Genomic DNA, 57,405 nt, shown 5'->3' on the forward strand with positions numbered 1-57,405 from the left:
GATTCGTGATCAATGCCAGCGGCGTGCTGACCACCCGAATCTGCCCGAGATCTCCGGGGTCGAGACCTTCGCCGGCGTGACGATTCACACCGCGCGTTGGGACCCTCGCAGGACCTGACCGGTAAACGGGTCGCCGTGATCGGCACCGGGGCCTCTGCCGTTCAAGTCATCCCGGAGATCGCGCCAAAGGTTTCCTCGCTCACCGTGTTTCAGCGGACCCCGATCTGGTGCTTCCCGAAGCTCGACCTACCGCTGGCGGCACCGATGCGCTGGGCCATGCGACTGCCCGGCGGCAAGGCACTGCAGCGCCTGGCCAGCCAGGCCTACGTGGAGGCGACATTCCCCATCGCGGCGCAGTACTTCACGGTGTTTCCACTGGCCAAGCGGATGGAATCGGCGGGACGGGCATATCTGCGCCGGCAGGTGCACGGCCCGCTGCGTGCGAAGCTCACGCCGCACTACGCCGTCGGATGCAAGCGTCCCGGCTTCCATAACACCTGTCGACGTTCAACCGCGACAACGTGCACCTGGTGGTCGACCCCATCGACCGGATCACCCCTACTGGTGTGGTCACGGCCGACGGCACGGCCCACGACGTCGACGTGCTGATTCTGGCGACCGGGTTCAAAGTGATGGACAGCGACAACCTGCCCACCTTCAGTGTCACGGGGGTCGGCGGTCAAACACTGCACCAGTTCTGGGACGAACACCGGCTGCAGGCCTACGAAGGTGTCAGCATCCCCGGGTTCCCCAACATGTTCAGCGTGTTCGGCCCCTACGGTTACGTCGGGTCGTCGTACTTCGCGCTGGTCGAAGCTCAGACCCACCACATCGTCCGCTGTCTCAAGCGTGCCCGCGGCCGTGGTGCTACCCGGGTGGAGATCTCCGAAGCCGCCAACGCCCGCTACTTCGCCGAGATGATGAGCAAACGGCATCGGCAGGTGTTCTGGCAGGACAGTTGCAAGCTGGCCAACAGCTACTACTTCGACAAGAACGGCGATGTCCCGCTACGCCCCACCACCACGGTGGAGGCCTATTGGCGCAGCCGGCGCTTCGATCTCGACGACTACCGGTTCAGCGCCTGAGTTTTACCGCGCGAGCGTGAATCTGGCTTCACGTCCGGCGCCGAGCGTGAAGCTGCCTTCACGCTCGGCGGCGGCAATCGAATCAGATGGCGCGCTTGAGGTCGTCGACCTTGTCGAGCTTCTCCCACGGCAATTCGATGTCGGTACGACCGAAGTGACCGTATGCGGCGGTCGGTGCGTAGATCGGCCGCAGCAGGTCCAGGTCACGCACGATCGCGCCGGGGCGCAGGTCGAAGACCTCGGGCACGATCTTCTCGATCTTGATCGGGTCGACGGTGGCGGTGCCGAAGGTCTCGATGAACAGACCGACCGGTGCGGCCTTGCCGATGGCGTAGGCGACCTGCACCTCGACGCGCTGCGCCAAGCCCGCGGCGACGATGTTCTTGGCCACAACGCATCGCGTACGCGGCCGAGCGGTCCACCTTCGACGGGTCCTTGCCGGAGGGCACCGCCGCCGTGGCGAGCCCAGCCGCCGTAGGTGTCGACGATGATCTTGCGGCCGGTCAGATGGCGTCACCATCGGCCCGCCGACGACGAAGTTGCCGGTCGGGTTGATCAGCACGCGGGTCGAGGAGGAGTCCAGCGTCTCGTGGGCGAGCTCGGCAAGCACGGTGGAGATGACGTGCTCGCGCAGGTCGGGGTCCAGGGTGTTGACCAGGTCAATGCCCTCGGCGTGCTGGGTGGAGATCACCACAGTGTCCAGCCGGGTCGGGACGTCATCTTCGTACTCGATGGTGACCTGGGTCTTGCCGTCCGGACGCAGGTAGTCCAGCGTGCCGTTCTTGCGAACCTCGGTCAGACGCCGCGACAGCCGGTGGGCCAGCGCGATAGGCAGCGGCATCAGTTCCGGGGTGTCGGCGATCGCGTAGCCGAACATCAGGCCCTGGTCGCCGGCGCCCTGGGAGTCCAGCGGGTCGGCTGCGCCCTCGACGCGGGCTTCGTGTGCGGTGTCGACGCCCTGGGCGATGTCGGGCGACTGTGCGCCGATTCCGATGTTGACGCCGCAGCTCGCGCCATCGAAACCCTTCTCCGACGAGTCGTAGCCGATCTCCAGGATGCGCTCACGCACGGTGTTGGTGATGTTGGCGAACGCCTCGCGGGCGCTGGTCGTGACCTCACCGACTACGTGGACCTGGCCGGTGGTGACCAGGGTCTCCACCGCGACCCGGGAGCGGGGGTCATCGGCGAGCAGTGCGTCGAGCACCGAGTCGCTGATGGCGTCACAGATCTTGTCGGGGTGGCCTTCGGTCACCGACTCACTGGTGAACAGCCGTCCCTTTTCGCTCACAATGTCGCCTTCCGGGTAATCGATCAAAAGTTGGCTCGGGCAAATATAGCGATGCGGTCTTCGGGAGAGCCTGGCAGCCCGGCGCCCACCCCGCGCCACGGGCCGGGTGCTGGCTGTGCTGCCTCCGGGAGGTACGACAACTTCCCCACGAGAGAAACCTGGACGACTCGGCCCTGCGAGCGCCCACTCTACCGTCCTGTCACAGCTGACGCCGTCTCGACCCGGAGCGCCCAGCCCACCAGCGACCGCAGGTAACTCAGCACCAGCTCGTCTGGATGGGCGCGCGGATCGGTGAGATGCAGCAGGGCCAGTTCTTCCACGGCGGACAGCAGCAGGCGCATCGTCACGCCGTCGGCGTCGATCGGGCGAGCCGCCAGCCGCGAAAGCCGCCGCGCGTGATGGTCCGTGCATAGCGACGGCCCAGTTCCGTGCGGGTCTGGAGTTGCGATGGAGCTCCGGCTGGCGGGCTCAAGATGATCCGCCAGCTGGTGGGCGCCGCGTGCAAGTAGGCCAGAATGCCCCCCGAGCGCGTCGGGGTCATCGGCCGGTGGGCCCTCCACACTGCGCATTCCCGCGAACGCGATCCCCGATTCGCGATCCAGAAGAGCCGACATCAGGCCGGCGAGATCGCCGAAGTTCTGATACACGACGGTGCGGGTGACCTGTGCGGCACGTGCCACCCTGTCTATGGTCACCGCGGCAAAGCCCTCGGCCGCAACGATGTCGCGGGCGTGGTCGAGCAGCTGCTCCCGCCGCTCCTGCGACGACATCCGCCGCTTCGGCTCCGGCTGGGTGCTCATGTGGAGGCCGGCAGGTTGAGCAGTAGCTCCACCGCGCGAGCAGCGCTCTGCGCCGCGCTTTCCATGGTCGCCGACCAGTCGGTACGGGTCCAATCACCGGCGAGGACCAGGCTCGGCACCGACGTGCGCTGGTCGGGCCGCAACCCAGAGGTGCCGACCACCTGCGAGAACGTGGCTTTGGGCATTTTGACCACCTGTGCGGCCACCACAGTCGCCTCGGACGCTGCCGGATAATAACGACGCAGCATGTCCATCTGCTCGGCAACGATCTGCTCGTTGGACCGGTGGATCTGCTCGTAGGCGCCGCTGGTGGTCAGGCAATAGCCAGGCGCCGTTGGGGTCGCGGCCCTGCATCCGCTGCCGGTCGAACACCTCGTCTATGACGCCCGTGCCGCCGATCACCGACTCCATCGCCGCTTCGGTGCCCAACGGCCGGTCGAGGTACAGGTTGGTGCTCACGATCGGCGTGTAGTGCAGCTTTTCGGCAGCAGCGTAAATTTCGGCGTGCTCGGGCAGATCGTCGAGCAAACCCGCGATATTGGAGTTGGGCACCGCGCACACCACGGCGTCTGCCGCCAGCTCAGTACCGTCCGCCAACTGCACAGCGCGAACCGCATTGTTCTCCACCACGATTCGCCGGGCCACTGTGCGGTAGCGGACCTCGACGCGAACACCTCGAGCGCACCCGAGATGTAGAGGGTGTCCAGATCGGTGGTGGGGTAACCGATCGTCACCGCACTGCGGTGACGCAGGCTAACCGGATCCCCGTGGCAAGAACATCGGCAAAGACCTTGGCCGAACCCCGGTCCACCGGCTCGGCGGCGATGCCGAGCGCGAGCCAGTCCCACACCGCCTCGCGGGCTCGAGCGGGCATCCCGACGCGGCTCAGCCACTGGTCTGTACTCAGGTCAGGCAGATCGGCGGGCTGGAACAGCGCCTCACCGGTCAGCCGCACCGTGGCGACCGCGGTTCGCAGCCGGTCGAGCAGGCCGGCATCGGGGTGCGGACCGAACAGGGTCCGCATCGCGCCCAGTCCGCGCGTCAGCATCCGGGTGCTGGCACCGCCGGGCCAGCGCAGTGTCCCGCCGGTCGGAAACTCGACCATCGAACGGGTACCGACGCTGGTCAGATACCGGAAGAGATGGTCATAGCCGCTGGCGATCACATGCTGACCGTTGTCGGCGACGTCGGCGATTCCGGACCTGCATGGCCTGGGTGCGTCCACCGAGCCGTCCGCGCCGCTCCAGCAGGGTCACCTTCTTGCCCTCGGCCAACCAGACCGCCGCCAGGCCAGGCCACCGCCGATCACCACGTACCGTCGATCGTCCATGCCACCAACCCTTCCGAGTAACTTACGAATCGTAAGTTACTGGGAGGGCGCCAGGCGGTCAACGCCTCCGGCAGACCTGGTCACCCAGGAGGCAATCATTCCCCACCGGCGGCGAGGAAGGCCGCCACCGCATCGACGATCCGGCTGGCCATCAGGGTCTTGGGCCCGATTCCAGGGCGGACTCGGTTCCGTCCGCGGCCAACAACCATCCGTCGTTGTGGTCGACGAACGCTCGGCCATCGCCGACCGCATTGACCACCAACAGGTCACAACCCTTGCGGCGCAGCTTCGCGCGGGCGTGGAACAACACGTCGCCGTTCTCATCGCCGGTCTCCGCGGCAAAGCCCACAATCGCCCGCATGTTGGGCAGCTGGCCATCGGTACGGGCACGCACCGCGCCGGCCAGTACGTCCTCGTTGCGGACCAGGTCGATGGTTGGGGGCTGGTCGTCCTCCCCCGGACCCTTCTTGATCTTGGCCGGAGCCACCCGCACCGGGCGGAAATCGGCTACCGCCGCGGCCATCACCAGCACATGCGCCTCCGGGGCGTGCTTGACGACCGCGTCATGCAGCTGCTGAGCAGAGCTGACGTGAACCACGTGGACTCCGGCCGGATCTATCAGCCCTGCCGTGCGCGGCGATCAGAGTCACTTCGGCGCCACGCTGTGCCACCCGGGCGACGGCGTAGCCCTGTTTGCCCGAACTGCGGTTGCCGATGAATCGGACCGGGTCGATGGGCTCGCGGGTACCGCCCGCAGTCACCAGGACCTTCTGCCCAGCCAGATCATGCGGCAGCGCGTCGGCCCGCTCCAGTAACAGCGACGCGAAGGTGTTGATCTCTTCAGCTTCGGGCAGCCGCCCAGCGCCGGTGTCGGCACCGGTCAGGCGGCCGGAGGCGGGTTCGAGCACAACCGCGCCGCGTTGCCGCAAAGTCGTGACATTGGCGACAGTCGCCGGGTGTTGCCACATCTCGGTGTGCATCGCCGGAGCGAACAGCACCGGACATCGGGCGGTCAGCAGCGTGGCGGTCAGCAGGTCGTCGGCGCGGCCGGAGACCGCGCGGGCCAGCAGGTCTGCGGTCGCAGGTGCCACCACGACCAGGTCGGCTTGTTGTCCCAGCGCCACATGGGGTACGCCGGGTACGTCGTCGAAGACGCCGGTGTGTACCGGCTGGCCCGACAACGCCTCGAAGGTGGCCGCGCCGACGAACCGCAGCGCGGACTCGGTGGGGACCACGCGTACGGCGTGTCCGGCCTCGGCAAGCTGTCGGACCACGGTGCACGCCTTGTATGCGGCGATGCCTCCGGCGACACCGACGACGACCCGTTTCTGGCCCACCGGTATGACCCGCCCTGCCCGGCTCGGGCTATTCGCCTTCGGTGTATTCGAGCAGGTCGCCGTGGATCTCGCGCAGCGCGATCGACAGCGGCTTCTCCTGCAGACCAGGCTCGACCAGCGGGCCGACGTACTCAAGGATGCCCTCGCCGAGCTGGTTGTAGTAGTCGTTGATCTGCCGCGCCCGCTTGGCCGCGTAGATCACCAGGGCGTACTTGCTCGAAGCACGCTGCAACAGCTCATCGATGGGCGGGTTGGTGATGCCGAGAGGCGTGTCGTAACCGCCGATCAACGCCGGGTCGAACTCGTCGGCGTCGGTCACCACGGCCGAGTCGATCTGCGAGGTACTCACGAAGGACAATCTCCTAAAAGCTCATCTGGCTGGGGCGGGTCGCGCCTGCTGGTTTTTCGTCCGGGTAAATCAGACCGCGCCCGGTGCGGTATCCACCAGCAAGGATACCAATTCTGAGCAGGCGGTTTCCAATCGAGTGTTCACCACGACGGTGTCGAAGTCTCCCTGCGCCGCCAACTCGGTACGTGCGGTGGCCAGTCGGCGCTGCATAACCTCTTCGGTTTCGGTGCCACGACCGACCAACCTGGCCTGCAGCGTCTCCCAGTCCGGCGGGGCGAAACACCAGGAGGGCCTCCGGCAGCGCCTTCTTGATGGCCCTGGCGCCGGCCAGATCGACCTCGATCAGAACGGGCCGACCGGCGTGGGTGGCCTCGGCTACCGGTGCCGCTGGGGTACCTGAGCGCTGTAGCCCGCCGTGAATGTCGGCCCACTCCAGCAACGCGTTCTCGGCAACCAGCCGGTCAAATTCGGCCGGGGTGACAAAGCGGTAGTCGACGCCGTCCACCTCCCCGGGCCTAGGCGCCCGGGTGGTGGCCGACACACTGAAGTACAGATCCGGCACCCGCTCTCGCAGGCACCGGACCACGCTCGACTTACCGACCGCGGATGGGCCGGACAGCACCACAACGCGTCCCGCGTGCCTGCCGCCCGGCCCTCCACCGGTTCTCACCGCCGGGTCAGGAGAAGTCGAACTTCTCCAGCAGCGCCTTGCGCTGCCGGTCGCCCAGGCCGCGCAGCCGGCGGGTGGGGGCGATCTCCAGCTCGGTCATGATCTCCTGCGCCTTGACCTTGCCAACCTTGGGCAACGCCTCCAGCAGAGCAGACACCTTCATCTTGCCCAGGACCTCATCGGTCTCGGCGTCCTTGAGCACCTGCTTGAGGTTGGTGCCTCCACGCTTGAGCCGGTCCTTGAGCTCCGCTCGGGCCCGACGTGCGGCCGCTGCCTTCTCCAACGCGGCGGCGCGCTGTTCGTCGGTCAACTGGGGAAGGGCCACGATTCCTCCGTCTCGTCATCATCGACAACGTCGATGTTTTCCTTGTCCCGGCCAGGTACTTCGGCCAGAGACGACGACCGTACCCACGCCGTCTGACGAAATCTAACCCCACCCCCCCGTTTCCGGCTACAAATGCCCAGCGTATGGGGTTTGGGCGCGGCGAGCTCCGACCCGGGTCCGCGACGTTCCATCCACCCTGCCCGAGGGAGCCGCCGGCTCTGCCGGCCTGAACCGAAAGCCGCTCTGAACTAGCCTTTTGGCCGTTTTCGCGAGCCGGATGGGATGCGCCGCCATGGCCGCCGCGGCAGCCGCCACGAGCCGACCGGAGCCTGCAGCAATGACTTCGCCCCTCATGGCGTGTCGGGCGTGTCGAGGTACCGCAAGCCGACCCCGGCACGCTCGGCTGCCCTCGTTCATCGCCGCCGACCAGCGGACCCGCGCGCGGGGATCGACACCACATGGCCAGCAATATCCCGCCGCCGCCGATGATGCCGCTAACGGGATTCGGCCGCGAATCCCGACTCCCGGGCTGACAGCAACTATTCAGGGAGTTTCTACATTTGCGCGACCGAAGTCGTAGTTAAGCCGCCTAATGTCGCGACCAGGTGGACAGTCCACCCGGGGGTATTTATGGGGGGTACGACTATGAGCATTTCCGCTGAATACCGTCTAGGTAGAGAAGTGGGAATTCATGACGAACACGACAGTGGGCCGTACTGGCCGGTGGGCACTGGCGGCGGCCGCAGTGTTGGCCTTTGGCGGTTTCGGGATCGGAGCAGCCAACGCTGACCCCAATGATGGAATCACCGGCGGCGCCGGCAACAACGGCGGGGTGAATGTCAACATGGGCCCCGTCGGCGGCGGATTCAATACCGGCAGGAACGGCGGCTTCAACTTCGGCCCGAATGGAATCGGCGCAGGCGGCGGCCAGAACAACAGTGCCAACGTCAACATGGGCCCCTTCGGCGGCGGCATGAATGTCGGCAGGAATGGCGGCTTCGACTTCGGCCCGAATGGAATCGGCGCAGGGGGCGGCCAGAACCACGGCGCCAACGTCAACATGGGTCCCTTCGGCGGCGGCTATAACGCCAACACCGGTGGCGGTGCCAACGTCGGCCCGAACGGCGTCGGCGGCGGTCAGAGCAATGGCGCCAACGTCAACATGGGTCCCTTCGGTGGCGGCTACAACGCCAACACCGGCGGTGGCATCAACTTCGGACGCTAACCGGCCGGCCAGGGCCTGCGTGGGCGCCCAACGGGGCCCTACGCAGGCCCTGTTGCGCTGAAGGGGAAGGGCGGCCGTGACGGCTATTCCCCAGCGGCCAGATAGGCCACGGCGTCACGCAGCCGCTCAGCCGCGGCCCGCAATGCCTCGACGTCCGGTCCGGCCCGCAACACCTCGCGGGAGACCGCCGGCAGCAAAGTCGCGGAGGGTGCCCCACCGAGACCCGCCAGCGCTTCGGGACGGCCACCCTGTGCCCCGATGCCTGGAATCAGCACCGGCCCGCCCAAGGCACTCAAATCGGGGACCTCGGCCAGCGTCGCACCCACCACCACCCCGATCGAACCCGGTCGCTGCGCTGCTGCGTTGGCTTCCGCAACCGCATCGACGATCGTCTGCGCTACGGTCCGCCCGTCCGCGTCCCGGGCGCGCTGCACACTCGCACCTTCAGGGTTTGACGTCGCTGCCAGCACGAACACGCCCCGGCCATACTGCGCAGCGGTCTCCAGCAGCGGCTGCAGCGACCCGAAGCCCAGGTAGGGCGAGGCGGTGACCGCGTCGGCGGCCAACGGCGACTCACCGGCCCATGCCGCCGCATAGGCGGCCATGGTCGACCCGATGTCACCGCGCTTGGCGTCGGCCAGCACCAGCACACCCGCCTCGCGCAGCGCGGCGATGGTGCGCTCCAACACGGCGAAGCCCGCCGAACCGTACGACTCGAAGAACGCCACCTGCGGCTTGACGATCGCGAACCCGGCGAACGCCGTCACGCATGTCTCGCTGAACCGTGCCAACCCGTCCGGCGTGGCGGGCAAGTCCCACGCGGCCAGCAATTCGGGGTGCGGATCGATGCCCAGGCACAGCGGCCCGCGGGCCGCGGTCGCCTCGGCCAGGCGGACGCCGAATCCCCCGGTCCCCCCCGGCCCGGTAGCCACTACTGCCCGCCGAGGGTGCTGTGCAGTTCCTGCAGGGAGCGCACCCCGATGTCGCCCCGGATGCCGGCCTCGATGCCCTGCACCGCCGCGGCCGCCCCCTGGACGGTGGTAATGCACGGTATGTTCACGCTGACCGCTGCCGAACGGATTTCGTAGCCGTCCACCCGTGGACCGGAGTTGCCGTACGGGGTGTTGATCACCAGGTCCACCTCACCGGCCCGAATCGCGTCCACCGCGGACAGGGCCGGTCGCTCGGGACTGGGCTCCTCAAAGTTCTTGCGCACCACATCACAGGGAATGCCGTTGCGGCGCAGCATCTCCGCGGTGCCCTCTGTTGCCAAAACCCGGAAGCCCAAGTCCGCGAGCCGTTTGACCGGGAAGACCAGTGAGCGCTTGTCGTGATTGGCCACCGACACGAACACGGTGCCCTGAGCCGGCAGCGACCCGTAGGCGGCGGTCTGGCTCTTGGCGAAGGCGGTGCCGAAGTCGCGGTCGATGCCCATCACTTCGCCGGTGGACTTCATCTCCGGGCCGAGCAGCGAGTCGATACCGGAGCCGTCCTCGCGACGGAAGCGGTGGAACGGCAGCACCGCCTCCTTGACCGCGATCGGGGCGTTCGGGCCCACGGTGGCCCCGTCGCCCGAGGCAGCCAGCAGGCCCTCCGAGCGCAGCTCGGCGATGGTGGTGCCCAGCATGACTCGTGCGCAGGCCTTAGCCAGCGGTACCGCGGTGGCCTTGGACACGAACGGGACGGTACGGCTGGCCCGCGGGTTGGCCTCCAGCACGTAGAGCACGTCGTCTTTGAGGGCGAACTGCACATTGAGCAGGCCGACCACCCCGACACCGTGGGCGATGGCCTCGGTGGCGCGTCGCACGTTCTCGATGTCGCTGCGCCCCAGGGTCACCGGCGGCAGCGCGCACGCCGAGTCACCGGAGTGGATGCCGGCCTCCTCGATGTGCTCCATGATGCCGCCGATGTAGACCTCGGTGCCGTCACACAAGGCGTCGACGTCGATCTCGATGGCGTCTTCCAGGAACCGGTCGACAAGCACCGGATGTTCGGGCGACAGCTGGGTGGCCCGGGTGATGTAGCCATGCAGGGTCTCTTCGTCGTAGACGATTTCCATACCCCGCCCGCCCAGCACATACGACGGGCGCACCAACACCGGATAGCCGATGTCGGCGGCAATCCGCTTGGCCTGCTCGAAGGTGGTGGCGGTGCCGTACCGCGGCGCGGGCAGGCCGGCGGTGGTCAGCACATCGCCGAACGCGCCGCGGTCCTCGGCCAGATCGATGGCTTCGGGGCTGGTGCCGACGATCGGTACTCCGGCGTCGGCCAGCCGCTGGGCCAGCCGCAACGGGGTTTGCCCGCCGAGCTGCACGATCACGCCAACCACTCCGGGGCCGCCCTGCCCGGACTGCCGCTCGGCGTAGTACACCTCGAGCACGTCCTCGAACGTCAGCGGTTCGAAGTAGAGCCGGTCGGCGGTGTCGTAGTCGGTGGACACCGTCTCGGGGTTGCAGTTGATCATCACCGTCTCGAACCCGGCCTGGCTCAACGTGATCGCGGCATGCACGCAGCTGTAGTCGAATTCGATGCCCTGCCCGATCCGGTTGGGGCCCGAGCCCAGGATGAGCACCTTGGGCTTGCTGTCCTGCGCCGCTACCTCGGTCTCAGCGGCAGGATCCAGTTCGAAGGTGCTGTAGTGATACGGCGTCTTGGATTCGAACTCAGCCGCGCAGGTGTCGACGGTCTTGAATACGGGGTGGATGCCCAGCCGGTCCCGCAGCAGCCGCACCCCGTCCTCGCCGGCCAGCTCTGGGCGCAGCACCGCGATCTGATGATCCGACAGACCGCTGTACTTGCAGCGGCGCAGCAGGTCCGCGTCCAGCACCGGTGTGTCGATGACCTCCGCACGCAGCGCCACCAGGCCGTTGATCTGCTCGACGAACCACGGGTCCACCCCGGAGGCCTCGGCGACCGTCTCAACACTGGCGCCCAGTCGCAGCGCCAGCTCGATGTCGTACAGCCGACCCTCGGTGGGAACCCGCAACCGCGCCAGCACATCCTCGGCGGTGCCTTCGGCATCCGGCTTGGTCCAGAACCCGGCACGATCGGTCTCCAGCGAGCGCATCACCTTGCCGAGTGACTCGATGAAGTTGCGGCCCAACGACATCGCCTCACCCACCGACTTCATGGTGGTGGTCAGCCGCGGGTCAGCGCCGGGGAACTTCTCGAACGCGAACCGTGGCGCCTTGACCACCACGTAGTCCAGCGCCGGCTCGAAGCAGGCCGGGGTCTCCTTGGTGATGTCGTTGATGATCTCGTCGAGGGTGTAACCGATAGCCAGCTTGGCGGCGATCTTGGCGATCGGGAAACCGGTCGCCTTGGATGCCAGCGCACTCGATCGCGATACCCGCGGGTTCATCTCGATCACGATGAGCCGGCCGTCTCGGGGGTCGACAGCGAACTGGATGTTGCAGCCGCCGGTGTCCACCCCGACCTCACGCAGAATCGCGATGCCCAGGTCGCGCATCTTCTGGTATTCCCGGTCGGTCAGCGTCATTGCCGGGGCGACGGTCACCGAGTCACCGGTGTGCACGCCCATCGGGTCGACGTTCTCGATCGAGCAGACCACGACGACGTTGTCGTTGCCGTCGCGCATCAGCTCGAGCTCGAATTCCTTCCAGCCGTAGATGGATTCCTCGATCAAGACGTTGGCTGTCGGCGAGGCGGCCAGGCCGTCACCGGCCATCCGCTCGACCTCTTCGAGGCTGGCCGCCAGCCCGGATCCCAGGCCGCCCATGGTGAAAGAGGGCGAACGACCACGGGCAGCCCGAGTTCGGCGACGGTGTCGGTGACCTCGGCCATGGTGTAGCAGACCCGGGAACGTGCCGACTCGCCGCCGACCTTGGCCACGATGTCCTTGAACTGCTGGCGGTCTTCGCCGCGCTGGATGGCCTCGAAGTCGGCGCCGATGAGCTCCACCCCGTAGCGCTCCAGCACCCCGTGCTCGTGCAGTGCCACCGCGGTGTTCAGTGCCGTCTGGCCGCCCAGGGTGGCCAGCAGGGCGTCGACTTTATTGCCGCGCTCGGCCTGCTGGGCGAGCACCTTTTCGACGAACTCCCAGGTGATGGGCTCGACGTAGGTGTTGTCGGCGTATTCGGGGTCGGTCATGATGGTGGCCGGGTTGGAGTTGACCAGGCTCACCTGCAGGCCTTCGGCTTTGAGCACCCGGCAGGCCTGGGTCCCCGAGTAGTCGAATTCACAGGCCTGGCCGATCACGATCGGTCCGGAACCGATCACCAGCACGTGGCGCAGGTCGGTACGGCGCGGCATTACTTCTCCCCTGCCATCAGGTCGACGAACTGGTCGAACAGGTATTCCGCGTCATGCGGTCCGGCGGCGGCCTCCGGGTGGTACTGCACCGAGAACGCCCGGCCGTCAGCAAGCTTGACGCCCTCGACGACTCCGTCGTTGGCGCAGGTGTGGCTGACCACCGCCGGGCCGAAGTCGGTGTCAAAACGCTGGCCCGCTTCACCTTCGAGGGCGAAGCCATGATTCTGCGCGGTCACCGCCACCCGGCCCGTGGCGTGGTCAATCACCGGGATGTTGATGCCGCGGTGGCCGAAGGTCATCTTGTAGGTGCCCAGCCCCAGCGCGCGGCCAAGGATCTGGTTTCCGAAACAGATTCCGAACAGCGGGATTCCCGCGCCGAGCACCTCGCGGGTCAGCGCGACCATCGCCTCTGCGGTGGCCGGGTCCCCGGGTCCGTTGGACAGAAACACCCCGTCTGGCTTCAGCTCGGCGATCTGAGCGAAGTCCACCGACGACGGCAACACATGGCTGCGGATCCCGCGCCGCGCGAAATTGCGCGGCGTGTTGGTCTTGATGCCCAGGTCCAGTGCGGCGATGGTGAACCGATGTGGCCCATCGGATTCCACGATGTACTCGGCGTCCGTGCTGACCTCCCCGGCAAGGTCGGCGCCCAGCATCGACGACTGCTCGCGGACCCGCTGAACCAGCTCTTCCGGCCCGGCCAATGCGTCGCCGGAGAACACCCCGGCCTTCATCGAGCCGTGACTGCGCAGATGGCGGACCAAGGTGCGGGTGTCAACGCCGGCGATCCCGACGATCCCCTGGCGCACCAGCTCGTCGTCGAGGGTCCCGGTGGCCCGCCAGTTCGACGGCCTCGGCGACGGATCGCGGACCACATACCCGGCAACCCAGATCTTGTCGTCGCGGCTCTCGCCGTCCTCCCGGTTCCAGCCGGTGTTGCCGATCTGTGGGGCGGTGGCCACCACGATCTGCCGGTGGTAACTGGGGTCGGTCAGCGTCTCCTGGTAACCGGACATTCCGGTGGAGAACACCGCCTCACCCAGGGTCTGGCCCAGTGCCCCGAACGGTCTGCCGGTGAAAGTCCGGCCGTCCTCGAGAACCAGCACCGCTCGCGCGTTCATCCTTGGTGTTCCTCTTCTTCTAGCCAACGGCTGTGCTCGGCGCGGTCGTCCGCCCGAAAGCCGGTGTCGATCTCAGTGCCCGACGGCAGCCGCCAGCGAATCGCCAGCACCCCGTCATGGTTTCGGGTGGGGATAGTGCGCCCGGCGATGCCACGTTCGGCACGAACCGCGATCACCGCGTCCTGCGGGATCCAGATGGGTCGGGCGCCGCTGCGCTGCACCATGATTCCCTCGGGGTAGCGGGTCAGCACCGCCTTGGTCCGATAGCCCAGGTCTCCGACCACCACCCGGTCATTCCACTTCGGAGCCAGGGTGCAACCCAGGTACTGCCCACGGGTGGCAGCCACGGTGGGCGCCCCTACCGTGTCGGGCACGGTCGGCAACGTCCCGATCAGTGCGTCCTGCAACTGGCCGCGGTACCGCCAGCCGCGCATCATCAGCCGGATCACCACGCCGATCAGCACGGCGAGCACAAATGCGAAGACCAGCGAGCCGATCAACGTGGGGGTGTTCATGCCGGACTCTTCCCGTCCCGGGCGGTGATCCGGCCGCGCAACAGTGTTGCGGTGACGGTCGCGGGCAACGTCATCTCCTCGTACGGCGTGTTGTCCGAGCGGCTGGCCAGCTGTGTCCCGGCGACGACCCAGGTCGTGTCGGGGTCGACCACCGTCACATTGGCCGGCTCGCCCACTTCCAGGGGACGGCCCTGGTCTGGCAGACCGACGATCTGCGCCGGACGCTCGCTCATCACCCGGGCCACGTCGCGCCAGGTCAACAGGCCGGTCTGCACCATGGTCGCCACTACCACCGACAGCGCGGTCTGCAGACCGAGCATCCCGGGCCGGGCTGCGGCGAACTCGCAGGTCTTTTCGTGCTCGGCGTGCGGGGCATGGTCGGTGGCCACACAGTCGATGACGCCGTCGGCCAGGGCCTGACGCAGCGCCTGGGCGTCGGACGCCTCGCGCAGTGGCGGGTTGACCCGGTCGCGTCCGTCGTAGTCGGCAAGCCGGCTGTCATCGAGCATCAGATGATGCGGGGTGACTTCGGCGGTCACCGCGATGCCTTGTGCCTTAGCCCATTTCAGGAGTTCCACCGTTCCGGCGGTGGATGCATGGCAGATGTGCAGCCGGGCGCCGGCATCACGCGCCAGCAGAACGTCTCGGGCCACGATCGACTCCTCGGCGACACGCGGCCAGCCGGCCAGCCCCAGGCGGGCGGCGTTGGGCCCCTCGTGTGCCACTGATCCGACCGTCAGTCGAGGCTCCTCGGCATGCTGGGCGATCAACACCCCTAGTCCGGTGGCGTACTCCAGCGCCCGGCGCATCACCAGGGGGTGGTCCACACACACGCCGTCGTCGGAGAACATCCGAACGCCGGCGACGCCGGCGGCCATCATGCCCATCTCGGTCAGCTGTTTGCCGCCCAAGCCGACGGTCACCGCACCCACCGGGTGCACATCGACCAGGCCGACCTGCTGGCCGCGCTGCCAGACATGATCGGTGACGACCGGAGAGTCGGCGACAGGATCGGTGTTGGCCATCGCGAACACCGCGGTGTAGCCACCCAATGCCGCTGCTGCCGAGCCGGTTTCAATGTCCTCGGCATACTCACGGCCCGGTTCGCGCAGATGGGTGTGGAGGTCGACGAAGCCGGGCAGCAGGACCTGGCCGGGCGCCTCAATGACCTCGCAGCCCTCCGCGACAGGCAGGCCCACACCGATCTGAGCGATCTGGCCGTCGGAGACCAGCACGTCAACCTGGTCGCCTTCGCCGTAGCACCGGACGCCGCGAATCAGCACGCTCACAGCACAGCTTCCTCTCCCGCCGACCCCGAATCCGTCGCCGATCCCGCGGATTCGCTACCCACCAGCAGATGGAACAGCACCGCCATGCGCACATGCACACCGTTGGAAACCTGTTGCAGCACCGCGGACTGCGAGGAGTCGGCCACCGATGAGGAGATCTCCATGCCGCGCAGCATCGGACCGGGGTGCAGCACCACCGCGTGGTCGGGCAACATCGCCCGACGCTTCTCGCTCAGCCCGTAGCGCACCGAATACTCGCGGGTGGACGGGAAGAATCCGCCCGTCATCCGTTCGGCCTGCACGCGCAGCATCAGCACGGCGTCGGCGGCCGGCAGCTCGGCGTCGAAGTCGTGGCTCACCGTCACCGACCAATCCTTCACCCCGGCCGGCAGCAGGGTCGGCGGAGCCACCACCACCACCTCGGCGCCCAGTGTCGACAGCAGACTCACGTTGGAACGTGCGACCCGGCTATGCACGATGTCGCCGACGATGACGATTCGTCGGCCGGCCACCTCGCCGAGGCGCTGCCGCAGCGTGAGCGCATCCAGCAACGCCTGGGTGGGGTGCTCGTGGGTGCCGTCGCCCGCGTTGATCACCGCCGGGCCGCCGTCTTCGGCGGCTCCGGTCCACTCGGCGAGTAGGTGTGCCGCACCCGAGGCCGGGTGACGGATGATCAGCGCGTCGGCGCCGGCAGCGCGCAGGGTGAATGCGGTGTCGCGCAGCGACTCCCCTTTGTTCACCGAGGATCCCGAAGCGGACACGTTGATCACATCAGCGCTCATCCACTTGCCGGCCACCTCGAAGGAGACCCGGGTCCGCGTGGAGTTCTCATAGAACATCGTGATCACCGTGCGCCCGCGCAGGGTGGGCAGCTTCTTGACCTCGCGGCCGACCAATGCCTGCGCGAAGCGGTCGGCGTCGTCGAGGATCGCGGTGGCCTCGTCACGACTCAGGTCGCCGGCCGCCAGCAGGTGCCTAGTACTCATCGGGTGATCACCACCCGGTCACGTCCGTCGTGTTCAGCCAGCAATACGTGCACGCTTTCGCCGCGGGCGGTCGGCACGTTCTTGCCGACGTAGTCGGCGCGGACCGGCAATTCGCGGTGCCCGCGGTCCACCAGCACCGCCAGCTGCACGATCCGGGGCCGGCCCACGTCGCGCAAGGCGTCCAGCGCGGCCCGCACGGAACGGCCGGCGAACAGCACGTCGTCCACCAGGATCACCAAGGCGTCGTCGATGCCGCCCGCCGGGATCGAGGTGGGCTCCAGAGCACGTGGGGGCTGGCGCATGAGGTCGTCGCGGTACAAGGTGATGTCCAGCGAGCCGTGTGCGAGATCAACACCGCAGAATTCGCTGATCTTGCCGGCCAGCCGCTGGGCCAGGGTGACGCCGCGGGTGGGAATACCCAGCAGCACGACGCGCGGGGCGTTCACCCGGTCGGGATCGTCTAAAGCGGTCTTCTCGATGATCTGATGTGCGATCCGAGAAACAGTGCGGCCCACATCCGCCGAGGACATCAATTCCCGGTCGGTGCTGGAATTACCGGCAGCGCCCATGCTAAACGCAGGACCTCCTTCTCCGCCTCGCAGGACGGATCGTTAAAGGATGTCGAACTGCCGCGTAGCTTAACATCCGCCCCGCCCCCTTGTGCCGCCTGCCGCTAGCCTGATTCGGTGAACCTCGACCCCAACCAGGCGCCGCTGCGCGAAGCCTGTGACACCGGTCTGCTCGCCGGGGTGGTGACGCTGGTATGGCAGCGCGGCACGGTCCTGCAAGTCAACGAGATCGGTTACCGCGATGTCGGAGCGGGTCTGCCGATGACGCGCGACACGATCTTTCGGATCGCCTCGATGACCAAACCCGTCACCGTCGCCGCCGCGATGACCCTGATCGATCAGGGCCGGCTGCGCCTGACCGACCCGATAGCCCACTGGGTGCCGGAGTTCGCAGCGCCGCGAGTGATCGTCGACCCCGCCGGTTCGCTGGAGGCCACCACCGCGGCGCGGCGGGCCCTCACGGTCGAGGACCTGATGACGCACCGCTGCGGTATCGGTTACGGGTTTTCGGTACCCGGCCCGATCGCACGGGAGTACCAGCGATTGCCGTTCGGGCGCGGGCCCGAAGCCTGGCTGACGGCGCTGGCCGCCCTGCCGCTGGTGGACCAGCCCGGTGAGCGCTTCACTTACGGGCACGGCACCGACGTGCTGGGTGTGCTCCTGTCGCGGATCGAAGGCAAGCCCCTTCCCGAGGTGCTCGACGAACGAATCCTGGGCCCGCTGGGCATGACCGATACGGGCTTCTCTGTCACGCCGCAGGCACGCCGGCGCAGCGCCACCATGTACCGCGTCGACGGGGACACGCTGCGCGACGACGCCATGGGGCCGGTCCCGATCACAACACCCGCGTTTCCCAACGCCGGGGGCGGCTTGATGTCCACCGCCGACGACTACCTGGCATTCACCCGCATGTTGCTGGCCGACGGCATGTTCGACGGCACCCGGATTCTCTCGACCCAGGCGGCGCGGGCGATGCGTACCGATCGGCTCACCGATAACCAGAAGCGGCAGCCGTTCCTGGGAGCCCCGTTCTGGGTCGGCCGCGGATTCGGGCTCAACCTGTCGGTGGTGACCGACGCGGCGAGATCCCAGCCGCTCTTCGGACCCGGTGGTACGGGCGCGTTCGGCTGGCCGGGGGCCTACGGCACGTGGTGGCAGGCCGATCCGTCCGCCGACCTGATCCTGATCTATCTGGTGCAGAACGCCCCGGCGCTGTCCACCGAGATGGCTGCCGCGGTCGCCGGCAACACCGCGATTGCCAAGCTGCGGGTTGCACAGCCGAAGTTCGTTCGACGGACCTACGCGGCGCTGGGCTTGTAGCCAGGCCTACACAGGTCAGGTCGCGAGCTCTTCACCGGCACGGCGCGCCTCGGCCAGAGCGGCTTCGCGCATCTGCTCCCGCTCTTCGGCGGTCCAGCGGGTGGTCGGTTCAAAGACGAGGGTCTCCACGGTATAGCCCAGCATGGTGAAGACGTACTCCAGATACGGCCGCTGAAAGTCTTGCAGATCGGGGCGGTCGCCGTCATAAGCGCTCGAACGAGTCAAGATGAGCTGCAACGGCTTTCCCTGCCCCAGCGTCCCGACGTGCTCGCCGCGCTCATTGAGTGTGAAACTGGCGATCGGTTGGACGATGACGTCGATCCAGGCCTTCAGCGCATGCGGCACATGCCAATTCCACATCGGCGACGACACCACCAGCCGATCGAACGCACGCACCCGCTCGATCTCAGCCAGGATCTGCGACCAGATCTGCTTCTGCTCCGGGGTGCGCCGCTCCCCGTACAGCGGGGCGAATTTGGCGAACGCGGCCTCGCGACCGAAGGTGATCGCATCGTCGCTCCACACCGAGTACCGCTCGACATCGCCGACGACGGCCACCGTTGCGGCATCAAGAAACTCCTGGGCCAGCGCCGAAGACAACGAGTGTTCTTGTTTGGGACTGGCCTCCACCCACAGGGTTTTCATCGGACTCCTCAGATCATCGAGATCGGTGAGATCTTCACGCCGGCCTCAAGCGCGCCCGCCAACTCACGCGCTACGTCGTAGTCGTACACGACGTGACCGCAGATCACATCCACATCGCGTTTGGCGCGCTGCAGCGGGTTGGTCAGGAACTGCGCGCTGGCGCCGGAGGCTTCGAGCAGACCGGCAATCACGGCGCGAGATTCGTGCACGATGTGCGCGGCCGCTGCCCGGGCGTCAGCCCGAGCCGAGCGGGGAATCCGCTCGCGCGCGTCCACCGCGTCCTGGATTCGGCCGACGGTGTCGTTGAGCAGTCCGTGAAGGGCCCGCAAACGCACCCGCGCATCTCCCAGGCGAATCTGCGCGGAAGGCTGATTCTTCTGCGCCACACCCGAATAGGCCATGACTCGCTCGGTGAGGCGTTGCGCGAACAAGTCGGCGACCCGTTCGGCCGAACCAAGCGCGGGCATCGCCGCGCTCAGTGCCAGCGCAGGGACCATCGGCCAGCGATAGGCCGATGCATCATGCAGCTCGGCGCCCGGAGCGGTACCGGAGTAGATGTCGACGACTTTGACCAGCCGGTGCGCCGGAACCACCACGTCCTCGATGACGACGTCGTTGGAACCGGTGGCGCGCATGCCGGCGGTATGCCAGACGTCCTCGATCTGGATCTCGGTCGCCGGTAGAAGCACCAACGCCGGATAGGGCGCCTCGTCCGGGCCGCAGAGCGCCCCGACCATGATCCAGTCCGCGTCCATCACCCCGGTCGCCCACGACCACCGGCCGGACAGCCGGATGGCGTCACCGTCGGGCACGCCGCGGCCGGTCGGGGCCAGCGGCGCGGGACACAGCACCGGTCCCGCGGCGAACACCTCGTCTTGGGCCTGCTCGCCGAAGAGCGCCAACATCCAGTTGTGCAGCATGTAGAAACCCAACGTCCAGGCACTTGAGGCGCAGCCGTGCGCCATTTGCCGAATCGGATCGAGGATCTCGGGAAACTCCGCCTGAACCCCACCGTATCGCGCCGGCAGCAGCAAGCCGGCCAGACCGGATTCGCGGAATTCGGCGACGGTGTCCGCGGGTAATCGGCGTAGCTCTTCGGCTTCTGCGGCGCGTTGCGCCAGTCGAGTGGTGAATTCCTCGGTGATCGCCGGTGCCGTCCTGGTGTTCATGCGCGGACGGTACCATACCTTTTAGTATGGAAGTCAGTGCCGCAGCATGACGTCAAGGAACTGCTCACGCCAGTCCACCGCACGCGAGCTCGGCCGTGAACCGGCAAGATGCAGAACTCCGATGCCGGCGGCAAACGTGGCGTTGGCCCGCATATCGGCCTCGTCGGGTGCAAACCCGTCGTCGAGAAACACCTGCCGGACCGCGGCGAGCACCCGCTGATCCGAGCTGCGCACCGCCGCGGCGACGCTGTCCTGCGATCGCGCCCATTCACGCATGGCGCGTTCGAGCATCCAATGGGAGGGCCCGACCAGGGCGGTCATCATGTGCGACAGCCGCTCCCGTGGCGGAATGTCGGACAGTGCATCGAAGTCGCCACGGTCGGCATCGCGGACGGCCGCCCAGGTGTCGACCAGGGCGTTGCGGTAAGCCTTCATGTCGGTGAAATGCCAGTAGAAGCTGCCCTTAGTGACCCCGAGCCGCTTGCAGAGCCGATCGATGGTCAGCGCCTTGAGCCCGTCATCGGCCAGAATCCGGAAGCCGGCCTGCACCCAGTCCTGCACCGACAACCGGGAATTGCCCCCCGACCCTCCTGCGCTATCCGACCTGGCCATGCCGAGTCAGCGTACTGACCCGGGCGCCTCCCCCGCGGCCTGCCCGTACCGAGCCAGCGCCTCGGGGGTGAACACGGCCAGTCCCAGCTCGGGGTTGTAGCCGTGAATCTCCTTCACATCGAGTTCGGCCAGGAAGTACAGGATTTCTTTGGAGATCACCTGACCGGGCACCAGCACCGGAAAACCCGGCGGGTAGGGCACGACGAAGGTGCTCGAAACCAACATCTTGCCGTCGGCGACCCGGCGACCTGCGTCCCCGAGCAGCACGTGCTCGCGGTCAGACTCCTCGTAGCCGGCGTAGAACGCCGCACGCATATCGCCGATGGGACTGGAGCCGCCGGGCCGGAACTCGGGCGCGAAAGCGCTGAAGTCGGGCAGCGGCGGCAGGTCTTCGGTGATCTCGGTAACGCGTCGCCGCAACAGCGCCCGGTCGTCGTTGCTGGCCGCGGTCCAGGCGCGGTCCAACTCCCCGGCGACCCGGCGCAGCGCGTCGAGCAGGTAGTGCACGCTCGACCAGGTGACGCCGATGGTGAAGATCAGCAGCACCGAATTGATCGACGTCTTGTTGATCTGAATTCCGAACCGCTGCATCAGAATCTTCTCGCGGAAGTCGTAGCCGTTCATCCCCGTTTTGCCGACATACAGCGTGACCCGGGTGGGGTCGAGCACGAACTCGTCGGAACGCCACGCCTCGTTCCACTCCGCAAGCGCCCCTTGGCGCACCTGGCGGTACGAGCTGACCGCCGACTGCCGGAACCGGTCGGGAATCAGATCGCTCTCGTCGAGAATGTGGAACCACTTACTGATCAGCCGGTCCTTGCGGACCCGATGGCGAAACACCAGCGCCATGTCATAGACCCGCCGGACCATATCGAAGCCTTCGATGTCCACCTGCCGGCGAGCCAGGTCCAACGAGGCCAACAACTGCTGATTCGGCGAGGTCGAGGTGTGGGTCAAGAACGCCTCGGCGAACGACTCTCGGGCCAGCGCATTGAAATCCTGATCCCGGATATGGATCATCGACGCCTGCCGCAGCGCCGACAACGACTTGTGAGTCGAGTGGGTCGAATACACCCGGACCCGCGCCGAGGGGTGCGGCAGCAGGCGATGCTCGCTCCACTGCTCGCGCTCAATCCCGTCCATGCTCTCGTGCCAGGCCTGGTACTCCTTGGCGTAATGCTCTGAGCCCAGCATGGTCTCCAGCCCTTCGGCGGCGACCATCGCGGTGCGCTGTCGTGCCCACGGCACCGCGGTGGCGAACGCGTACCACGCCTCGTCCCACAGAAAACAGATATCCGGCTTGATCGCCAGGATCTCCTCCATGACCCGGCGCGGGTTGTAGACGACGCCGTCGAATGTGCAGTTGGTCAGTGACAACATCCGGACCCGGTGCAGCTGGCCGGCGGCTTCTAAGTCGAGCAGCGCACGCTTGATGGTGCGCAATGCCACCGCACCGTAGATCGCGTACGGCGCCAGCGGATAGGCGTCCAGGTACATCGGATATGCGCCCGCCAGCACCAGCCCGTAGTGGTGCGACTTGTGGCAGTTGCGGTCGATCAACACGATGTCTCCGGGCCGGGTCAGGGCCTGCCCCACGATCTTGTTGGCCGTCGAGGTTCCGTTGGTGACGAAGTAGGTGTGCTGGGCGTTCCAGGTCTTTGCGGCTTTGTTCATCGCCACCCGGATGGTGCCGTGCGGGTCCAGCAGTGAATCCAGGCCACCGGAGGTGGACGACGTCTCGGCCATAAAGATGTTGCGGCCGTAGAACTCTCCCATGTCCTGCAGCGACCGCGAGTTGAAGATGCTGGCGCCACGGGCCACCGGAAGTGCGTGGAACTGCCCCACCGGCTCGGCCGCGTAGGCGCGCAGCGCGTCGAAAAACGGTGTGGAGTAACGCTTGCGGATGCCCGCCAGCACCGTGCTGTGCAGGTCGGTGACGTCGTTGAGCCGATAGAAGCTTCGGTCGTAGACATCCGGCTCGTCGTCGGTGTCGGCGGCGATCGATTCGTCGGTGAGCAGGTACAGATCAATGTGCGGGCGCAGCAGGCGCATCCACTCACCGCACTCGATGGCATCGCGGCCGCAGCCGACAGACCCCGCGCCGTCGTCGGCGCCCAGCAGCGTGGTCATCAGCGGCACCCGGTCGCGGGAGCGCAGTGGCAGGTCGTGCCGCACGATCGCGGCCTGGATCTCGCCGTTGAGCGCGACGGCGGTGACCGCGTCTTCAACGCTGGAGACCACCAGCAGCTCGATCTGCACTTCGTCATCGGGATGACGGAGCCGGCGGAGACTTTCCACCAGGCACTCGGGAACGTCCGGCGGCGAATCGTCGGCCAGCAGCACGGTGTAGAACTGCTGCTGGCGGGCCTGTGCCACCAGCTCCTGATCAGACAGCGGCAGGCCGAGATCGAACAGGGCGGCCCGATCGCCGTAGTCGGACAACAACCGCACCACCAGCGACACCCGCTCGGACAGCGACACCGTCGCCATCGAGTCCAGGTGCCCGCGGAACGCCGCCAGGTTTGCCGCCCCGGGAAACAGCCAATAGCGCTCGTAGGCACCGAGACGGTCCAGCAGACGTCTCACCCGCGCCACGTGGTGAGCGGTGTCCAGACCGGCCCGGTTGACCTCGGCCAATTGCCGGCAGGCGTCGTCGAGCAGGTTCCAGGTGTCGACCCGCGAATACGACGGGTTGGCCACTGCCGCCAACGCCGACACGCGCAGTCTCCGATTCGGTGCGTCCCAGCCCTCACTCATAGGGCAAGTGTGCCCGTGCGGTGGCGGCTCGGGGCCGATTCAGTCCGCTGAGTCCGAGTCCGGCTCTTCGTCGGTGTCGATGTCGGAATCCACGCCGGAATCGGCGTCGAGAGGCGCTGTCGCCCCCCGCACGGCCAGCGACGCGGCCCGCAACTGCGGTGTCACCAGCATCACCTGCCCCAGTACGCCATTGATGAAGCTGGGCGACTCGTCGGTCGACAGCTCCTTGGCGAGTTTCACCGCCTCATCCACGGCGACCGGCTCCGGGACATCCACGGCATGCAGCAGTTCCCAGATCGCGACCCGCAGAATCGCACGGTCCACGGCCGGGAGCCGCTCCAACTTCCAGCCCTGCAGGTGCGAGGTGATCAGGTCGTCGATATGAGCACTGTGGGTGGTCACGCCGTTGGCCACCGTGACGGTGTAGGGATGCAGCGCCGCCACGTCGGGCTGCTCACGGGCCAGCGTCGCTCGCAGCTCCGCGCCCTCGGCCGGGGTCAACCCCCGGGCCTCCGCCTCGAAGATCACGTCAACGGCACGCTTACGGGCCTGGTGCCGGCCTTTAACCGGCTTGCCAGCGGGCATGGTCAGGAGTTAACCCGTCCCAAGTAGCTGCCGTCGCGGGTGTCGACCTTCAGCTTGTCTCCGGTGTTGATGAACAGCGGCACGTTGATTTCAGCGCCGGTCTCCATGGTGGCCGGCTTGGTGCCCGCGCTGGAGCGGTCGCCCTGCAGACCGGGCTCGGTGTGGGCCACCAGGAGCTCGACGCTGACCGGCAGCTCCAGGTACAGCGCCACCCCGTTGTGGAAGGCGATCTGCACCAGCATGCTCTCCAGCAGGTAGTTCGCCGAGTCCCCCACCAGCGATTCGGGCAACGGGTGCTGCTCGTAGTCTTGGCTGTCCATGAACACGAAGTCGTTGCCGTCGCGGTACAGGTAGGTGGCGTCGCGACGGTCCACCGTGGCGGTCTCCACCTTCACGCCCGCGTTGTAGGTCTTGTCCACGACCTTGCCCGACACCACGTTCTTGAGCTTGGTGCGCACGAAGGCCGGTCCCTTGCCCGGCTTGACGTGCTGGAATTCGGTGATCTGCCACAGCTGGCCGTCGATCACCAGTACCAGCCCGTTCTTGAAATCAGCGGTTGAAGCCATGGTCGTTCACGTCTCCTAGAGAATGGTCAGTTCCTTGGGGAACCGAGTCAGCAGGTCCGGGGCCTGCCCGGCGGTATCAGCGACCACGAGCGTGTCCTCGATACGGACCCCGCCACGATCAGCAAGATAGACGCCGGGCTCTACGGTCACCACAGCACCGGCAAGCAGTGTACCGTCGGCCGCCGCATTGATTCCCGGCGCTTCGTGAATCCGCAACCCGACCCCGTGACCGAGGCCGTGACCGAACGTCTCGCCATAGCCCGCCTCAGCGATCACCGTGCGCGCGGCCGCATCGACCTCCCGCAGTTTCGCGCCCGGCCGCAAGGCCTCGCGACCGGCCCGCTGCGCGGCCTCGACCACGTCGTAGATCTCCCGCTGCCAATCCGCGGGCGGCCCCAACACAAAGGTGCGGGTCATATCGGAGTGATAGCCGGCCACCAGGGCACCGAAGTCGATCTTGACGAAGTCACCGGCGGCCAGCACGGCGTCGGTGGGTCGATGGTGCGGAATCGCCGAGTTGGGACCCGTGGCCACGATCGTCTCGAACGACGCCGCATCCGCACCGTGATCGAGCATCAGGGCTTCCAGCTCCCGGCGGACCTCACGTTCAGACCGACCCGGCCGCAGGCCGCCACGCTCCACGAGCGCGATCAGTGCGGCGTCGGCCGCTTCGCAGGCCAACCTCAGCAGGGCCACTTCGCCGGCGTCTTTGACCTCGCGCAACGCCTCCACAATGCTCGCGGTCCGGACCAGCTCGGCGCGACCGCCCTTGCCATCGACGGCTTCGTCCGCCTCGATGGCCGCTGAAAGTGCGTCGAAACCGTCCACCGTGAGTACGTGGGCTTCGAAACCCACGCGGCGCGCACCGGCCGCGACGGCCGCGGTGAGCAGATGCCTGGCGCCACTGCGCTCGATCGCGACCTGCAGGTCGGGGGCCTGCCGGGCAGCCTGAGTGCGGTAGCGGCCATCGGTGGCCAGTATCGGGGACTGTTCGTCCGCATAGACCAGCAGCGCGCCGGCCGAGCCGGTGAATCCCGACAGGTAGCGCACGTTGATCAAGTCGGTGACCAGCATGGCGTCCAGTCCGGCGGCGCGGATCTCGGTACTCAGACGCGCCCGGCGGGAGGAATGTGTCACGCGGGGTGACGGTACTCGCTACGCTGTGGCCCCATGAGCAAGTGGTTTCTGCGCGGGCTGGTCTTCGCTGCACTGATGGTCGTGATCCGCCTCATCCAGGGGGTGCTGATCAACGCCTTCGAGGCACAGGCCAATTTGATCAGCCTGGTGTTGGTGATCTTGTTCGCCATCGGCGTCTACGTCTGGGGCCGTTCCGACGGCCGCGAGGACGCCAAGGCCCACGCCGACCCCGACCGCCGCGACGACCTCGCGATGACCTGGCTGGGTGCCGGCCTGGCGGCCGGGCTGCTCGGCGGATTCGTCGCGTGGGTCATCGGTCAGTTCGACAAAGCGCTCTACGTCAGCTCGTTCTTCAACGAGCTGACCAGCTTCGCGGCCTTCACCGCGCTATTGGTGTTCGTGGTAGCGGTGGCTGCGGTGGCGCTGGGCCGCCGCGCCGTCGACAAGGAATACGAGAAGCACCCGGAGCGCCGCCCCGTCCCGGCCGCAGCCGCGCAGAGCCAGCCCGAGACCGACGTGTTCGCCACCGTTGGAGCGCCCGCAGCAGTCGCCGAAGAGACCGGCGCCGTGCAGACCGAGGCCGTTGCCGCTCCGGCCGCGGACGCGACGCTGGCCGGCCCTTCCGCCGGCTTCACCACCGAAGAGTTCCCGGCCGACGCCGACGTCACCACGGAGTTCCCCGTGATCGAGGACACCGGCGTCGCCGAGAGTCAGTCTGACGACTCAGCCAAGTAACGCAGCGCGAGCAGGTAGCCGCTTACTCCGAGTCCGACGATCACCCCGTTGGCCACTGGGCTCAAGTAGGAGTGTCGGCGAAACTCCTCGCGGGCATGCACATTGGAGATGTGCACCTCGATAAGTGGTGCGGGCAGCTCGGCGCAGGCGTCGCGCAACGCCACCGAGGTGTGGGTCAGGCCGCCGGCGTTGAGGATCACCGGTTCGGCGGCATCGGCTGCAGCATGAATCCAGTCCAGGAGTTCGGCCTCGCTGTCACTCTGGCGCACCACAACGTCCACCCCGAGTTCAGCGGCTTCCCGCGCGATCAGCGCCTCAAGATCGGCATAGCTGGTGCTGCCGTATACAGCCGGCTCGCGACGACCCAAACGCTGCAGGTTGGGGCCGTTGATGACATTGATCCGGTTCATCGCCGCTCCAATCGGAATCGCCGCCCGACCTCGTCGTAAGCGGCCGCCAGCAGCATCGGGTCGGGACCTTCCAAGCGCCCAGGTTTGGCCAGTCCGTCGAGCACCACGAACCGCAGCACGCCAGCCCGATTCTTCTTGTCCCCCATCATGTATTCCAGCAGGGCGGGCAGCGCGTCCTCGTAATAGCTCACCGGGAGACCCAGCGACAGCAGGATCGAACGATGCCGATCAGCGGTCGCGTCATCGAGACGTCCGGTGATGCGGGCCAGCTCCGCTGCGAACACCAACCCGACCGATACCGCGTCGCCGTGCCGCCACTGGTAATGCTCCAGCGCCTCGATCGCATGGGCGAGAGTGTGCCCGTAGTTGAGGATCTCGCGCAGGTCCGACTCTTTCTCGTCGGCGGCGACCACTTCGGCCTTGACGATGATGGCTCGCCTGATCAGCTCGCCGAGTACCTCCCCCGCCGGATCCATCGCCGCAACCGGATCTGCCTCGATCAGGTCCAGGATCACTGGATCGGCGATGAAACCGGCTTTGACGATCTCCGGCATGCCTGCAACGATCTCGCGCTGCGGCAGAGTCTCCAGCGTGGCCAGGTCGACCACGACGCCGGCCGGCTGATGGAACGCGCCGACCAGGTTCTTGCCTGCTTCGGTGTTGATGCCGGTCTTGCCGCCGACCGCGGCGTCCACCATCGCCAGCAACGTGGTGGGCACGTGCACGATCGAGATGCCACGTAGCCAGCTCGCCGCGGCGAAGCCTGCGACGTCGGTGGCTGCACCGCCACCGAGACTGACCAACGCGTCACGCCGGTCCAGGCCAATTTTGCCCAGCACGTCCCAGATGAACCCGAGGACCTGGAGCGACTTGCCGTCCTCGGCGTCCGGGATCTCGATACGGTGCGCCTCGATCCCCTTGTCCGCCAAGTACGTTCGGATCCCCTCAGCGGTCGACTCCAGTGTCGGCTGGTGCAGGATCGCGACTTTGTTACGCCCCGCGAGCAGACCGGCGAGATCACCGAGCAGGCCTGTGCCGATCACCACCGGGTAGGGCGGGTCGGTGGCCACCGTCACGGTGATCGGCTCGGGAATGTCGGTCACTTGCGTCCTCCGGTCTGTCGTGCGGCCAAGGTGGCGGGTGTGGGCGGTGCAGTGGGCGTGGGCGCCACAGGTTGCGGCGGCGTCTCGCCGGCGGGTGCCGCAGTCTCCAGCCGAGACACGATATAGCGGACCACCGCACCGGGGTTGCGCCGGTTGGTGTTGACCCGAATCGTGGCAAGGCGGCGGTACAGGGGCACCCGCTGCGACATCAGCTCGCGGAACTTCTCAGCGCGGCCGGGACCGGCGAGCAGGGGCCGGGCGGTGCTGCCACTGGTGCGCCGAACGCCTTCGGCTGCAGTGATTTCCAGGAATACCACCGTGTGGCCGGCCAGCGCGTCGCGCACCCCGGGCGTGGTGACGGCTCCGCCACCGAGCGACAGCACCCCGGAGTGCTCGGCCAGGGCCTCCCGAATGACTTCTTCCTCGATGCGGCGAAATTCCGGCTCGCCATCGGTCGCGAAGATGTCCGCGATGCTGCGACCGGTCCGGGCCTCGATGGCCGCATCCGTATCAAGCATCTCCACGTCGAGGGTCTTGGCCAGGCGCCGCCCGATAGTGGACTTGCCCGCCCCGGGCAACCCCACCAGAACCGCCCTGGGCGTCACCGTCGCCGCCGATGCGCAACGGAGAGATGAGGAGACGGCGGCCTACGCACGCGCCTACCCCGATGCCCGATCCTGGTCGGCCGTCGGCACGCGGTCGGCAACGCAACGTCGGTAAGCCTCGATGTTGCGACGGGTTTCGGCCAGCGAGTCACCGCCGAACTTGGCCAATGCGGCCCGCGCCACGACCAGCGCCACCATGGCCTCGGCGACCACACCGGCGGCCGGGACAGCGCACACGTCCGAGCGCTGGTGAATCGCGACCGCTTCCTCACCGGTCGCCATGTCGACGGTGGCCAACGCCCGCGGCACGGTGGAGATCGGTTTCATCGCGGCGCGCACCCGCAACGGCAGGCCGTTGGTCATGCCGCCCTCGAGACCGCCGGCCCGGTTGGTGGAACGCACCACACCGTCGGGGCCCGGGTACATCTCGTCGTGGGCCGCACTGCCGCGCCGCCGGGCCGTGGTGAAGCCGTCGCCGATCTCCACGCCCTTGATCGCCTGGATGCCCATGATCGCCGCAGCCAATTGGCTGTCGAGTCGATCGTCACCGCTGATGAAGGAACCCAGCCCGATGGGCAGGCCGCAGACCACCACCTCGACAACTCCGCCCAAGGTGTCACCGTCGGCCTTGGCCGCCTCGATCTCAGCGATCATGGATTCCTCGGCGCGACTGTCGAAGGCACGCACCGGGCTGGCATCGATCGCGGCCAGGTCGGCGGGGTGTGGCACCGGACCGTCGTAGGGGTCGGAGGCGCCGATCGAGATCACATGGGAGATCACCTGTACCCCCAGCGCCTGGTCCAGGAAGGCCCGCGCGAACGCGCCGGCGGTCACCCGCGCCGCCGTCTCCCGGGCACTGGCACGCTCGAGCACCGGCCGGGCGTCGTCAAAGCCGTACTTCAGCATGCCGGCGAAGTCGGCATGTCCGGGCCGCGGCCGGGTGAGCGGGGCATTGCGTGCGCCGCCCTCACTGTCCAGCAGAGCCGGGTCCACCGGATCGGTGGACATCACCGTCTCCCACTTCGGCCATTCGGTGTTGCCGATCTCCACGGCGATGGGGCCGCCGAGGGTGACCCCGTGGCGGACCCCAGACAGCACGGTGACCGCGTCGGCCTCGAACTTCATTCGGGCCCCGCGGCCGTAGCCCAAGCGCCGGCGGGCCAGTTGGGTGGCAATGTCAGCCGAGGTGACGGCCACTCCGGCGACCATGCCCTCGACCATGGCCACCAGCGCGCGACCATGTGATTCCCCGGCGGTTATCCAACGCAACACGTGTCCCATCTTCCCATGCCGGTCAGGCCCGCCCGGGCCTGGAGGAGGTTAAGGTCGCGCGCAGCAGAAGCTGCAGTGCAGCGACGACCGAGATTGGATCCGGCCCGGCCACCCCGCGATGAGGTTCAGCCGGTTCAGGAACCGTTCTTGAGAATCAGATAGGTGACGGCATCGGGACCGTTGCTCGGCGAAGTCACGGCGTTGAGCTGACTGCCGGCATGACCGACCACACCATCGAGGATCTGGTCGAAGTCTTCAGCAGCGCTCTGCGGATCGATCAACACCAAGGGAGTCTCCCCGGGACCGACGGAGGCACTGGGGTCGAGCAGGTAGCCGCCGAACGCATCCGCGTTGGCCGATGAGGTCTGCGCAAAGAGGTCGAGCCACTGCACGGTGGCGTCGCTTCCTTCGGCGCTGGACAACTGAATGGCCGGCACCTGCACGTCAGGCAGGGACGGCGAGGCCATGGTGCTGGCGAGCAGGGTTCCGCCGACGACAACGGCACCTGCTGCGGCGGCACCGATCACAGAACGCTTCACAGTTACCTCCTCTGGCTAGACACCGGTCAACAGTTCACTACGCTCGATATTACCTGATAGCGGCCTGAGCGGCAAACGTTTTCTGGCAAGATCACATTCGGCGTTAATTTGCTCTCACACAGCCCGACACCGGCCACCAGCTGCACCCCTTCGCTGGTCAGCTCATTGCCAGGGCCACTGCCAACGCGCTGGACAGGCACATCGCGGGCCCATGAGGCACTCTGGTCCCACGGCCCGCCCGTACCACCGCGACCCCCCATAACCCGGTCAGCACCGGCGCCGTCACCGCGGCCAGCACCCACACGTCAGCACCGAAAGAACCCGTCAGCGCACCAAGAGCGACAGCCAGCTTGACGTCGCCGGCACCCAATCCCAGCGGTGCGATCAGGTGGACTATCAGGTAGATCCCACTCAGGACCGCCGCCCCTGCCAGTGCCGCGGGGCCCCGACCGACCGCGACTGCCACGGCCGGCACGATCACTGCACCCGGCAGCGTCAACCAGTTCGGCAGCCGGCGTTGTCGGATGTCGTAACCACTGAGCAGGGTCAGCCAGACCAGCGCCAGGCCCGCGGCCGCCTCGTCCACGCCGTCATGTTCAAGCCGGGTCGGCGATGGCGCAAGTCATCTCCGCGCGGGGTGCAGGCCGGCCGGTGAACAACTCGACTTGAGTGAACGCCTGATTCAGCAACATCTGCAGTCCACTGATCACCGTGCCGCCCGCGGCGCTCACCGCGGCGGCCAGCGGGGTCGGCCACGGATCGTAAATCGCGTCCAAGACCACCGGAACACCCGCCAGGGCCCCCGCATAGCGGGCTGCAACCTCGGCCGGAAGGGTGTTGACCAATACCGATGCGGCCGCTGCCGCCTCGGCGAGTGCGGGATCGTCCAGCGCGCAGAATCGGGTCGGTACTCCGACATCGGTGGCCAGCTCGACCACCCTGGCGGCATTGTCGGCATTGCGGGCGGCCACCGTGATGTGACCGACTCCCAGCTCGACCAGGCCCACCACCGCGGCTGGTGCGGTACCGCCCGAACCGAGCACGATCGCCGCACCCGAAATCGGTCCTGCCGAACGCAGCGCTCCACTCACGCCGTCGACGTCGGTGTTGTCGGCCAGCCAGCCGGTTGCGGTGCGAACCAGGGTGTTCGCCGAGCCGATGCGTTCGGCGCGCCGCGTTCGCTCGTCGGCGAAGGCCAAGGCCGCGAACTTGCCCGGCATGGTCACTGAAACGCCGACCCATTCCGGCCCGAAACCTGCGACCAGCGCCGGCAACTCCTCGGCACCGCACTCAATGCGCTCGTAGGTCCAGTCATACAGGCCCAACGCCCGATAGGCCGCCAAGTGCAGCTGCGGTGAGCGCGAGTGAGCGATCGGCGACCCCAACACCGCGGCGCGGCGGGGCCCGGGGTCAGCGGGAACTGTCGAGGACACCGTTGTCCAGCGCCATCTCGATGTTGCTCAGGTGCTGCTGATAGTTATGGGTGAACAGGGTGGTGCCGTCCTTGTCGATCGTCACGAAGTACAGCCAGTCGCCGGGTTCGGGGTGCTCGGCGGCGCGCAGCGCATCCATTCCCGGCGAGCAGATCGGCGTAGCCGGCAGACCATCGGAGGCGTAGGTGTTCCACGGCGTTACCTTGGCCCGATCGGCATCGGTGGTGGCCACCTCCTGGCGGTCCAGCGGATAATTGACCGTCGAGTCGAACTCCAGCCGCTGTGGTTCGCCCAGCCGATTGTCGATGACCCGTGCCACCTTGGCGAAGTCGTGCGGCAGGGCCTCGCGTTGGACGAGCGACGCCACCACCAACATTTCGTAGGGAGTCATGCCCAACTGCTCGGCGGTGGCGGGCAGACCGGATTTGTCCAGTTCCGCGCTGCTCTGGCTGATCAGCTTCGACAGCACCGTCGGTGCCGGTGCGGTCGGGTCGACGTTCCAGGTGCCCGCTGTGATCAGGCCCTCGATACGGCGATGGTCACCGCCCATTGAGGTGACCGGCCCCAATGCCCATTCCGGCACGGACAGCGCCTGAGGCGACTCGGTCTCCGCCGCACGGCGCAGGTCTGGAGCTTTCAGGCAGGTGCGATCGCCGTTGAGGTCCAGACAGCTCGCCTCGGCGATCAGCGAAAACACCCCAGGGGTGACCCGGCCGGTCTTCATGTCGGCGGTGTCGTCAAGCTGACGGCCCTCCGGAATCACCAGCTTGCCTACCCGATTCTCCGGATCAGTGAGCTGCTGCACTGCGGTGGCGGCCGGAATCTCTGCCTGCAGACGGTAGAACCCCGGCTGGATCGCGGCGATTGCGGCGTTGCCCTGCGCGGCGGACAGGAAGGTACCGACGTTGGCGATCACGCCCGCATCGAGCATTGTTTCGGCAATCGCGGTGGTGAAGTCTCCCTCGTGCACCTCGATCAAGACCTGCTGGCCCCCGTCGCCGGTGAAGTCCGCCCCCGGGCCACCGGCGTGCCAGAACTTCGAGCCCAGGAAGACGGCCGCGATCGCGGCCAAGGTGACCAGCGCGACGCCCAGGCCGCGTGCCATCCGGCGGTTCCGGGTGTGCTGGCGCTGCCGCCGATTCTCCCGGGCCCGCTGAGTCCGGCTCATCCTGCGCCGCGGCGGTCCAACCGCGGTGGGTCGGGCCTTCCTTCGAGCAGTGTCGTGAGCCGTCCCACGTTGTTCGTCAGACATCGTTGTCCTCCGTCGGCACTGCCGGGGCCGGTGAGATCAGGGCCCGGCGCTGGTCGAGCCAGCTCTGCAGGATCGTCACCGCGGCAGCCTGGTCGATCACCGAGCGTTGACGTTTGGAGCGCACCCCGGCCGCGTGCAGGTCCCGCGCCGCACTGACCGTGCTGAGACGCTCGTCGGCCAACCGCACCGGGGCGTTCCGGCCACGCTTGGCCAGTGTCCGAACCAGATCGTCGGCCATCGCAATGGCGTCCTCGGCGGCAGACCCAGCCCGATCGGCAAGCGTCCGGGGCAGGCCCACAACCACTTCGACGACGTCATATTCGTCGGCCAGATCAGCCAGCCGCCGCAGGTGCGAACCGGATGCATGCCGTCGCACGGTCTCGACCGGGGTCGCCAACAGTCCGTCGGGATCGCTGCAGGCCACCCCGATGCGCACACTGCCCACATCCACCCCGAGCCGTCGCCCGCGGCCGGGATCGTCCGGCCCGCCGGGACGGTCCGGGGTGCGATGGTGGGGTGAGGTCACGCCGGAGCGCTCCGGGCGACCGCCGCGCGGACCGCCGCCAGCGCGGCATCGATTCCAGAGGCGTCCTTCCCGGAGCCCTGCGCCAGGTCCGCCTTGCCGCCGCCGCGACCGGCTACCGCGGCCGCCAGTTCCTTGACCAGGTCGTCGGCGCGTAGACCGAGCTCCTGCGCTGCGACGTTGGCAGAGACCACGTAGGGGACGCTGTCCTGTCCGTCGGCGATCAGTGCCACCACCGCGGGCTCCTCGCCGAACTTGCCGCGGATGTCGCCGACCAGCGAACGTAGGTCGCCACCGCCGATACCCCCGGACATCCGCTGCGTCACCAGGCGCACGTTACCGATTTGTTCGGCGCCAGCGGCCGCATTCACCGCAGCCGCTCGCGCGGTCGCCAGCCGGGCGCGGTCCAGTTCCTTCTCGGCGGCCTTGAGGCGCTCGACCAAGGTGGCCACCCGAGCGGGCACTTCCTCCGAGGGCACCTTCAGCGAAGAGGCCAGGCCTGCCATGAGCGCCCGCTCCTTGGCCAGATGACGGAACGAGTCCAATCCGACATAGGCCTCGACGCGGCGGACCCCCGAACCCACCGACGATTCGCCCAGAATGGTGACCGGGCCGATCTGCGCCGAGTTGTGGACGTGCGTACCGCCGCACAGCTCCATCGAGAACGGGCCGCCGATCTCGACGACGCGTACCCGATCGGGGTACTTCTCGCCGAACATCGCCATGGCACCCATGGCTCGGGCCTTCTCCAGGTCCTCGGTGAAGGTGTGGACTTCGAAGTCGGCCTGGACCGCCTCGTTGGTGACTTCTTCGACCTGCTGACGCTGATCGTCGGTGAGCGCGCCCTGCCAGTTGAAGTCGAATCGCAGATAGCCCGGCCGATTCAGCGAACCAGCCTGAACAGCGTTGGGCCCCAACACTTGCCGCAGCGCGGCGTGCACCATATGCGTACCGGAATGCCCCTGAGTAGAGCCCTTGCGCCAGGCCTGGTCCACCGCCGCGGTGACGGTGTCACCTTCGACGAATTCGCCGGACTCGACGGTGACCCGATGCACGAACAGTGTCTGAGCGATTTTCTGTACGTCGGTGACCGCGGCCCGCGCAGTTCCGGCACTGATGGTGCCGGCGTCGGCGATCTGCCCGCCGGCTTCGGCGTAGAGCGGAGTGCGGTCCAGCACCAGCTCGATGTTGTCCACGGCAACGTCCTCGTGGGAGGCCACCGGCACGCGCTTGCCGTCGACGAAGATGCCCAGGATGCGCGCTTCGGTGGTGAGCTCGCCGAACCCGGTGAACTCGGTGGGCCCGGCGTCGATCAGTTCCCGGTAGGCGCTCAGGTCGGCATGTGCGTGCTTGCGCGCGGCGGCGTCGGCTTTGGCGCGCTGACGCTGCTCGGCCATCAAGCTGCGGAACCCGGCCTCGTCGACCTGCAGTCCGGCCTCCGAGGCCATCTCCAGGGTGAGTTCAATCGGGAAACCGTAGGTGTCGTGCAAGGCGAAGGCGTCGCTTCCCGAGAGCACCGTGACCCCCGCGGATCGAGTCGCCGCCGCGGCGTCCTCGAACAGCTTGGAGCCCGAGGCCAGGGTGCGGTTGAACGCGGTCTCCTCGGCGACCGCAATCCGGTTGATCCGGTCGAAGTCGGTGACCAGTTCCGGATAGGAGGGGCCCATCGCGTCACGCACGGTGGCCATCAGTTCGCCGACGATCGGACCTTCGATACCCAGCAGCTTGGCCGAGCGGATCACCCGACGCAGCAGCCGGCGCAGCACGTAGCCGCGGCCGTCGTTGCCAGGGCTTACGCCGTCACCGATCAGGATGGCGGCGGTGCGGGAGTGGTCGGCGATGATCCGGTATCGGACATCGTCGGCGTCGTTGCCGCTGTTGTAGCCACGTGGAGCGCGGGTGGCCACCAGGTCGATGACCGGGCGGACGAGGTCGGTCTCGTAGACGTTGTTCACACCCTGGAGCAGGAACGCAACCCGCTCCACTCCCATCCCGGTATCGATGTTCTGGCGGGGCAGCGGGCCGAGAATCTCGAAGTTCTCCTTGGAGGTACCTTCGCCCCGCTCGTTCTGCATGAACACGAGATTCCAGATCTCGATATAGCGGTCTTCGTTGGCCACCGGGCCGCCGTCGACGCCGAACTCGGGTCCACGGTCGTAGTAGATCTCCGACGACGGGCCGCACGGACCGGGGATGCCCATCGACCAGTAATTGTCGGCCATCCCGCGACGCTGAATCCGCTCAATCGGCAATCCCGCGATGTCCTGCCACAACGCGATCGCCTCGTCGTCGTCGAGATAGACGGTGGCCCACAGGCGCTGCGGGTCCAGCCCGTATCCGCCGTCGGCGACACTGTTGGTCAGCAACGTCCAGGCCAGTTCGATCGCGCCGCGTTTGAAGTAGTCGCCGAACGAGAAATTCCCGGCCATCTGGAAGAAGGTGTTGTGCCGGGTGGTGATGCCCACCTCATCGATGTCCGGGGTGCGGATGCACTTCTGGACACTGGTGGCGGTGGCATAGGGCGGGGTTCGCTGGCCCAGGAAGAACGGCACGAACTGAACCATGCCGGCGTTGATGAACAACAGGTTGGGGTCATCAAGAATCACCGATGCGCTCGGCACCTCGGTGTGGCCCGCTTTCACGAAGTGATCGAGGAAGCGTTTCCTGATCTCGTGTGTCTGCACTATCTACCGCTTCCCGCCGTCTCGCCCATTTAGACGGCACTACAGTACCGGGCTGCCGATCGTGTTCTCGGCAGGCAAGGACCCTCAGGTGGTGACGGCGCCGACAAAGCTCAGTCGGACGCTACGGCGAGGGTTGTCGCGGTTCAGGTCGACAAGGACTACGGACTGCCAGATGCCCAGCAACGGCTCACCCTCGGCGACGGGGACTGTGATCGACGGCGCGACAATGGCCGGCAAGACATGATCGGCCCCGTGCCCCGGCGAACCGTGTGCGTGTCGGTAGCGATCGTCGCGCGGCAGCAGCCGTTCCAGGGTGTCAACCAAGTCCGCGTCCGAGCCGGCACCGGTCTCGATGATCGCTACCCCGGCGGTCGCATGAGGCACGAAGACGTTGCACAGTCCGTCGCCGTTTCCCGCACAGAACGAACGCAACTGCTCGGTGAGGTCGACGGTACGTCGCCGTGAGGTGTCGACGGCGAGCACTTCGGTGTTCATGTCTCCAGGGTAGGGGCCACCCGCGTGCCGCGATCAGACACAGCGTCGCACGAGCCACCCGGCGATCAGCCGCGCCGGCGGATGATCGCCCGCAGCCGGGCCAACCTACCGCCGATCTCGCGTTCAGCACCCCGACCGGTGGGTTGGTAATAGTCCACTCCCACCAGTTCATCGGGTGGATACTGCTGTGGGACAACGCCGTCGGGATGATCATGGGCGTAGCGATAACCCACGGCATTGCCCAGAGCCTGCGCACCCGCGTAGTGCCCGTCCCGCAGGTGAGCCGGGACCGCGCCGGCCTTACCGGCCCGAATGTCGGCCATCGCCGCACCCAACGCGGTGGTCACCGCATTCGACTTCGGCGCGGTCGCCAGGTGCACGGTCGCATGCGCCAGCGTCAATTGCGCCTCGGGCATGCCGATCAGCGCGACGGTCTGTGCGGCGGCGACCGCGGTCTGCAGAGCAGTCGGATCACCCATCCCGATGTCTTCGCTGGCCAGGATCATCAGCCGGCGGGCGATGAACCGCGGGTCCTCCCCTGCCACCAGCATCCGGGCCAGATAGTGCAGCGCGGCGTCGACGTCGGAACCCCGCACCGACTTGATGAACGCGCTGGTGACGTCGTAATGCTGATCGCCGTCGCGGTCGTAGCGCACAGCAGCTTGATCCAAGGATCCTTCGACGACCTCGACGGTCACCGGCTCCCCTGTTGCCGCCACCGTCTCAGCGGCCACTTCCAGCGCGGTCAAGGCACGGCGCGCGTCACCGGCGGCCAGCCGAACCAACAGGTCCACCGCATCCGGCACGACCGCCACACGGCCACCCAGCCCGCGGTCGTCCTCGACGGCGCGACGCACCACCGCTGCGATGCCGTCGGGCTCCAGGGGCCGCAGCTGCAGTATCAGCGATCGGCTCAGGAGCGGTGCGACCACAGAAAAAGACGGGTTCTCGGTGGTGGCGGCCACCAGCAGGACCACCCGGTTCTCCACCGCGGCCAGCAGCGCGTCCTGCTGGGTCTTGGAGAACCTGTGCACCTCGTCGATGAACAACACGGTCTGCTCGCCGTAGGCGGCCGCGCGCCGCGCCGTGTCGATCACGGCACGCACTTCCTTCACTCCGGCGCTCAGCGCGGAGAGCGCTTCGAAGCGCCGGCCGGTGGCACCGGAGATCAGCGAGGCCAATGTGGTCTTACCGGTACCCGGCGGGCCGTAGAGGATCACCGAAGCCGCGCCAGAACCGTCGACCAGGCGACGCAGCGGAGAACCCGCTCCCAGCAGGTGGTCCTGACCAACCACCTCGTCGAGGCTCGCCGGGCGCATGCGTACCGCCAGCGGGGTCGATGCACCGGCACCGGGCGTTGGCGGCGGGGCACCAGTCAGGTCGAACAGTCCATCGGACACGGTTTCAGGCATACCACGCTCGACCGTCGGCCGCCGTCCCCCACCCCGGCGGCACCACACACATCAGCGGTGCACGATCACCCCGCGGATATTTTTACCCTCACGCAGGTCCTGGTACCCCTCATTGACCTGCTCCAGGGTGTAGCGACGGGTGATCAGCTCGTCGAGCTTGAGCTGGCCGGCATCATAAAGCCGCAGCAGTCGCACAATGTCGTATTGCGGGTTGGCTCCTCCGAACAGCGTGCCCTTGATGGTCTTGCCGAACAGAGCCAGCATGGTGCCCGATACCTGCACGTCGAGATCTTCCAATCGGGCCATCGCCGCGATGACGACCGTGCCGCCCTTTCCAACAGTATTGATCGCGGCAGTCGTGACCTCCTGGCCCAGGTCGCCGACGGTGATCAGCGCCTGATCGGCCATCTGCCCCCAGGTGAGCTCGGCGATCTTGTCCATCGCCTCCGCAGCTGTGGCGAAGGCGTGAGTGGCCCCCAGCTTGAGCGCGGTGTCGCGCTTGAACTCCACGGGGTCTACTGCCACCACATACTTGGCACCCGCGTGCGCAGCACCTTGCACGGCGTTGATACCGACCCCGCCGATGCCGTAGACCACCACCGCGTCTCCGGCGCGTACGCCGCCGTCATAGTTGGCTGTCGCCCAGCCGGTGGGCACCCCACAACCGGCCAGCACCGCGGTCTCCAGCGGCAACCAGTCGTCGACTTTGACCACTGAGTGCTGCGAGACCGTCGCCCGCTCAGCGAAGGTCCCCAGCATGCAGAACCCGCCGAAGTCGGTTCCCCCCGAGTGGAATCGGAAGGTGCCGTCGGGCATGCAGCCCTCCAGGATCGTGGCCCCCATGTCGCACAGGTTCTGCCGGCCGGTGGAGCAGTACCGACAGCTGCCACAGCTGGGGATGAAACAGCACACCACATGATCGCCGGGCTGGACCTTGGTGACGCCGGGCCCGACGTCCTCGATGATCCCCGATCCCTCGTGGCCACCGACGATGGGAAACCGGGACGGCCAGTCACCATCAGCCAGATGCAGGTCCGAATGGCACAGCCCGGCTGCCGTGAACTTGATCAGCACCTCACCCGGACCAGGCCCGTCGAGTTCCAGCTCCATGATCTCGAAAGGCTGGTTAGGCGCATGTGCCACGGCGGCAATTGTTTTCATGCCTGTCATCCAACCGGCTGAGGCGGCCTCAGTGGCCCGATTCGGCCGAACCGGCAGATCACTTCGCCGGTCCAGCTTCACCTCTCCTGCGTCGAGGATCGCTAACCGGCGGGTTGCGTCACGAAGTCGATCAGTTCCTCGACCCGGCCGATCAGCTCCGGCTCCAGGTCGGTCCAGTCCCGCACCCGGCCCCGGATCCGCTGCCAGGCCGTGGCGATGTCGGCTTGGCCGTTATGTGGCCAGCCCAGCGCGGCGCAGATTCCGTGCTTCCATTCCACGTTGCGCGGAATCGTGGGCCAGGCCGACAACCCCAGCCGCCCGGGTTTGACGGCCTGCCAGATGTCAACGTAAGGGTGCCCGACGATCAGGGTGTGCCCGCCGCCCGGCCCGCGGCGCACGGTCTCGGCAATGCGGGTCTCTTTAGAACCCGCAACGAGGTGATCGACCAAGACTCCCAGCCGGCGGCCCGGCCCGGGCTGGAATTCGGCAACGATGCCGGCAAGGTCATCGATTCCGCCGAGGTACTCCACCACGACCCCCTCGACCCGCAGATCCTCACCCCAGACCTGCTCGACGAGTTCGGCATCGTGGCGGCCTTCCACATAGATCCTGCTGGCCAGCGCGACCTTGGCGCGTGCACCGCGTACGGCAACCGAACCCGACGCGGTGCGGGCCGGCGCCGTCGGGGCCGCCAGCTTCGGCTCGGTCAGAATCACCGGCCGGCCATCGATCAGGTAGCCGGGGCCGACGGGGAATCCCCGAGTGCGGCCGTGGCGATCCTCGAGGTCCATCCGGCCGTAGGCGATCCGGACCACGGCGCCGACGTAGCCGGTTTGCGCGTCTTCGACCACCATCCCGCGTTCCACCGGTACCTCAATGGAGCGGACTCTGCGGGCGGCGTGCGGGTTGTCGGCGAGGATGTCGGTTCCATAGCGGTCGGCCACCCGAGGCAGCTTAGGGGCCTTCGGCCGTGCGGCGGCTGAACCGTCTGCGCGATTCCGCCGATTTTTTCAGACCGGCACCCGGCACCTTGTCAGCTACACATCAGCAACTTTGGCACCATGCACCACTCTAGTAACACTAGACACTCAATATTCTCTTAATTTCTAAGAGATCTCTCGCAACATACGTAACAATAACAACTTCGTTAACTCAAACAACTGTAGTTAACTTTTGCCTCAATTTATAACAACAAACTCATTTACATCTTTAGGTGACTGAAATGTGCAATTTCATCATTTATCGCGTTATGCTCTGAGGCCTCACTGATATACACCTATCACGGAGGTTGTGATATGCACCGGAACACGGCACGGCGTGTCGTGCAGTTCGGGCGGCGCCACCTTAATTGGACGACGTCGGGGCTGGTCACCGGGGGGATTGTGGGCACGCTATTGACTTCGTCAGGGGTAGCCCATGCGGACAACATGGCGATGGGCTGGGATGCCGTCGCACAATGCGAATCGGGCGGCAACTGGGCCGCCGACACCGGGAATGGGTTCTATGGCGGCCTGCAGTTCAAGCCGTCGACGTGGCGCGCGTTCGGCGGGGTGGGATCACCGGCGAAAGCGTCACGCGAGCAACAGATCGCGGTGGCCAATAGAGTCCTCGACGAACAGGGCCCCTATGCCTGGCCGCATTGCGGACCGGGTCGGGTATTCCCGTCGTCGGTAAAAGGCTATGTGCCGCCGGCAATGCGCCAGCTGCTCAAGCCGTTCTGGTGAACGCGGCTACGTAGGGTTCGGCGACAGCACCGCCTGGGTCTGGGTGACCCGGGCGACCAACTTGCCGTTGTCGTCGTTCAGATCCGTCTGCACGACGATCGTTGTTCGCCCGACATGCAGGGGCACACTGGTCGCCGTCACAACGCCGCCCCGCACCGCTCGGAAGAAGTTGGTCTTGGACTCGATGGTCGAGGTGCTGGCGCCCTGAGGCAGGTTGACCACCGCACACACCGCCCCGGCGGTGTCGGCGAACGCCATCAGCACCCCACCATGCAGCATTCCGCCGGTGGTACAGCGCTCCGGAGCCCAGGCCATGGTCGCACGGACCTGTTGCGGCGAAAGCTCGCCGATCTCGATCTGCAGCGCCGCCGCGAACGGCATGTTGGCCACCACCAAGCGAGCGAACTCGGTCGAATCCATAGCTGCAGCTTTATCGACCGTCGTGCTGCTGTCTAGAGATCTGCCTCAGCGCGGCGCAGGCACTGCGTCAATCCCGGCTTCCTTGCGCTGAGCCGCGGTGATCGGCGCCGGAGCGTCAGTCAGCGGGTCGATACCGCCCCCGGACTTGGGGAACGCGATAACCTCACGAATCGATTCGACGCCCGCCAGCAGTGCCACCACGCGGTCCCAACCGAACGCCAGCCCGCCGTGCGGCGGAGCACCGTAGCTGAAGGCATCCAGCAGAAAGCCGAACTTCTCATTGGCGGCTGCCTCATCGATGCCCATGACTTTGAAGACTTGCTCCTGAACGTCGCGGCGGTGAATGCGGATCGAGCCGCCACCGATCTCATTGCCGTTGCACACCACGTCGTAGGCATCGGCGAGCACCGCACCGGGGTCCGTCTCCACCTGGTCGGCGTGTTCCGGCTTGGGAGAGGTGAAGGCGTGGTGCACGGCGGTCCAGGCCCCGGAGCCGACGGCCACATCACCGGCTGCGGTCGCGTCTCCGGCCGGCTCGAACAACGGCGGATCAACCACCCAGGTGAATGCCCAGGCGTCCGGAGCGATCAGGTCCAGACGACGGGCGATCTCGCCCCGAGCCGCACCGAGCAGCGCCCGCGACGGCTTGGCCGGTCCGGCCGCGAAGAAGATGCAGTCCCCCGGCGCGGCACCCACGTGCCCGGCCAGCCCCGCGCGCTCGGCGTCGGTCAGGTTCTTGGCCACCGGCCCGGACAGCTCGCCGTCTTCACCCACCAAGACGTACGCCAACCCCTTGGCCCCGCGCTGCTTGGCCCACTCCTGCCAACCGTCGAGGGTGCGCCGCGGCTGCGAGGCCCCACCCGGCATGACGACGGCACCCACATAGGGGGCCTGAAAAACTCGGAAGGTGGTTTCGGAGAAGAACTCCGTGCACTCCACCAGCTCCAGACCGAATCGCAGGTCGGGCTTGTCGGAGCCGTACCGCCGCATCGCGTCGGCGTAGGTCATCCGGGGCAGCGGCAACGGTAGGTCGTAACCGATCAGTGCCCACAGCGCCTTGAGTACCTGTTCGGCCATACCGATCACGTCCTCGGCGTCGACGAAGCTCATCTCCAGGTCCAGCTGGGTGAACTCAGGCTGACGGTCCGCACGGAAGTCTTCGTCGCGGTAGCAACGGGCGATCTGGTAGTAACGCTCCATCCCGGCCACCATCAGCAGCTGCTTGAACAGTTGCGGGCTTTGCGGCAGCGCGTAGAACGAACCGGGCTGCAAACGCGCCGGAACCAGGAAATCGCGGGCGCCCTCCGGCGTGGAGCGGGTCAGCGTGGGGGTCTCGATCTCCACGAAGTCCTGCGCGGCCAGCACCGACCTGGCTGCGGCGTTGACCGCCGAACGCAAGCGCAGCGCGGCACCCGGGCCACCCTCACGGCGCAGGTCCAGGTAGCGGTGCTTGAGCCTGGCCTCTTCGCCGGCAGACTCATCGAGCTGAAACGGCAGGGGCGCCGCCTCGTTGAGCACCCGCAACTCGGCAGCATTGATTTCGATGGCACCGGTGGGCAGGTCTGGATTCTCGTTGCCCTCGGGACGCACCTCGACGACACCGGTGACCGTCACACAGAATTCGGCCCGCAAACGGTGCGCCTGTTCCAGCACGGCGGCGTCACGAAACACCACCTGCGCCACGCCGGAAGCATCACGCAGGTCGATGAAGATGACGCCACCGTGATCACGTCGGCGCGCTACCCACCCGGCAAGCGTGACGCTGCGCCCGGCGTCGGTGACCCGCAATGAGCCGGCGTCGTGGCTGCGCAGCACAAAAACCCCCTTGGTGATGGAAACTTTAGGTAACGGTTCGACGGTCGCCCAGTCTAGAGCCTTCTCGCAGCGCTGCCCCGCGCCGGTCAGTGCTTTAAGCTTGCTGACTGTGACCAATGGCAGCGATGACCTCGACTTTGACTACGACGACGAGGATGAAGACGAGGAATACGACGACGACGAAGTCGCTGCACCGAAGCAGAACAAGAGCCTCAAATGGGGGCTCGCCGCAGTAGTCGTGCTGGCGGTGGTGGCCCTGGTGTTGGTCGGGGTCGTGCTGATGGGCGGGGACACCGGTAAAAGTTCGCTGGATGCCGCGGCGTCGAGCCGCAACGCAGCCTCAGGCATTGCCAGCGCCGACGACAACGGGCCGGTCGCGGTCATCATCAATGACCCCAGCTGCACCGCGTGGGCGTCGATCAGCGGCAACCTGTCCAGCACCCTGTCGATGCTGGGGCACGGCCATTGGAATGAGCGCGATCAGTCGATTCCGGCATCGGCCTGGGACGACGAGCAGAAGCATGCCTACCTGGCCGCCGGTCAAGTGGTACGCAACGCCGCGGCGCAGACCGTCGGCCTGGTGAAGCTGACCCCGCACCGGGTGATGCGCGAGCTCTACGAGCAGTTCATCGCCTATGCCCGGACGTTCGTCGAGCACATTCCGACCTACACCGAGCGGGATGCCGCGCTGGCCGGCACCGCGCACAGCGCCGCGTCAGCCCTGGCCGCGATCTGCGCAGCCACCAACAACGGCGCGGCCGCAGCCCGCGGGCCGATGGTCGAACCGCAGGCTTCGCCCACCAAAGTCGCCGCACCGGGCAATCCCGCCAACCCGCAGCGCTATCTGACCGGAACGAACTCGGTCTGCGCTGAGTGGAAGGCCACCTTGGACAAGTTCGGTGTCGATGCCACCGAATGGCATCAGATGGACCCCAGTGTCCCGGGAACCTTCTGGAACCCGCAGCAGAAAGCGGTCAACCTGGCCGTCGGGCCGATCATGATCAGCCTGGCCAACAAGATGCAGCAACTGGGCCGGCGCAGCAGCAACCCCACACTGCAGGACTTCGCAGAACTCTCTGCGCAGTACCGGCGGGCGTTCGTGCTGGCATTGCCCACCTACGACCCGTCGGACAACTCGTTGGCCAATGCCGCAACCTTCTTGTCCACCACGGTGCTGGGGGCGTGCGCGTCGGCAGGGACCGCCGGGTAAAGACAGCACTGAGCACGACGGCCGGCCGCGGCCGGGGCGACACCGCCCCCGCCGCGGCCGGCTTTTCTTTACCCCGAGTATCGATCGGCTGCCCGGCAGGCCCGTTGCGGTTACGGGCCCTACATGCAAGAAACCGGCACAGCCCTAGGCTGCGCCGGTTTCTTGATGGAGATTAGCTTTGGATCAGGCCCAGCTGGAACCAATCGAGGCGTCGGTGTTGGCCATGTTGTTGCCGGCCGACTGCACCTTCTGACCATGCGAGTTCGCCTGCTGGTAGATCACCGCGAAGTTCCGGCCCAACTGCGCCACAAACTCCTGGCACGCCACCGAACCAGAACCACCCCAGAAATCACCGGCAGCCAACACGTCATGCACGATCGCCTGGTGCTCCGCCTCCAACGACGCCGCCTGAGCACGAATCAACGCACCGTGAGCATCCACATCACCGAACTGGTAGTTAATCGACATGTTCGTGGTTCTCCCTCTACCTAGCTGCCCGACAGGATCTGCTGCGACGCAGCTTCCTGCTGCTCATAGTGGTTCGCGTCCCGAATCAACCCATCGCGCACACCATGCAGCATGTTCACAATGTTGCGAAACGCCGTCTGCATCTGACCCATGGTGTCCATCGACGTACGCTCCGCCAGACCACCCCAACCCGCACCGGAAATGTTCGTCGACGACGCCCACATCCGACGAGCCTCGTCCTCCACGGTCTGCGCATGCACATCAAAACGACCCGCCATCGAACGCATCGCGTCCGGGTCAGTCATAAAACGAGTAGCCATGATTCTCTCCCTCTTGCTCGGAATACGTTGTGGTGCCGGGCGCCGGCCCGACGGACACGAGTTGTGCTTACGGCCCCTTCCGTTACCCGCCGGCCGGCGAACGGGGCATAACTTTGGGGGCCTTGGCGGCGACTGCGCCGAGTCCGCGTCCAGCCATCGCGCCCATCAGGGCGTTGCCGAACGGACCACCCGGCATCCCGCCCCCAGCCGACATGGTCTGGATCGGGGCACTGACCGTGGTGGCAGGCAGGACCGGTGCGGCACGCACCATGCCATCAGCCGCCATCGACCATGCTTGCGGCACCTTCAGCCCACCCATCGAGGCGGCCTGGCCGAGCTTGGCGGAGATCGCGCTGGTGGCCGAGCTGAAGTGGCCCGCCAGCACGCCGACCGCACCCTGCAGCTTGTCGTTGACGAAGTCGCCGATCTGGGTCATCAGGGTGCCAGCCCCACCGGCCGTACCCTGGCCGGCCAGCGTGCCCGCCGAAGCGCCCGCCTTGGTGAACTGGGTCAGCATCATCAGATAGCGCATACCCATCGATCCCAGGGACGCACCCTGGGTCACCGGGGACATGACCGAGGAGACGCTGGTCGCGGCAATCCTCGGGTCCAGCCCCATAGTGAGGGCTAGATCCCGCACGCCGGCGACGTCCAGCAGGCCACCCAGGGTGGTGAAGTCGTAACCCGTCGCAGCCGGGGGTGTGGTACCGGTCCCGCCGGGAACCGGACCACCTTCGGCGGAACCCGGTGTGGTCGACATCGCGGACTGCGGCACCGCCGACGGCTCCTGCAGGGCGTTGTTGTTGGCTTCGGCCGAGGCGCTGTAGCCGTCCATCGCTGCGCCGTCGGTTGCCCACATCGCTTCGTACTGGGCCTCAGTCGCCGCGATCGCCGTGGAATTCTGGCCGAAGAAGTTGGTCGAGATCAGCGCCAGCAGCATCGCGCGGTTGGCCGCGATCACCGCGGGCGGCACCGAAGCCGCGCGCGCCGCCTCAAACAGGGTGGCCGCCTGGGTGGCCAGCGCAGCGTTGGTGGCAGCGGTGATAGAAGCCTGCTCCAGCCACGCTACATAGGGCGCGGTCGCAACCGTAGCCGCGGCCGATCCGGCCCCGGTCCAGGTCGAGTCCAAGTTGGCGATCACCGAGTGCGTTGCTGTCGCCGACGTCATCAGCTCGCCCGAGAGCTGAGTCCAAGCTGCCGCGGCTTCCAGCAGTGCGCCCGACCCGGGCCCGGTATAGATCAGGCCGGAGTTGATCTCCGGCGGAAACATGCTGAAACTCATCGATACGCCCCGATTCAGCCGGCTGCCGTGGCGTTGAAGGCCTCGGTGTAGGCGTAGGCGCTCGCGTTGCTACCCAAGGTGGCCACGATCTGCTGGTGCACCGCCGCCGCCTGGGCACTGACCTGCTGGAAAAGGTTTCCGTGGGCCGAGAACTGGGCTGCGGTCAGCGCCGACACCAGGTCGACTGCAGGCGCTACCACACCCGTGGTGGGAGCGGCTGCGGCCGAAACCCCCGCGACCAGCGAGTCGCCGATTCCGGAAAGGCTTCCGGCAGCCGCCGTCAGAACTTCTGGCTGAGCTGTTACGAACGACATTGTTCCTCCTGGGGCATACAAGCGTCTCGGTGAAGTGTTGGGTATGCGAAGTCTGCGTCAATACTTGACGTAGATCACTCTAACTGACAGATGTAATAACGGTCTGATAAAGATGTGGCTGCTGAGGCGAACAGCAACTCGCGGCCGGCGCACCGATCGGCCCCGCGCAGACGAGTTGAGAACTTCACGGACAGACGACCTCTCGTGCAAAGTTTGATGCAGATAGCTGTTGCGGCCGAGACGAGACGAGTCCCATAGCGGCCGGAAGCAGAACGTAACACCGCTGCGACCTCGCGGCACAGCAGCGTCACAAACATTCAGTAAAGCTTTGGGATCCGGCCAGACAACGCTGAATTCACTTAGCCAAGACGTGGGATTCGTGGCGCCGAACCAGGCGAAACCGGGCCTGACGGCGGGCTCCGGTATGCGAAGCTAAGGTGCCCAAACCGGACAGCGCCACCCTCTAACCCACCGACTACCCCACGGAGCGCCTGATGACCTTCAACGAAGGTATGCAGATCGACACCAGCACGACTTCGTCGGGCGGCGGCGGCCGTGGTATCGCCATCGGCGGCGGCGTGGCCGGACTGGTGATCCTGGTGGTGGCGCTGCTGCTGGGGGCCGATCCCGGCGAAGTGCTCAGTCAGCAGCCGGTGGATCAAGGCCAGTACACCGCTCCCGGCTTCGACCTCAGTAAGTGCCGTACCGGCGAGGACGCCAATAAGTACGTCCAATGCCGGGTGGTGGCCACCGCCAACTCGGTGGACGCGGTGTGGTCGGATCTACTGAACGGCTACACCCGCCCGCGGGTGCAGCTTTTTAGTGGACAGACGTCCACCGCATGTGGGGCGGCGACGAGTGCGGTGGGACCGTTCTACTGCCCAGCTGATCAGACCGCCTACTTCGACACCGACTTCTTCAACGTGCTCGTCGACCGGTTCGGCTCGAGCAGCGGGCCACTGGCTCAGGAATACGTGGTGGCCCACGAATTCGGTCACCACGTGCAGAACCTGCTCGGCGTTCTCGGTCGGGCACAGACCGGAGCGCAGGGCGCTACGGGAGCCGGCGTGCGCACCGAGCTGCAGGCCGACTGCTATGCCGGGGTATGGGCGCACTACGCATCGGTGACCAAGCAGGAAAGCACCGGAGTGCCGTTTCTGAAGCCGCTCACCGACGCCGACATTCGCGACGCACTGTCGGCGGCATCGTCAGTGGGCGACGACCGGATCCAAGAGGCCGCTACCGGCCGGGTCAACCCGGAGTCGTGGACCCACGGCGCCTCAGCGCAGCGTCAGCACTGGTTCACCGTCGGCTATCAGACCGGCGACCCCAACCAGTGCGACACCTTCGCCGCCTCGAATCTCGGCTAGCCCGAGAGCAGCACACGCAGCTGAGCCCGTCCCTCCTCGTCGAGCGGCAACAGCGGGCGGCGCGGCTCACCCGCCGGGATTCCGAGCAGCTCCAGGCCCGCCTTGACCGTGGTGGGCAGCCCGCCCGCGACGATGAACTCCAACAGTGGCTTGAGGTCGTCATAGAGACCCTGCGCCGTCGGCAGATCCCCCGCCCGCACCGCGGCGTAGAGGTCCAGACAAGGCTCGGGAAGAAGGTTGGGCGCCGCGGTGCACCAGCCGGCGGCCCCGGCGCGCAGCGCGTCGAGCACGAGTGGATTACTGCCGTTGAAGAACGGCAGCCGGCCCCCGGACAGCTCGGCGATGCGCAGCATCCGGCTCAGATCCCCGGTGGACTCCTTGACCATGGTCACGTACTCGATGCGTTCGAACATGGCCACCAGTAACTCCGGATTCATATCGACGCCGGAGGTCGCCGGATTGTTGTAGGCCACGATGTCGATGCCGATGGCATCGGAGATGGCCGCGTAGTGCGTGAAGACCTCGCGTTCGGACAGCTTCCAGTAAGACACCGGCGCAACCATGACCGCGTCGGCGCCGGCCTGCGCGGCGTAGCGGGCCCGGTGCACGGTGCCTGCGGTGGTCAGATCCGAGACGCCCACCAGCACGGGTAACCGACCGTCGACCGCTGCGATCGAGGCGTCGACGCAGGTGTCGAACTCGTGCTCGTCGAGGTAGGCGAGTTCACCGGTGCTGCCCAGCGGGGCGATGGCGTGGACCCCGGCCTCGATGAGGTGGTCAATCACCGTGGTCAGGATGTCTGTGTCGACGCCGCCGTCCCGGAACGGCGTCACGGGGTAGCCGATGACACCGTGCAATTGTGTTGTCACGATAGGAACTCCTGTTATCTATTGGGTGATTGCGTCGGGGTGGCCGGCCAGCGCGCGGCGGGCGTAGTAGGCGAAGTTGGCTGCACTGCGTCGGGGCAAGAGCGTCCAGTCGTGGGCTTGGCGGGCCAGCTGCTTTGGCAGTTCCTTGATGGTCCCAGCCGCCATGGCGGCCAGCTGCAGCGCGGCGGCCCGTTCGATCAGGACGGCCAGTGAACAGGCCTCCTCCACGCTGGTGCCGACCACGATCTGGCCGTGGTGCGCCAGCAGGATCGCCTTCTTCTGGCCGAGGGCGGCGGAGATGATCTCGCCCTCCTCATTGCCGACTGGAACCCCCGGCCAGATCGGCAGGAAAGCGCAGTCGTCGTAGAGCGGCGTGGTGTCCATATGCGACACGATCAGCGGCGTTTCCAACATCGACAGTGCTGCTACGTGAAACGGGTGGGTGTGCACGATGCACCGCACGTCCGGGCGGGCCCGGTAAATCCAGCTGTGGAAACGATTGGCAGGGTTGGCCATGCCCTCGCCCTCAATGACGGCGAGGTCCTCATCGACCACCAGCAGGTTGTCGTCGGTGATCTCGTCGAAACCTAGACCCAGGCGCTGGGTGTAGTACGTTCCCGGCGCCTCGGCTCGGGCGGTGATCTGTCCGGCCAGCCCCGAGTCGTGGCCACGGTCGAAAAGCGCCCGGCAGGTGAGCGCCAGTTTCTGGCGAGTGGTCCATCGGGTTTCGGTGAAGTTCTCGGCCAATCGTTGCTCCGCGCGCTGCATCAGATCGGCTTTGGAATCGTCGAATGTGGCACCCATGGCAGCTCCTTGGATCGCGGGAGTGTGTGACACGACCATAACCGATAGGACACTTTGTGTCATCTGTCATGATGGGCGCATGACAGCACTGCTGCGTACCGTCCGCAAGCAGCGAGGACTCACCCTCGAGGGCCTCGCCGAGCGGACCGGGCTGACCAAGAGCTACCTGTCCAAGATCGAGCGCAGTCGCAGTACGCCGTCCATAGCGGTCGCCATGAAGGTCGCCCAGGCTCTGGACGTCGATGTCGCGCAACTGTTCTCCGACCGCGGAGACGAGGACAAGATCGCGATCGACCGCGCCGCGGCCCGCAGCGCGAATCCGCAGCGATATCAGGCGGTGGCGTCGGGAATGCTCGGCAAGACCATGTCTCCCTTCGTGGTGCTCCCCAGCGGCGACACAACCAGCGACTCGCATCCCCCGCACGCTCTACATGACGGACAGGAGTTCCTCTTCGTCCATGCTGGGACGGTCGAGCTGGAATACGGCGAGGCGACCTGGAGCCTGACGGTCGGCGACAGCGCCTACTTCGACGCCTCGATCAGCCACCGCATCCGGTCGGTGGGGCCAGAACCGGCCCAGGTGGTGGTCGTCGCCGAAAACAGCCCGCGATGAGCACCGAGATGTTGTTCTCCTACGGCACGCTGCAGCTGCCGGAGGTGCAACGCAACACGTTCGGGCGTGAACTCGACGGCCGCCCCGACGCCATCGTCGGGTATGACCTCGACTACGTGACGATCACCGATCCGCAGGTGGTGGCCGTCAGCGGCAGCGACCGCCATCCGATCCTGCGTCCCGCTGACGCCCACGACGCATCCGTGCCCGGCACGGTGTTCGCGATCAGCCCCGCCGATCTGGCGGCCGCTGATGAGTACGAGGTCGACGCCTATAAGCGGATCTCGGTGCCGTTGCGCTCGGGCGTACGGGCCTGGGTCTACGTGTTCGCCGACGGAATCTGAGCGGTCACCACGGCCGAGTCGCGCAGGACACACCGCTACCGCCCTGCTGCGAGACCAGGACCTCGCCGTCGACAGCGATCTCGCAGTGGAACTCGGGGTTGGTCCGCAAGCCCCCGCTTGCGGTGACCAGCGCCCACTGGCTCGGATCGGCAAGCGTCGTGGTGTAGACCACCGGCTGTCCCCCGCCGATCGGCACGCGCACGGTCTCAAGGTATTCCGAGGAATTGGCGTTGTAGGCCGCCATGCTGGGCGGGTCGGTCTTGATGTAGGAGATGTTGCCGGTCAGGTCGCTGGTGGCGGTGATCGTGTAGGTGACTTCATGGCCGTCGGTGGTGCTCTTCTTCGGTGCCTCGGCCGTCGGTTCGGTGGCATTCTCCGTCGGCGTAGGTGCCGGGTTCTCGGTGGCCGATGCCGCAGGGCTCTCGGTGGGCGATGCCGGGCTGGGCTCGGGGTCCGCCCGTGACGTCGCGTGACTGCCTGCGAATCCCGCGGTCGCCATCAGCAACACCGCCCCGAACCTGACTGTCACATTCCGCATGATCGTCATACCCCGCCACGCTACCGGAGGTCTGGTCTGCGTCGCCGAGTGTCGGTTTGTGTCACGCTCCGAGGCGCTGGGTGTGCAATAAGTCGACGTTCAAATCAGTCCCGGTATAACCGGCAGCTCGGAGCGCAGCTCTGACCCGGCCAAGCACCACACCAGGTCGATACCGAAGAAGGTCGCTGCTGACCCGAACGATCACCCAGCCGCGTGCGAACAACTCGGCGTAGCGATCGATATCAGCGGTCCGCTGCCGAGGGTCGGTCCAATGCTGGGCACCGTCAAATTCCACACCGACCTGGTATTCGGGCCAGCCCATATCAATACGAGCGAAGGGACGGCCGAAGCCGTCTCGCACGACGATTTGGGTCGTCGGGCGCGGGAGTCCGCCGCGTATCAGCAACAGCCGCGTGCGGGTTTCCTGCGGAGATTCCGCGCCGCCGTCCATCAGTGTGATCGCGCGCCGTAACTGCAGCAGGCCGCGAGCACCTCTGTGGCGCTCCGCTAGCGCGGAAACGTCCTCTACGACCAGCCTCGTCGCATTCGCCAGGGCGTCGAGGCGCATGACTGCACCGGTTAGCCCCTTACTACGGCCCAGATCGAAAGCGGTCCGTGCGGGTGTGGTGGTCGGTATCCCTCGGATCAGGCATGTCTCATCGGGTTCCAGCCGCTCGCGATGGATGACAATCCCCTCGGCGTCAGAGGCGGCTTTCCGATTCAGTTCCGCCGGCAATCGCACATCGAGCCATCGTGAGCGGTGTAGAGCCGCCGCTGACAAGCCCGCCACCGTAGCCGTCCGTCCCGACCAGAGCCAGCCTGCCACCGCACGCGTGACCGGCGTCAGCTCTTGGCCGTTCGGCAGATAGACGTTGCGGTATATCGACCAATGCCGACTGCGTAACGTCCGCCGGGTCACGCTGCCTGCCGCCAACGCCTCAGTGCCGAGGAAGGGCCAGGCGGAATCCGGTGTGGGGGTCGGCATGGCAGTCACAGTGCCGACTCGGGCCGTCATCGGAATACCGAGTGTCGACTTGTGTCACCCGTTCTGTGGATAAACGTGCATCAAGGCAACATTCGGCGCAGTACCTCGGCGACGACGTCCTCGGTCGGCACATCCACCTGTTCACCAGTGGCCAGATTCTTGACGCCCACGGTGCCGGCCTGCAGATCGCGGTCACCGGCGACCAGGGCGATGACCGCGCCGGAGCGGTCGGCGGCGCGCATGGCCCCCTTGAGGCCGCGGTCTCCATAGGCCAGGTCTACCCGGACCCCGGCAGTCCGCAAGTGGCCGGCAAGGACGGCCAGCCGCAGCTTGGCCGCCTCGGAAAGGCCCACTCCGTACACGTCGCAACGGGTGGTCTGCCCCACGGTCTTGCCCTCGGCCGCCAGGGCCAACAGGGTGCGGTCCACGCCGAGACCGAAGCCGATTCCGGACAGATCCTGGCCACCGAGCTGGCGCATGAGCCCGTCGTAGCGGCCCCCGCCCCCGATTCCGGACTGTGCGCCCAGACCGTCATGCACGAACTCAAAGGTGGTCTTGGTGTAGTAGTCCAACCCGCGCACCATGCGCGGGTTGACCACGTAGGGCACACCGAGCGCGTCCAGATGTGCCAGCACCGTGTCGAAGTGCGTCCGGGCTCCCGTCGAGAGATGGTCCAGCATGACCGGGGCGTCAGCGGTCATCTCACGCACGTGTGGCCGCTTGTCGTCGAGCACCCGAAGCGGGTTGAGTTGCGCACGCTGACGCGTCTCCTCGTCGAGGTCGAGCCCGAACAGGAACTGCTGCAGCAACTCTCGATAAGCGGGGCGGCAGGTGTCGTCGCCTAAGGAGGTGATCTCCAGACGGAAACCCTCCAACCCCAGCGAGCGGAAACCCGCATCGGCGACGGCGATCACCTCGGCGTCCAGTGCGGGATCGTCTACTCCGATTGCCTCGACACCCACCTGCTGCAGCTGCCGATAGCGGCCGGCCTGTGGACGCTCGTAGCGGAAAAAGGGGCCCGCATAGCAGAGTTTGGCAGGCAGCTGCCCGCGGTCCAGGCCGTGCTCGATCACCGCGCGCATGACGCCCGCGGTGCCCTCAGGCCGCAGGGTCACCGATCGCTCCCCGCGATCGGCAAACGTGTACATCTCCTTGGAGACCACGTCGGTGGACTCCCCCACCCCGCGCGCGAACAGTGCGGTGTCTTCGAAGATCGGCAGCTCGATGTCGCCGTAGCCGGCACGGCGAGCGACCGCCAGCAATCCGTCGCGGACTGCGACGAAACCGGCCGAGGACGGAGGAACGTAGTCGGGCACCCCTTTGGGTGCGGCAAAGGTGCTCACGCACTAAGCCCTTCTAGGAATGGGTTGTAACGGCGCTCGTCGCCGATGGTGGTCTTGGGTCCGTGGCCCGGCAGCACCACGCATCCATCGTCGAGGCGCAGCAGCTTGTCGACGATCGAGTTCATCAGGTCACGGCCGCTGCCTCCGGGCAGGTCGGTGCGGCCGACGGAGTTCTGAAACAGGGTGTCACCGCTGAACACAACCTCGGCAGCGTCGCCTTCGACCCGGAAGACCACCGAACCACGGGTGTGGCCGGGCGTGTGGTCGACGGTGACCTTGGTGTCGCCCAAGCCGATCACGGCAGCGTCGCGATCCAGTTCGATCAGCTGCTTGGGTTCAGTGAACATCACCTTGCTCAACGCACCGAACAACGCCTGCCCGGGCACCGTGCCCAGTGAGCGCAGTGGATCGGTGAGCATGAAGCGGTCCTCGGGGTGAATGTAGGTGGGGCAGCCGTAGGTGTCGGACACTTTCTGGGCCGACCAGATGTGGTCAATGTGGCCGTGGGTGAGCAGCACTGCCGACGGGGTCAGCCGGTTGTCGTCCAGCACACGCCGCAGCCGGGCCATGGCACGTTGGCCGGGGTCAATGACGATCGCGTCGGCGCCCTGCCGTTGCGCCAGCACGTAGCAGTTGCACGCCAGCATTCCAGCGGGGAATCCGGTGACCAACACGCCGACCAGTTTCCCATTGCATCTCCAGCTGGCAGTGACGCGGGCGGCTCCGACGGGCTCTGGCAGACTTGAGGCCCGACTCACATCAGCGAGCCAGGAGGTTTACCGCCGGTGCCCACGAACTCAGAGCGGCGTGCCGCCGCCAAGCGCAATCTGGACCAACAGGTACAGCAGCGTGCCGAGGCCGCCCGCAAGCAGCGGCGGCTGCTGATGATCGTCGGTGCCGTCGCCGCGGTGTTGCTGATCGCCGGGGTGGTGTTCGTGGTGCTGCGCGACAACGACCCGGGCAACGTCAACGCGATCGCCTCGTCGAGCGAGAGCACCTCGGAGGCCGCAGATACCCCGGCCACGCCGGCGTCGGCGGGGCAACTGCCGAAGTTCACCGCGTCGCCCCAGTTGGGCGCCGACTGCCAGTACCCGAAGGCCCGGCCGGCCACCAAGGCGGTCGAGCTTCCGCGGTCCGGCAAAGTTCCTACCGACCCGGCCCAGGTCAGCGTCTCGATGCTGACCGACCAGGGGCCCATCGGATTGATGCTCAACAACGCCCAAGCCCCGTGCACCGTGAACAGCTTCATCAGCCTGGCCGCCAAGGACTTCTTCAAAGGCACGCAGTGCCATCGGCTGACCACCTCGCCGATGCTCAGCGTGTTGCAGTGCGGCGACCCCGCCGGCGACGGCACCGGCGGCCCGGGCTATGAGTTCGACAACGAATACCCCACTGACCAGTACAGCTTGGGCGACCCAGCGGCCCAGCAGCCGGTCACCTACCCACGCGGCACGGTCGCGATGGCCAACGCCGGGCCTGGCACCAACGGCAGTCAGTTCTTCCTCGTCTACAAGGATTCGATGCTGCCACCGCAGTACACGGTGTTCGGCACGATTCAGAACGACGGCCTGGCCACCCTGGACAAAATTGCTGCGGCCGGCGTGCAGGGTGGCGGCGACGACGGCCCGCCGGCAACCAAGGTGACCGTCAAGTCGGTGCGGGCCGACTAGGCGGGCGCAGGAAAGTTCCTCGTCGGGTCGTATCGAGCCCAAGATCCCAAGAACGCAGCTACGGTCGCATCCGCACTAGTGGAATATTCTTTACTACCGCGGGCACATGTCTGTGCAGCTAACATGTCGGCGGATCGACCGGGTTAGCGCACTTATGGCTCGGGCCGGACACCCGACTATGAGGAGAAGCGGCTCGTGACAACGGTATTCGGCCGCTACGAACTGTTGGACCTGCTGGGCCGCGGCGGGATGGGCGAGATCTATCGTGCCCACGACACCGCCACCGACCGGATCGTCGCGGTCAAGTTGCTGCCGGCTCATTTGGCCGATAACCCGGCTTTTCAACATCGCTTTCGCCGGGAGGCGCGCGCCGTTGCCGCTCTCAACGACCCCCACATCGTGCCCATCCACAATTACGGCGATATCGATGGCCGCCTCTACGTCGACATGCGCCTGATCGAAGGACGCGACCTGGGAAAGGTCATCGCCGACAGCGGCGGCCGCCTCGTCCCGCGGCGCGCCGTGGCGATCATCGAACAGATTGCCTCCGCCCTAGATACCGCTCATGACGCCGGCTTGGTCCACCGGGACGTCAAACCCTCCAACATCCTGCTGACTGTGCGCGACTTCGCCTATCTGATCGACTTCGGCATCGCCCGCAGCACCGACGACACGGCGATGACCGGCACCGGACTTGCCGTCGGAACGCTGGCCTACATGGCCCCGGAACGCTTCAGCGGCAACGCCGATCACCGAGCCGATATCTACGCTTTGAGCTGCGTGCTCTACCAAGCCCTCACCGGTCGGCAGCCGTACCCCAGCGACAGCCTCGAGCGGCAAATCGCCGCCCACCTCAATGTTGCGCCGCCCAAGCCGTCCGTCCACGACGTACCGGTGGCGTTCGACGCCGTCATTGCTCGCGGCATGGCGAAGGACCCCGACGAGCGCCATCAAACCGCGACGGCACTGGCCCGCGAGGCAGCAGCGGCCCTCAATGCGCCGGTCAAGGCGAAAGCGGCTCCGCCAAAGCCGGTGGCCCCTGCCCCATTCGTCGAGACACCGGCTGTCAGGATCGCACCTCGATCGGTGCGAGCGGCCCGTTATGTGGCTGGCGCCTGCGTCGCCGCCCAATTCGCAATGATGGGCAGTTACATCTACACGTCCACCTCCTTTGCCCAGAGTCGAGTGATGCTGACCGCCACCGGACAACCGCCGACCACCGCGCAACTCGCGCAGGCGCAAAAGACGATCAGTGATCGCCTCGCCGACCGGGGAATCGCTGACGCCCAGGTCGTTGTCGACGGAAGCGGCCTGATGGCAATGGTGCCCAAGGGCGATGTTGCCAAACTGGCTGGAATCGGTCAGCGCGCAATGCTTTATGCAAGGCCGGTGATCAACGCGGTGTCGGTGCTGACAACGCTGGGGGCTGGATCCGGCACGGGCGCGCAGGACCCGGGACCGGGCCCGGACATCATCACGACCAGCCCCGGACCCGAAAACACCGGCGAGTCCGCCACGCCCGGCAGCTCGGCCGGTCCGGCTCCTACGGCACCGGGATCGCCCGCCGAGCCGATGTTCCCCGACGACCAGTCCCAGAGTTGGGAGGCCCGCGTTGCCGCCGAGAAACGGCTGCGGCAGAGCGACAACAACGTGGTACAGCAGCTGGCCCTGCAGATTCAGGCCCAACGTTGCGATAGGGAAGACATCCTTGCCGGCAACGACGACCCGGACCTGCCGCTG

General features: G+C 66.8%; 54 protein-coding genes and 6 pseudogenes (1 of these 60 only partly in view). 11 read left to right on the forward strand and 49 right to left on the reverse strand.

Annotation, left to right across the window (positions count from 1 at the left end; translation table 11 throughout):
• Positions 1-2 precede the first annotated feature (2 nt).
• A pseudogene (locus G6N09_RS19645) lies at positions 3-1,085 on the forward strand (flavin-containing monooxygenase); the annotation flags it as partial.
• A gap of 82 nt (positions 1,086-1,167) precedes the next feature.
• Here G6N09_RS19645 and metK read toward each other — a convergent pair.
• The 9 genes and pseudogenes from metK to mihF all read right to left on the reverse strand — a co-directional run bounded on the left by metK (position 1,168) and on the right by mihF (position 7,184).
• A pseudogene (gene metK, locus G6N09_RS00010) lies at positions 1,168-2,373 on the reverse strand (methionine adenosyltransferase).
• Positions 2,374-2,561: 188 nt separating this feature from the next.
• Positions 2,562-3,173 (reverse strand): TetR/AcrR family transcriptional regulator, encoded by a 612-nt coding sequence (locus tag G6N09_RS00015; RefSeq protein WP_244959510.1) that lies wholly within the window; start codon positions 3,171-3,173, stop codon positions 2,562-2,564.
• The gene (locus G6N09_RS20400; RefSeq protein ID WP_407662630.1) at positions 3,170-3,421 is read right to left on the reverse strand and encodes an FAD-dependent oxidoreductase; all 252 of its coding nucleotides are present in this window, start codon (positions 3,419-3,421) and stop codon (positions 3,170-3,172) included. The genes G6N09_RS00015 and G6N09_RS20400 overlap by 4 nt, the downstream gene beginning before the upstream one ends.
• A gap of 64 nt (positions 3,422-3,485) precedes the next feature.
• A pseudogene (locus G6N09_RS20405) lies at positions 3,486-3,818 on the reverse strand (FAD-dependent oxidoreductase); the annotation flags it as partial.
• An 85-nt stretch (positions 3,819-3,903) separates the two neighbouring features.
• Positions 3,904-4,398 (reverse strand): FAD-dependent oxidoreductase, encoded by a 495-nt coding sequence (locus tag G6N09_RS20410; protein WP_407662631.1) that lies wholly within the window; start codon positions 4,396-4,398, stop codon positions 3,904-3,906.
• A 200-nt stretch (positions 4,399-4,598) separates the two neighbouring features.
• Positions 4,599-5,840 (reverse strand): annotated as a pseudogene (gene coaBC, locus G6N09_RS00025) (bifunctional phosphopantothenoylcysteine decarboxylase/phosphopantothenate--cysteine ligase CoaBC).
• Positions 5,841-5,868: 28 nt separating this feature from the next.
• Entirely contained in the window at positions 5,869-6,189 is a 321-nt protein-coding gene (rpoZ, locus tag G6N09_RS00030; protein WP_083024799.1) for a DNA-directed RNA polymerase subunit omega, read from the reverse strand.
• Between the two features lie 69 nt (positions 6,190-6,258).
• Positions 6,259-6,859: pseudogene (gmk, locus tag G6N09_RS00035) on the reverse strand (guanylate kinase).
• Between the two features lie 7 nt (positions 6,860-6,866).
• Positions 6,867-7,184, reverse strand: coding sequence for an integration host factor, actinobacterial type (gene mihF / locus G6N09_RS00040; protein ID WP_003932123.1), 318 nt, complete (start codon positions 7,182-7,184; stop codon positions 6,867-6,869).
• Between the two features lie 691 nt (positions 7,185-7,875).
• Between mihF and G6N09_RS00045 the strand changes: the two genes are divergently transcribed.
• Complete coding sequence (locus G6N09_RS00045; RefSeq protein WP_083024803.1) at positions 7,876-8,409, forward strand: hypothetical protein; 534 nt, start codon at positions 7,876-7,878, stop codon at positions 8,407-8,409.
• Positions 8,410-8,492: 83 nt separating this feature from the next.
• On the opposite strand, the gene pyrF is transcribed toward G6N09_RS00045, so the two are convergent.
• The 7 genes and pseudogenes from pyrF to pyrR all read right to left on the reverse strand — a co-directional run bounded on the left by pyrF (position 8,493) and on the right by pyrR (position 17,161).
• Positions 8,493-9,341, reverse strand: coding sequence for an orotidine-5'-phosphate decarboxylase (gene pyrF / locus G6N09_RS00050; protein ID WP_083024805.1), 849 nt, complete (start codon positions 9,339-9,341; stop codon positions 8,493-8,495).
• Positions 9,341-12,681 (reverse strand): annotated as a pseudogene (carB, locus tag G6N09_RS00055) (carbamoyl-phosphate synthase large subunit). The gene pyrF and the pseudogene carB overlap by 1 nt, the downstream one beginning before the upstream one ends.
• Entirely contained in the window at positions 12,681-13,802 is a 1,122-nt protein-coding gene (carA, locus tag G6N09_RS00060) for a glutamine-hydrolyzing carbamoyl-phosphate synthase small subunit (protein WP_083024810.1), read from the reverse strand. Before carA ends, carB begins: the two are co-directional and overlap by 1 nt.
• Positions 13,799-14,317 carry a PH-like domain-containing protein gene (locus G6N09_RS00065; RefSeq protein ID WP_083024813.1) on the reverse strand — a complete coding sequence of 173 codons (519 nt, stop codon included), beginning with the start codon at positions 14,315-14,317 and terminating at the stop codon, positions 13,799-13,801. The genes carA and G6N09_RS00065 overlap by 4 nt, the downstream gene beginning before the upstream one ends.
• Entirely contained in the window at positions 14,314-15,606 is a 1,293-nt protein-coding gene (locus G6N09_RS00070; protein WP_083024815.1) for a dihydroorotase, read from the reverse strand. Before G6N09_RS00070 ends, G6N09_RS00065 begins: the two co-directional genes overlap by 4 nt.
• Positions 15,603-16,592 (reverse strand): aspartate carbamoyltransferase catalytic subunit, encoded by a 990-nt coding sequence (locus G6N09_RS00075; protein ID WP_083024817.1) that lies wholly within the window; start codon positions 16,590-16,592, stop codon positions 15,603-15,605. Before G6N09_RS00075 ends, G6N09_RS00070 begins: the two co-directional genes overlap by 4 nt.
• Positions 16,589-17,161 (reverse strand): bifunctional pyr operon transcriptional regulator/uracil phosphoribosyltransferase PyrR, encoded by a 573-nt coding sequence (pyrR, locus tag G6N09_RS00080; protein ID WP_083024819.1) that lies wholly within the window; start codon positions 17,159-17,161, stop codon positions 16,589-16,591. The genes G6N09_RS00075 and pyrR overlap by 4 nt, the downstream gene beginning before the upstream one ends.
• A 117-nt stretch (positions 17,162-17,278) precedes the next feature.
• On the opposite strand from pyrR, the gene G6N09_RS00085 reads away from it, so the two are divergent.
• Complete coding sequence (locus tag G6N09_RS00085) at positions 17,279-18,481, forward strand: serine hydrolase domain-containing protein (RefSeq protein ID WP_083024821.1); 1,203 nt, start codon at positions 17,279-17,281, stop codon at positions 18,479-18,481.
• A gap of 15 nt (positions 18,482-18,496) precedes the next feature.
• Here G6N09_RS00085 and G6N09_RS00090 read toward each other — a convergent pair whose 3' ends face one another.
• From G6N09_RS00090 to G6N09_RS00120, 7 genes are read right to left on the reverse strand one after another with little or no spacing between them, the layout of a single operon-like run.
• A complete protein-coding gene (locus G6N09_RS00090; RefSeq protein WP_083024824.1) occupies positions 18,497-19,126 on the reverse strand; it encodes an NAD(P)H-dependent oxidoreductase in 630 nt (209 codons plus the stop codon).
• Positions 19,127-19,134: 8 nt separating this feature from the next.
• Positions 19,135-20,295, reverse strand: a complete 1,161-nt coding sequence (locus tag G6N09_RS00095; protein WP_083024826.1) for an acyl-CoA dehydrogenase family protein — start codon at positions 20,293-20,295, stop codon at positions 19,135-19,137.
• 33 nt (positions 20,296-20,328) lie between these two features.
• Positions 20,329-20,907, reverse strand: a complete 579-nt coding sequence (locus tag G6N09_RS00100; protein WP_083024828.1) for a TetR/AcrR family transcriptional regulator — start codon at positions 20,905-20,907, stop codon at positions 20,329-20,331.
• 6 nt (positions 20,908-20,913) lie between these two features.
• Positions 20,914-23,664 carry an aminotransferase class I/II-fold pyridoxal phosphate-dependent enzyme gene (locus tag G6N09_RS00105; RefSeq protein ID WP_083024831.1) on the reverse strand — a complete coding sequence of 917 codons (2,751 nt, stop codon included), beginning with the start codon at positions 23,662-23,664 and terminating at the stop codon, positions 20,914-20,916.
• A gap of 39 nt (positions 23,665-23,703) precedes the next feature.
• Positions 23,704-24,249, reverse strand: coding sequence for a transcription antitermination factor NusB (nusB, locus tag G6N09_RS00110; protein WP_083024834.1), 546 nt, complete (start codon positions 24,247-24,249; stop codon positions 23,704-23,706).
• A 2-nt stretch (positions 24,250-24,251) separates the two neighbouring features.
• Positions 24,252-24,815: an elongation factor P gene (efp, locus tag G6N09_RS00115; protein ID WP_083024837.1), complete on the reverse strand. Its 564-nt coding sequence runs from the start codon at positions 24,813-24,815 to the stop codon at positions 24,252-24,254.
• A 15-nt stretch (positions 24,816-24,830) separates the two neighbouring features.
• Positions 24,831-25,952, reverse strand: coding sequence for a M24 family metallopeptidase (locus G6N09_RS00120; RefSeq protein WP_083024840.1), 1,122 nt, complete (start codon positions 25,950-25,952; stop codon positions 24,831-24,833).
• Positions 25,953-25,985: 33 nt separating this feature from the next.
• Here G6N09_RS00120 and G6N09_RS00125 point away from each other — a divergent pair, with 33 nt between their 5' ends.
• Positions 25,986-26,687: a B-4DMT family transporter gene (locus G6N09_RS00125; RefSeq protein ID WP_170309969.1), complete on the forward strand. Its 702-nt coding sequence runs from the start codon at positions 25,986-25,988 to the stop codon at positions 26,685-26,687.
• Here G6N09_RS00125 and aroQ read toward each other — a convergent pair.
• The 14 genes from aroQ to G6N09_RS00195 all read right to left on the reverse strand — a co-directional run bounded on the left by aroQ (position 26,663) and on the right by G6N09_RS00195 (position 40,520).
• On the reverse strand, positions 26,663-27,097 hold the full coding sequence (aroQ, locus tag G6N09_RS00130; protein ID WP_083024843.1) for a type II 3-dehydroquinate dehydratase: 435 nt from the start codon (positions 27,095-27,097) through the stop codon (positions 26,663-26,665). The genes G6N09_RS00125 and aroQ overlap by 25 nt on opposite strands.
• A complete protein-coding gene (gene aroB, locus G6N09_RS00135) occupies positions 27,094-28,191 on the reverse strand; it encodes a 3-dehydroquinate synthase (protein WP_083024965.1) in 1,098 nt (365 codons plus the stop codon). The genes aroQ and aroB overlap by 4 nt, the downstream gene beginning before the upstream one ends.
• 5 nt (positions 28,192-28,196) lie before the next feature.
• Entirely contained in the window at positions 28,197-28,805 is a 609-nt protein-coding gene (locus G6N09_RS00140) for a shikimate kinase (protein WP_083024845.1), read from the reverse strand.
• A gap of 54 nt (positions 28,806-28,859) precedes the next feature.
• Entirely contained in the window at positions 28,860-30,086 is a 1,227-nt protein-coding gene (gene aroC / locus G6N09_RS00145) for a chorismate synthase (RefSeq protein WP_083024847.1), read from the reverse strand.
• 125 nt (positions 30,087-30,211) lie between these two features.
• The gene (locus tag G6N09_RS00150; protein ID WP_234806972.1) at positions 30,212-30,616 is read right to left on the reverse strand and encodes a hypothetical protein; all 405 of its coding nucleotides are present in this window, start codon (positions 30,614-30,616) and stop codon (positions 30,212-30,214) included.
• Positions 30,617-30,773: 157 nt separating this feature from the next.
• Positions 30,774-31,202 carry a prepilin peptidase gene (locus G6N09_RS00155; RefSeq protein ID WP_083024849.1) on the reverse strand — a complete coding sequence of 143 codons (429 nt, stop codon included), beginning with the start codon at positions 31,200-31,202 and terminating at the stop codon, positions 30,774-30,776.
• A gap of 10 nt (positions 31,203-31,212) precedes the next feature.
• On the reverse strand, positions 31,213-32,049 hold the full coding sequence (locus G6N09_RS00160; RefSeq protein ID WP_083024851.1) for a shikimate dehydrogenase: 837 nt from the start codon (positions 32,047-32,049) through the stop codon (positions 31,213-31,215).
• On the reverse strand, positions 32,027-33,301 hold the full coding sequence (locus tag G6N09_RS00165) for an endolytic transglycosylase MltG (RefSeq protein ID WP_083024853.1): 1,275 nt from the start codon (positions 33,299-33,301) through the stop codon (positions 32,027-32,029). Before G6N09_RS00165 ends, G6N09_RS00160 begins: the two co-directional genes overlap by 23 nt.
• Positions 33,294-33,827, reverse strand: a complete 534-nt coding sequence (gene ruvX, locus G6N09_RS00170) for a Holliday junction resolvase RuvX (RefSeq protein WP_083024855.1) — start codon at positions 33,825-33,827, stop codon at positions 33,294-33,296. The genes G6N09_RS00165 and ruvX overlap by 8 nt, the downstream gene beginning before the upstream one ends.
• Positions 33,824-36,508, reverse strand: coding sequence for an alanine--tRNA ligase (gene alaS, locus G6N09_RS00175; protein WP_083024857.1), 2,685 nt, complete (start codon positions 36,506-36,508; stop codon positions 33,824-33,826). Before alaS ends, ruvX begins: the two co-directional genes overlap by 4 nt.
• Before the next feature lie 84 nt (positions 36,509-36,592).
• Positions 36,593-37,003, reverse strand: coding sequence for a secondary thiamine-phosphate synthase enzyme YjbQ (locus tag G6N09_RS00180; protein WP_083024859.1), 411 nt, complete (start codon positions 37,001-37,003; stop codon positions 36,593-36,595).
• A 65-nt stretch (positions 37,004-37,068) separates the two neighbouring features.
• Positions 37,069-38,415 (reverse strand): replication-associated recombination protein A, encoded by a 1,347-nt coding sequence (locus G6N09_RS00185; RefSeq protein WP_083024861.1) that lies wholly within the window; start codon positions 38,413-38,415, stop codon positions 37,069-37,071.
• 51 nt (positions 38,416-38,466) lie between these two features.
• Complete coding sequence (locus tag G6N09_RS00190; RefSeq protein WP_083024969.1) at positions 38,467-39,576, reverse strand: NDMA-dependent alcohol dehydrogenase; 1,110 nt, start codon at positions 39,574-39,576, stop codon at positions 38,467-38,469.
• Between the two features lie 101 nt (positions 39,577-39,677).
• Positions 39,678-40,520 carry a DUF3097 domain-containing protein gene (locus G6N09_RS00195; protein WP_083024863.1) on the reverse strand — a complete coding sequence of 281 codons (843 nt, stop codon included), beginning with the start codon at positions 40,518-40,520 and terminating at the stop codon, positions 39,678-39,680.
• A gap of 351 nt (positions 40,521-40,871) precedes the next feature.
• On the opposite strand from G6N09_RS00195, the gene G6N09_RS00200 reads away from it, so the two are divergent.
• Positions 40,872-41,300, forward strand: a complete 429-nt coding sequence (locus G6N09_RS00200) for a transglycosylase family protein (RefSeq protein WP_083024865.1) — start codon at positions 40,872-40,874, stop codon at positions 41,298-41,300.
• Positions 41,301-41,306: 6 nt separating this feature from the next.
• On the opposite strand, the gene G6N09_RS00205 is transcribed toward G6N09_RS00200, so the two are convergent.
• Both G6N09_RS00205 and aspS read right to left on the reverse strand, forming a co-directional pair.
• Positions 41,307-41,720 (reverse strand): PaaI family thioesterase, encoded by a 414-nt coding sequence (locus tag G6N09_RS00205; protein ID WP_083024867.1) that lies wholly within the window; start codon positions 41,718-41,720, stop codon positions 41,307-41,309.
• A gap of 45 nt (positions 41,721-41,765) precedes the next feature.
• Positions 41,766-43,535 carry an aspartate--tRNA ligase gene (gene aspS, locus G6N09_RS00210; RefSeq protein ID WP_083024870.1) on the reverse strand — a complete coding sequence of 590 codons (1,770 nt, stop codon included), beginning with the start codon at positions 43,533-43,535 and terminating at the stop codon, positions 41,766-41,768.
• Positions 43,536-43,644: 109 nt separating this feature from the next.
• On the opposite strand from aspS, the gene G6N09_RS00215 reads away from it, so the two are divergent.
• Positions 43,645-44,745 carry an ESX-1 system-associated protein gene (locus G6N09_RS00215; RefSeq protein WP_083024872.1) on the forward strand — a complete coding sequence of 367 codons (1,101 nt, stop codon included), beginning with the start codon at positions 43,645-43,647 and terminating at the stop codon, positions 44,743-44,745.
• A 183-nt stretch (positions 44,746-44,928) separates the two neighbouring features.
• Here G6N09_RS00215 and G6N09_RS00220 read toward each other — a convergent pair whose 3' ends face one another.
• From G6N09_RS00220 to G6N09_RS00235, 4 genes are all read right to left on the reverse strand, one after another.
• On the reverse strand, positions 44,929-45,213 hold the full coding sequence (locus tag G6N09_RS00220; RefSeq protein WP_083024875.1) for a WXG100 family type VII secretion target: 285 nt from the start codon (positions 45,211-45,213) through the stop codon (positions 44,929-44,931).
• Positions 45,214-45,233: 20 nt separating this feature from the next.
• On the reverse strand, positions 45,234-45,533 hold the full coding sequence (locus G6N09_RS00225) for a WXG100 family type VII secretion target (protein ID WP_083022909.1): 300 nt from the start codon (positions 45,531-45,533) through the stop codon (positions 45,234-45,236).
• An 82-nt stretch (positions 45,534-45,615) separates the two neighbouring features.
• Positions 45,616-46,815 (reverse strand): PPE family protein, encoded by a 1,200-nt coding sequence (locus G6N09_RS00230; RefSeq protein ID WP_083024878.1) that lies wholly within the window; start codon positions 46,813-46,815, stop codon positions 45,616-45,618.
• A 14-nt stretch (positions 46,816-46,829) separates the two neighbouring features.
• Complete coding sequence (locus G6N09_RS00235) at positions 46,830-47,129, reverse strand: PE family protein (RefSeq protein WP_083024880.1); 300 nt, start codon at positions 47,127-47,129, stop codon at positions 46,830-46,832.
• Positions 47,130-47,623: 494 nt separating this feature from the next.
• Between G6N09_RS00235 and ypfJ the strand changes: the two genes are divergently transcribed.
• Positions 47,624-48,499 (forward strand): KPN_02809 family neutral zinc metallopeptidase, encoded by an 876-nt coding sequence (gene ypfJ / locus G6N09_RS00240; RefSeq protein ID WP_083024883.1) that lies wholly within the window; start codon positions 47,624-47,626, stop codon positions 48,497-48,499.
• Here the strand turns inward: ypfJ and G6N09_RS00245 are convergent.
• Positions 48,496-49,368 (reverse strand): dihydrodipicolinate synthase family protein, encoded by an 873-nt coding sequence (locus tag G6N09_RS00245; protein ID WP_407662632.1) that lies wholly within the window; start codon positions 49,366-49,368, stop codon positions 48,496-48,498. The genes ypfJ and G6N09_RS00245 overlap by 4 nt on opposite strands.
• 18 nt (positions 49,369-49,386) lie before the next feature.
• Positions 49,387-50,172 (reverse strand): aldolase, encoded by a 786-nt coding sequence (locus G6N09_RS00250; protein WP_083024972.1) that lies wholly within the window; start codon positions 50,170-50,172, stop codon positions 49,387-49,389.
• A 79-nt stretch (positions 50,173-50,251) separates the two neighbouring features.
• Between G6N09_RS00250 and G6N09_RS00255 the strand changes: the two genes are divergently transcribed.
• Together G6N09_RS00255 and G6N09_RS00260 are read left to right on the forward strand one after the other, a co-directional pair.
• Positions 50,252-50,785 carry a helix-turn-helix domain-containing protein gene (locus G6N09_RS00255; RefSeq protein WP_083024886.1) on the forward strand — a complete coding sequence of 178 codons (534 nt, stop codon included), beginning with the start codon at positions 50,252-50,254 and terminating at the stop codon, positions 50,783-50,785.
• Positions 50,782-51,129, forward strand: a complete 348-nt coding sequence (locus G6N09_RS00260; RefSeq protein WP_083024888.1) for a gamma-glutamylcyclotransferase family protein — start codon at positions 50,782-50,784, stop codon at positions 51,127-51,129. The genes G6N09_RS00255 and G6N09_RS00260 overlap by 4 nt, the downstream gene beginning before the upstream one ends.
• A 4-nt stretch (positions 51,130-51,133) precedes the next feature.
• Here the strand turns inward: G6N09_RS00260 and G6N09_RS00265 are convergent, their stop codons facing one another.
• The 4 genes from G6N09_RS00265 to G6N09_RS00280 all read right to left on the reverse strand — a co-directional run bounded on the left by G6N09_RS00265 (position 51,134) and on the right by G6N09_RS00280 (position 54,669).
• Positions 51,134-51,676: an Rv2576c family protein gene (locus G6N09_RS00265; protein ID WP_083024890.1), complete on the reverse strand. Its 543-nt coding sequence runs from the start codon at positions 51,674-51,676 to the stop codon at positions 51,134-51,136.
• Between the two features lie 52 nt (positions 51,677-51,728).
• Positions 51,729-52,652 carry an endonuclease domain-containing protein gene (locus tag G6N09_RS00270; protein ID WP_109558890.1) on the reverse strand — a complete coding sequence of 308 codons (924 nt, stop codon included), beginning with the start codon at positions 52,650-52,652 and terminating at the stop codon, positions 51,729-51,731.
• 80 nt (positions 52,653-52,732) lie between these two features.
• Positions 52,733-53,995 carry a histidine--tRNA ligase gene (hisS, locus tag G6N09_RS00275; RefSeq protein ID WP_083024894.1) on the reverse strand — a complete coding sequence of 421 codons (1,263 nt, stop codon included), beginning with the start codon at positions 53,993-53,995 and terminating at the stop codon, positions 52,733-52,735.
• Positions 53,992-54,669, reverse strand: coding sequence for an MBL fold metallo-hydrolase (locus tag G6N09_RS00280; RefSeq protein WP_083024896.1), 678 nt, complete (start codon positions 54,667-54,669; stop codon positions 53,992-53,994). Before G6N09_RS00280 ends, hisS begins: the two co-directional genes overlap by 4 nt.
• Before the next feature lie 111 nt (positions 54,670-54,780).
• Between G6N09_RS00280 and G6N09_RS00285 the strand changes: the two genes are divergently transcribed.
• Positions 54,781-55,665: a peptidylprolyl isomerase gene (locus tag G6N09_RS00285; RefSeq protein WP_083024898.1), complete on the forward strand. Its 885-nt coding sequence runs from the start codon at positions 54,781-54,783 to the stop codon at positions 55,663-55,665.
• Positions 55,666-55,914: 249 nt separating this feature from the next.
• A protein-coding gene (locus G6N09_RS00290; RefSeq protein WP_083024975.1) for a protein kinase domain-containing protein crosses the window boundary here: on the forward strand, positions 55,915-57,405 show its 5' portion. Its footprint extends 477 nt past the window's final position; only the first 1,491 of its 1,968 coding nucleotides appear in the window; it begins with the start codon at positions 55,915-55,917; its stop codon lies beyond the right edge, outside the window.

Source organism: Mycolicibacter minnesotensis (genome assembly GCF_010731755.1).
Lineage (GTDB): Bacteria > Actinomycetota > Actinomycetes > Mycobacteriales > Mycobacteriaceae > Mycobacterium > Mycobacterium minnesotense.

Coding starts and splice junctions, on each gene's coding strand:
- G6N09_RS00015 (WP_244959510.1), bottom strand. CDS start 3,173: ATGAGCACCCAGCCGGAGCCGAAGCGGCGGATGTCGTCGCAGGAGCGG.
- G6N09_RS20400 (WP_407662630.1), bottom strand. CDS start 3,421: ATGCTGCGTCGTTATTATCCGGCAGCGTCCGAGGCGACTGTGGTGGCC.
- G6N09_RS00045 (WP_083024803.1), top strand. CDS start 7,876: ATGACGAACACGACAGTGGGCCGTACTGGCCGGTGGGCACTGGCGGCG.
- carA (WP_083024810.1), bottom strand. CDS start 13,802: ATGAACGCGCGAGCGGTGCTGGTTCTCGAGGACGGCCGGACTTTCACC.
- G6N09_RS00065 (WP_083024813.1), bottom strand. CDS start 14,317: ATGAACACCCCCACGTTGATCGGCTCGCTGGTCTTCGCATTTGTGCTC.
- G6N09_RS00075 (WP_083024817.1), bottom strand. CDS start 16,592: ATGAGTACTAGGCACCTGCTGGCGGCCGGCGACCTGAGTCGTGACGAG.
- pyrR (WP_083024819.1), bottom strand. CDS start 17,161: ATGGGCGCTGCCGGTAATTCCAGCACCGACCGGGAATTGATGTCCTCG.
- G6N09_RS00090 (WP_083024824.1), bottom strand. CDS start 19,126: ATGAAAACCCTGTGGGTGGAGGCCAGTCCCAAACAAGAACACTCGTTG.
- G6N09_RS00095 (WP_083024826.1), bottom strand. CDS start 20,295: ATGAACACCAGGACGGCACCGGCGATCACCGAGGAATTCACCACTCGA.
- G6N09_RS00100 (WP_083024828.1), bottom strand. CDS start 20,907: ATGGCCAGGTCGGATAGCGCAGGAGGGTCGGGGGGCAATTCCCGGTTG.
- G6N09_RS00105 (WP_083024831.1), bottom strand. CDS start 23,664: ATGAGTGAGGGCTGGGACGCACCGAATCGGAGACTGCGCGTGTCGGCG.
- nusB (WP_083024834.1), bottom strand. CDS start 24,249: ATGCCCGCTGGCAAGCCGGTTAAAGGCCGGCACCAGGCCCGTAAGCGT.
- efp (WP_083024837.1), bottom strand. CDS start 24,815: ATGGCTTCAACCGCTGATTTCAAGAACGGGCTGGTACTGGTGATCGAC.
- G6N09_RS00125 (WP_170309969.1), top strand. CDS start 25,986: ATGAGCAAGTGGTTTCTGCGCGGGCTGGTCTTCGCTGCACTGATGGTC.
- aroQ (WP_083024843.1), bottom strand. CDS start 27,097: ATGAACCGGATCAATGTCATCAACGGCCCCAACCTGCAGCGTTTGGGT.
- aroC (WP_083024847.1), bottom strand. CDS start 30,086: ATGGGACACGTGTTGCGTTGGATAACCGCCGGGGAATCACATGGTCGC.
- G6N09_RS00165 (WP_083024853.1), bottom strand. CDS start 33,301: ATGTCTGACGAACAACGTGGGACGGCTCACGACACTGCTCGAAGGAAG.
- G6N09_RS00180 (WP_083024859.1), bottom strand. CDS start 37,003: ATGAACACCGAAGTGCTCGCCGTCGACACCTCACGGCGACGTACCGTC.
- G6N09_RS00185 (WP_083024861.1), bottom strand. CDS start 38,415: ATGCCTGAAACCGTGTCCGATGGACTGTTCGACCTGACTGGTGCCCCG.
- G6N09_RS00190 (WP_083024969.1), bottom strand. CDS start 39,576: ATGAAAACAATTGCCGCCGTGGCACATGCGCCTAACCAGCCTTTCGAG.
- G6N09_RS00200 (WP_083024865.1), top strand. CDS start 40,872: ATGCACCGGAACACGGCACGGCGTGTCGTGCAGTTCGGGCGGCGCCAC.
- G6N09_RS00205 (WP_083024867.1), bottom strand. CDS start 41,720: ATGGATTCGACCGAGTTCGCTCGCTTGGTGGTGGCCAACATGCCGTTC.
- G6N09_RS00220 (WP_083024875.1), bottom strand. CDS start 45,213: ATGTCGATTAACTACCAGTTCGGTGATGTGGATGCTCACGGTGCGTTG.
- G6N09_RS00225 (WP_083022909.1), bottom strand. CDS start 45,533: ATGGCTACTCGTTTTATGACTGACCCGGACGCGATGCGTTCGATGGCG.
- G6N09_RS00230 (WP_083024878.1), bottom strand. CDS start 46,815: ATGAGTTTCAGCATGTTTCCGCCGGAGATCAACTCCGGCCTGATCTAT.
- G6N09_RS00235 (WP_083024880.1), bottom strand. CDS start 47,129: ATGTCGTTCGTAACAGCTCAGCCAGAAGTTCTGACGGCGGCTGCCGGA.
- ypfJ (WP_083024883.1), top strand. CDS start 47,624: ATGACCTTCAACGAAGGTATGCAGATCGACACCAGCACGACTTCGTCG.
- G6N09_RS00250 (WP_083024972.1), bottom strand. CDS start 50,172: ATGGGTGCCACATTCGACGATTCCAAAGCCGATCTGATGCAGCGCGCG.
- G6N09_RS00255 (WP_083024886.1), top strand. CDS start 50,252: ATGACAGCACTGCTGCGTACCGTCCGCAAGCAGCGAGGACTCACCCTC.
- G6N09_RS00260 (WP_083024888.1), top strand. CDS start 50,782: ATGAGCACCGAGATGTTGTTCTCCTACGGCACGCTGCAGCTGCCGGAG.
- G6N09_RS00265 (WP_083024890.1), bottom strand. CDS start 51,676: ATGACGATCATGCGGAATGTGACAGTCAGGTTCGGGGCGGTGTTGCTG.
- G6N09_RS00270 (WP_109558890.1), bottom strand. CDS start 52,652: ATGCCGACCCCCACACCGGATTCCGCCTGGCCCTTCCTCGGCACTGAG.